The sequence below is a fragment of the Rhodopila sp. genome, assembly GCF_035548095.1.
Lineage (GTDB): Bacteria > Pseudomonadota > Alphaproteobacteria > Acetobacterales > Acetobacteraceae > Rhodopila.
Genome location: NZ_DASZUV010000031.1, coordinates 56,153 through 102,790, shown reverse-complemented (window position 1 = coordinate 102,790; position 46,638 = coordinate 56,153). Strand labels below are relative to the sequence as shown.

Annotated in this window: 42 protein-coding genes; 26 read left to right on the top strand and 16 right to left on the bottom strand. The window is 65.3% G+C overall.

Annotated elements, in window-relative coordinates:
* Both VHC04_RS22445 and tenA read left to right on the top strand, forming a co-directional pair.
* Positions 1-622: SDR family oxidoreductase (locus VHC04_RS22445; protein ID WP_325684975.1), on the top strand; the 622-nt coding region annotated here is incomplete at its 5' end.
* A gap of 525 nt (positions 623-1,147) precedes the next feature.
* Positions 1,148-1,810, top strand: coding sequence for a thiaminase II (gene tenA, locus VHC04_RS22440; protein ID WP_325684974.1), 663 nt, complete (start codon positions 1,148-1,150; stop codon positions 1,808-1,810).
* Between the two features lie 287 nt (positions 1,811-2,097).
* Here the strand turns inward: tenA and VHC04_RS22435 are convergent, their stop codons facing one another.
* Together VHC04_RS22435 and VHC04_RS22430 are read right to left on the bottom strand one after the other, a co-directional pair.
* On the bottom strand, positions 2,098-3,321 hold the full coding sequence (locus tag VHC04_RS22435) for an MFS transporter (protein ID WP_325684973.1): 1,224 nt from the start codon (positions 3,319-3,321) through the stop codon (positions 2,098-2,100).
* 3 nt (positions 3,322-3,324) lie between these two features.
* The gene (locus VHC04_RS22430; RefSeq protein WP_325684972.1) at positions 3,325-4,392 is read right to left on the bottom strand and encodes an LLM class flavin-dependent oxidoreductase; all 1,068 of its coding nucleotides are present in this window, start codon (positions 4,390-4,392) and stop codon (positions 3,325-3,327) included.
* A 105-nt stretch (positions 4,393-4,497) separates the two neighbouring features.
* On the opposite strand from VHC04_RS22430, the gene VHC04_RS22425 reads away from it, so the two are divergent.
* Positions 4,498-5,577 (top strand): threonine aldolase family protein, encoded by a 1,080-nt coding sequence (locus tag VHC04_RS22425; protein ID WP_325684971.1) that lies wholly within the window; start codon positions 4,498-4,500, stop codon positions 5,575-5,577.
* A 55-nt stretch (positions 5,578-5,632) separates the two neighbouring features.
* Here VHC04_RS22425 and VHC04_RS22420 read toward each other — a convergent pair whose 3' ends face one another.
* From VHC04_RS22420 to VHC04_RS22405, 4 genes are all read right to left on the bottom strand, one after another.
* Positions 5,633-5,944, bottom strand: coding sequence for a type II toxin-antitoxin system RelE/ParE family toxin (locus tag VHC04_RS22420; protein ID WP_325684970.1), 312 nt, complete (start codon positions 5,942-5,944; stop codon positions 5,633-5,635).
* 9 nt (positions 5,945-5,953) lie between these two features.
* Entirely contained in the window at positions 5,954-6,157 is a 204-nt protein-coding gene (locus VHC04_RS22415; protein WP_325684969.1) for a hypothetical protein, read from the bottom strand.
* An 88-nt stretch (positions 6,158-6,245) separates the two neighbouring features.
* Entirely contained in the window at positions 6,246-7,169 is a 924-nt protein-coding gene (locus tag VHC04_RS22410) for a DMT family transporter (protein ID WP_325684968.1), read from the bottom strand.
* A gap of 77 nt (positions 7,170-7,246) precedes the next feature.
* Entirely contained in the window at positions 7,247-8,233 is a 987-nt protein-coding gene (locus VHC04_RS22405) for a hypothetical protein (RefSeq protein ID WP_325684967.1), read from the bottom strand.
* Between the two features lie 96 nt (positions 8,234-8,329).
* Here VHC04_RS22405 and VHC04_RS22400 point away from each other — a divergent pair, with 96 nt between their 5' ends.
* The 9 genes from VHC04_RS22400 (at position 8,330) to VHC04_RS22360 (ending at position 16,996) form a co-directional block, all read left to right on the top strand.
* Positions 8,330-9,940: a hypothetical protein gene (locus tag VHC04_RS22400; RefSeq protein WP_325684966.1), complete on the top strand. Its 1,611-nt coding sequence runs from the start codon at positions 8,330-8,332 to the stop codon at positions 9,938-9,940.
* Between the two features lie 10 nt (positions 9,941-9,950).
* The gene (locus VHC04_RS22395) at positions 9,951-10,844 is read left to right on the top strand and encodes a TauD/TfdA dioxygenase family protein (protein ID WP_325684965.1); all 894 of its coding nucleotides are present in this window, start codon (positions 9,951-9,953) and stop codon (positions 10,842-10,844) included.
* A gap of 405 nt (positions 10,845-11,249) precedes the next feature.
* Positions 11,250-11,489: an AbrB/MazE/SpoVT family DNA-binding domain-containing protein gene (locus VHC04_RS22390; protein ID WP_325684964.1), complete on the top strand. Its 240-nt coding sequence runs from the start codon at positions 11,250-11,252 to the stop codon at positions 11,487-11,489.
* Positions 11,482-11,823 carry a type II toxin-antitoxin system PemK/MazF family toxin gene (locus VHC04_RS22385; protein ID WP_325684963.1) on the top strand — a complete coding sequence of 114 codons (342 nt, stop codon included), beginning with the start codon at positions 11,482-11,484 and terminating at the stop codon, positions 11,821-11,823. Before VHC04_RS22390 ends, VHC04_RS22385 begins: the two co-directional genes overlap by 8 nt.
* A 63-nt stretch (positions 11,824-11,886) precedes the next feature.
* The gene (locus tag VHC04_RS22380; protein WP_325684962.1) at positions 11,887-12,957 is read left to right on the top strand and encodes an alcohol dehydrogenase; all 1,071 of its coding nucleotides are present in this window, start codon (positions 11,887-11,889) and stop codon (positions 12,955-12,957) included.
* 291 nt (positions 12,958-13,248) lie between these two features.
* Positions 13,249-14,154, top strand: a complete 906-nt coding sequence (locus VHC04_RS22375) for an MlaD family protein (RefSeq protein ID WP_325684961.1) — start codon at positions 13,249-13,251, stop codon at positions 14,152-14,154.
* Positions 14,151-14,744 carry a PqiC family protein gene (locus VHC04_RS22370; RefSeq protein WP_325684960.1) on the top strand — a complete coding sequence of 198 codons (594 nt, stop codon included), beginning with the start codon at positions 14,151-14,153 and terminating at the stop codon, positions 14,742-14,744. The genes VHC04_RS22375 and VHC04_RS22370 overlap by 4 nt, the downstream gene beginning before the upstream one ends.
* A gap of 133 nt (positions 14,745-14,877) precedes the next feature.
* On the top strand, positions 14,878-16,098 hold the full coding sequence (locus VHC04_RS22365) for a CaiB/BaiF CoA transferase family protein (RefSeq protein WP_325684959.1): 1,221 nt from the start codon (positions 14,878-14,880) through the stop codon (positions 16,096-16,098).
* 4 nt (positions 16,099-16,102) lie between these two features.
* Complete coding sequence (locus VHC04_RS22360; protein WP_325684958.1) at positions 16,103-16,996, top strand: HpcH/HpaI aldolase/citrate lyase family protein; 894 nt, start codon at positions 16,103-16,105, stop codon at positions 16,994-16,996.
* 250 nt (positions 16,997-17,246) lie between these two features.
* Here the strand turns inward: VHC04_RS22360 and modA are convergent, their stop codons facing one another.
* The 4 genes from modA to VHC04_RS22340 form a co-directional block, all read right to left on the bottom strand.
* The gene (modA, locus tag VHC04_RS22355) at positions 17,247-18,002 is read right to left on the bottom strand and encodes a molybdate ABC transporter substrate-binding protein (RefSeq protein WP_325684957.1); all 756 of its coding nucleotides are present in this window, start codon (positions 18,000-18,002) and stop codon (positions 17,247-17,249) included.
* Between the two features lie 13 nt (positions 18,003-18,015).
* On the bottom strand, positions 18,016-18,990 hold the full coding sequence (locus VHC04_RS22350; RefSeq protein ID WP_325684956.1) for an ABC transporter substrate-binding protein: 975 nt from the start codon (positions 18,988-18,990) through the stop codon (positions 18,016-18,018).
* Between the two features lie 147 nt (positions 18,991-19,137).
* A complete protein-coding gene (locus tag VHC04_RS22345) occupies positions 19,138-20,178 on the bottom strand; it encodes an LLM class flavin-dependent oxidoreductase (RefSeq protein WP_325684955.1) in 1,041 nt (346 codons plus the stop codon).
* Between the two features lie 43 nt (positions 20,179-20,221).
* On the bottom strand, positions 20,222-20,677 hold the full coding sequence (locus VHC04_RS22340) for a methylated-DNA--[protein]-cysteine S-methyltransferase (protein WP_325684954.1): 456 nt from the start codon (positions 20,675-20,677) through the stop codon (positions 20,222-20,224).
* 294 nt (positions 20,678-20,971) lie between these two features.
* Between VHC04_RS22340 and VHC04_RS22335 the strand changes: the two genes are divergently transcribed.
* From VHC04_RS22335 to VHC04_RS22310, 6 genes are all read left to right on the top strand, one after another.
* Positions 20,972-22,312 carry an ATP-binding protein gene (locus tag VHC04_RS22335; protein ID WP_325684953.1) on the top strand — a complete coding sequence of 447 codons (1,341 nt, stop codon included), beginning with the start codon at positions 20,972-20,974 and terminating at the stop codon, positions 22,310-22,312.
* Between the two features lie 200 nt (positions 22,313-22,512).
* Positions 22,513-23,283 carry a glucose-1-phosphate cytidylyltransferase gene (gene rfbF / locus VHC04_RS22330; protein WP_325684952.1) on the top strand — a complete coding sequence of 257 codons (771 nt, stop codon included), beginning with the start codon at positions 22,513-22,515 and terminating at the stop codon, positions 23,281-23,283.
* Between the two features lie 17 nt (positions 23,284-23,300).
* Positions 23,301-24,359: an NAD-dependent epimerase/dehydratase family protein gene (locus VHC04_RS22325; protein WP_325684951.1), complete on the top strand. Its 1,059-nt coding sequence runs from the start codon at positions 23,301-23,303 to the stop codon at positions 24,357-24,359.
* A 15-nt stretch (positions 24,360-24,374) separates the two neighbouring features.
* Positions 24,375-24,941 carry a dTDP-4-dehydrorhamnose 3,5-epimerase gene (gene rfbC / locus VHC04_RS22320; RefSeq protein WP_325684950.1) on the top strand — a complete coding sequence of 189 codons (567 nt, stop codon included), beginning with the start codon at positions 24,375-24,377 and terminating at the stop codon, positions 24,939-24,941.
* On the top strand, positions 24,938-25,876 hold the full coding sequence (locus tag VHC04_RS22315) for an NAD-dependent epimerase/dehydratase family protein (protein ID WP_325684949.1): 939 nt from the start codon (positions 24,938-24,940) through the stop codon (positions 25,874-25,876). Before rfbC ends, VHC04_RS22315 begins: the two co-directional genes overlap by 4 nt.
* Before the next feature lie 38 nt (positions 25,877-25,914).
* Positions 25,915-27,099 carry a hypothetical protein gene (locus VHC04_RS22310; RefSeq protein ID WP_325684948.1) on the top strand — a complete coding sequence of 395 codons (1,185 nt, stop codon included), beginning with the start codon at positions 25,915-25,917 and terminating at the stop codon, positions 27,097-27,099.
* Between the two features lie 78 nt (positions 27,100-27,177).
* Here VHC04_RS22310 and VHC04_RS22305 read toward each other — a convergent pair whose 3' ends face one another.
* The 5 genes from VHC04_RS22305 to VHC04_RS22285 all read right to left on the bottom strand — a co-directional run bounded on the left by VHC04_RS22305 (position 27,178) and on the right by VHC04_RS22285 (position 37,270).
* Positions 27,178-28,314, bottom strand: a complete 1,137-nt coding sequence (locus VHC04_RS22305; protein ID WP_325684947.1) for a rhamnan synthesis F family protein — start codon at positions 28,312-28,314, stop codon at positions 27,178-27,180.
* A 129-nt stretch (positions 28,315-28,443) separates the two neighbouring features.
* Entirely contained in the window at positions 28,444-32,193 is a 3,750-nt protein-coding gene (locus tag VHC04_RS22300; RefSeq protein ID WP_325684946.1) for a class I SAM-dependent methyltransferase, read from the bottom strand.
* A 914-nt stretch (positions 32,194-33,107) separates the two neighbouring features.
* Positions 33,108-33,269: a hypothetical protein gene (locus tag VHC04_RS22295; RefSeq protein WP_325684945.1), complete on the bottom strand. Its 162-nt coding sequence runs from the start codon at positions 33,267-33,269 to the stop codon at positions 33,108-33,110.
* 266 nt (positions 33,270-33,535) lie between these two features.
* Entirely contained in the window at positions 33,536-36,181 is a 2,646-nt protein-coding gene (gene alaS, locus VHC04_RS22290) for an alanine--tRNA ligase (protein WP_325684944.1), read from the bottom strand.
* 255 nt (positions 36,182-36,436) lie between these two features.
* Entirely contained in the window at positions 36,437-37,270 is an 834-nt protein-coding gene (locus tag VHC04_RS22285; RefSeq protein WP_325684943.1) for an HpcH/HpaI aldolase family protein, read from the bottom strand.
* A gap of 129 nt (positions 37,271-37,399) precedes the next feature.
* Between VHC04_RS22285 and VHC04_RS22280 the strand changes: the two genes are divergently transcribed.
* The 8 genes from VHC04_RS22280 (at position 37,400) to VHC04_RS22245 (ending at position 45,104) form a co-directional block, all read left to right on the top strand.
* Positions 37,400-38,680: a GDSL-type esterase/lipase family protein gene (locus tag VHC04_RS22280; protein ID WP_325684942.1), complete on the top strand. Its 1,281-nt coding sequence runs from the start codon at positions 37,400-37,402 to the stop codon at positions 38,678-38,680.
* Between the two features lie 45 nt (positions 38,681-38,725).
* Positions 38,726-40,189, top strand: coding sequence for an MFS transporter (locus VHC04_RS22275; protein ID WP_325684941.1), 1,464 nt, complete (start codon positions 38,726-38,728; stop codon positions 40,187-40,189).
* 146 nt (positions 40,190-40,335) lie between these two features.
* Complete coding sequence (locus tag VHC04_RS22270; RefSeq protein ID WP_325684940.1) at positions 40,336-40,500, top strand: hypothetical protein; 165 nt, start codon at positions 40,336-40,338, stop codon at positions 40,498-40,500.
* The gene (locus VHC04_RS22265; protein WP_325684939.1) at positions 40,497-40,757 is read left to right on the top strand and encodes a hypothetical protein; all 261 of its coding nucleotides are present in this window, start codon (positions 40,497-40,499) and stop codon (positions 40,755-40,757) included. The genes VHC04_RS22270 and VHC04_RS22265 overlap by 4 nt, the downstream gene beginning before the upstream one ends.
* 159 nt (positions 40,758-40,916) lie before the next feature.
* A complete protein-coding gene (gene ugpB / locus VHC04_RS22260; protein WP_325684938.1) occupies positions 40,917-42,269 on the top strand; it encodes a sn-glycerol-3-phosphate ABC transporter substrate-binding protein UgpB in 1,353 nt (450 codons plus the stop codon).
* Between the two features lie 7 nt (positions 42,270-42,276).
* Positions 42,277-43,158 carry an ABC transporter permease subunit gene (locus VHC04_RS22255; protein WP_325684937.1) on the top strand — a complete coding sequence of 294 codons (882 nt, stop codon included), beginning with the start codon at positions 42,277-42,279 and terminating at the stop codon, positions 43,156-43,158.
* Complete coding sequence (gene ugpE, locus VHC04_RS22250) at positions 43,155-43,985, top strand: sn-glycerol-3-phosphate ABC transporter permease UgpE (RefSeq protein ID WP_325684936.1); 831 nt, start codon at positions 43,155-43,157, stop codon at positions 43,983-43,985. The genes VHC04_RS22255 and ugpE overlap by 4 nt, the downstream gene beginning before the upstream one ends.
* Entirely contained in the window at positions 43,986-45,104 is a 1,119-nt protein-coding gene (locus tag VHC04_RS22245; protein WP_325684935.1) for an ABC transporter ATP-binding protein, read from the top strand. It abuts the gene before it with no gap.
* A 21-nt stretch (positions 45,105-45,125) separates the two neighbouring features.
* Here VHC04_RS22245 and VHC04_RS22240 read toward each other — a convergent pair whose 3' ends face one another.
* A complete protein-coding gene (locus tag VHC04_RS22240; protein ID WP_325684934.1) occupies positions 45,126-46,469 on the bottom strand; it encodes an ABC transporter substrate-binding protein in 1,344 nt (447 codons plus the stop codon).
* Between the last annotated feature and the right edge of the window lie 169 nt (positions 46,470-46,638).

The window sequence follows — 46,638 nt, the reverse complement described above, 5'->3', positions numbered from 1 at the left end:
GAACAATGCCGGCATCCTGCGCGACGTCATCTTCCACAAGATGACCGAGGATGACTGGCTGTCGGTGATCTCCGTCCATCTGAACGGCAGCTTCTTCGTCTCCCGCGCCGCGGCGGAGCACTACCGCAAGCAGGAGAGCGGCACCTTCGTGCACATGAGCAGCACGTCCGGCCTGATCGGCAATTTCGGCCAGGCCAACTACGCCGCCGCGAAGCTGGGCATGACCGCGCTGTCGAAGTCCATCGCGCTGGACATGGCGCGCTACAACGTGCGTTCGAACTGCATCGCGCCGTTCGCCTGGAGCCGCATGACCAGCTCGATCCCGGCCACGACGCCGGAGCAGCAGGCGCGCGTGGCGAAGATCCAGCAGATGACGCCGGACAAGAACGCGCCGATGGCGGTGTTCCTGTCCTCGGACGCGTCCAAGGGCGTCAGCGGCCAGGTGTTCGGTTGCCGGATGAATGAGATGATCCTGTTCAGCTCGCCGCGCCCGATCCGCATCGTGCACCGCGCCGGTGGCTGGACGCCGGAAACGATCGCCGACCAGTGCATCCCGGCGATGAAGCCGGCCTTCATGCCGCTGGACCGCTCTGGCGAGGTATTCTCCTGGGATCCGGTCTGATCGGATAAGCGTACGAGTTTGACCCGAGTTTGAGGGGACCTTCCAGTTTGTAGGGCCTATCAAACTCGGGTCAAAGCATGCTGCGCGATCGGACGGAGGCTCAGGCCGCGCTGGCCGGATTGCCGACGTCTTCCGAGCATGCTTCGCCATGGCACCGCTTTGGCCCTTTCGTCCGCGCCCAAACATCCGTCGCCGCGCAGAGGGGCTCGCGACCGCCGCCCGCGTCTCATGCGGGCAAGTAGTCAGATCAAAACGACTGGATCGGGAAACCTGACGTGGGTCATTTCTCAATCTGGCACTGGCTTATTGTCACGGCAGTGATTTTGGGCGTTCCGACCGTGCTTCCGACCGCCAGAAGCACCAGAATCATACGACGGACAGGATATAGCCGCTGGTGGGTCCTTGCCTTCTGCGTGCCTGGACTGAATCTCGTCGCCCTTTGGGTTTTGGCTTTCATTCGCTGGCCGGCTGTCGATCGCTTCTGAACGTCAAACCCACGCACCCGCACCATTGGAGAAAAGCACCATGACCGGTTTCTGCGATCGGGTTTGGCAGCGGACCACGGAGCTGCGCGCGGCGATCCATGGCTTGCCGTTCAACCGGGACCTGGCGGCGGGCACGCTGCGCACCGACAGGTTCCAGTTCTACATCCGCCAGGACGCCGCCTATCTGGATCAATACGCCCGTATCCTGACGCTGGCGGGCGCGCGCGGGCCGGACGGCGCCATCCTGCGCCTGTTCGCCGAATCCGCCCTGGAAGCGGTGGCGGTGGAACAGGCGCTGCACGGGTCCTATTTCAAGCAGTTCGGCATCGATCCGTCCGCGCCGACCGATCCGTCGCCGGACTGCCTGGGCTATACCAGCTTCCTTCTGGCCACGGCCTACCACGATCCGTGGGAGGTGCTGCTGGCGGCGCTGCTGCCCTGTTTCTGGCTGTATTGGGATGTCGGGACGACCATCGCGCGGGACGCGGCGCCGGACAATCCGTATCGCGCCTGGATCGATACCTATGCCGATCCCGGGTTCGGGGAGGCGGTGAAGGCGGTCATCGCCGCGACCGACACGGCAGCGCAATCGGCCAGCGAGACAGTGCGCGGGAGGATGACGACGGCCTTCATCCGCAGCTGCCAGTATGAGTGGCTGTTCTGGGACGGCGCCTATCAGCTTCGCACCTGGCCGGTCGCGTAGTCCGAGCATCTTCGCCTGACCGACAAGCGTGCATCAGGCCGTGCCGAGGCGCAGCCTTTCTTTCCGTTTCGACGCCCGTTTTCCGCGCCGCGGCAGGGGCGCCGGGACAGGGGCGCCGGGACAGGGGGCGCCGGCGCATTCGCGGGACGGCGATGGCCGCGGCCGAACGACGGACCATGCCAGCCGCTTCGTGGTGCCGGAGGCGACCGGCGGGCCGGGCGGCGCGCCGGGCACCGTCAGCGGCCGCCTGGCCGTTCGGTATCAGCCGCGGACGCGCATGTCCGCGGTCACGCCGTGTCCAGCTCGACCGCTCCGGCGCGCGGCTTCGATACCCAGCCGTACAGCCCGGCCGCCGCCATCAGCACCGCCGTGCCGATGAACACCGACCGCATGCCGTAATGGCCGCCGATGAAGCCGCCGACCAGCGGGCCGGTGACCTGGCCGACATATTGCGCCGAGGTCGAGTATCCCAGAATCCCGCCCGTCGAGCCTTCCGGCACGCTGTGGCGGATCACCGCGGCGACGCAGGGCAGCAGCCCGCCCAGTGCCAGCCCCATCAGGAAGCGCAGCGCGACCAGCTGCCAGCCGGCGGTGACCATGGCCTGCGGGACCAGCAGCAGCGCCGACGCCAGCAGACAGCCGATGATCACGTTCCAATGCCCGATCCGGTCCGCCAGCCGGCCCAGGCGAGACGCCGACAGGATGCTGCCCAGCGCCGCCGCCGACATCACGATGCCGGCGACGATGGTGACCTGGCCGGGCTCCGGCACCAGCTGGGCGACATAGACGGTGATGATCGGCTCGATCGACATGTTCGCCAGCATCAGCATCATGCCGGTGACCAGCATCGCCACCACCGGCCGCTTGTCGGGAATGGCCGCCCAGCCGCCGGTCTTCCTCGCTCGGCGGGCCCTGGCCGTCTGCGGCTTCTCCTTGATCAGGAAGGTGGTTGCCAGGAAGGCGACGAAGATCACGCCGCCGGCCGCCAGGAACGTGCCGCGGATGCCGACCAGCGGCGGAAGGAAGCCGCCGATCAGTGGCCCGGTCAGGCTGCCGGCCATCACCCCCATCGACAGCACGCCCAGCGCCCAGGCGGTACGATCCTTCGGCGTCGCCGTCGCCACCAGCACCGTCGAGCCGGACGAGTACCCGCCCAGCAGTCCGGCCAGCAGCCGCAGCGCCACCAGCTCATACACGTTGTGTGCCATGCCGATCAGCGACATCGCCACCGCCATGCCGGCGCTCGCCCGGATCAGCATCAGCTTGCGCCCGTACAGATCCGCAAGCCGGCCCCAGAGCGGCGCGAACATCGCGGCGGTGAGGAATGTCGCGCCATAGGCGACGCCGGACCATTGCACGATCGCGGCATGGTCGGACACGCCGAGCTCTTCCACATACAGCGGCAGGAACGGCAGCAGCAGGGTCATCGCCACGATCGTGGTGAACGACCCGAACACGCACACGGCCAGATTGCGCTGCCAGTGCGCGGTTGGATCATCGTCCTTGGACATGGGTCATGCGGCCGCTTGTTGTCGGGCTTCCAGGGCCGGGATGACCTTGTCGCGGAACAGGGTCAGGCTGGCGGCGGTCTGTTCATAGGACATCGGTCCAAGTCGGAACTGCATGATCAGGCCGCCCACGCCGGTGGCGGCGATCGGTGCCAGCTTCTCGGCCACGGTCGCTGGCGAGCCGCAGACCAGCGCGTGCTCGACCTGCGCATGCGGCGGCGGCGCGGCGCCGGCCGGCGGCATCGGCAGGATGGAGGCGCCCTGTTCCCTGTACACAAGGTTGCGCATCTCCACCCGGCGCTCGTGCATGGTGATGAAGGCCGGCACCGCGACCCGTTCGGCTTCCGCGTCGGTCTCGGCGACGAAGACGTTGCGCCAGACCCAGCATGCGCCGGCCTTGGCGGCCACCGTCGCCTCATCCATGCCCAGATCGCGCAGGGCCTGCTTGTACAGCGCCATGCGCTGGGCGGTGGTGGCATTGCTCTGCACATTCATCATGAACGGATCGCCGCGCCGTGCGATATCCAGCATTCCATGCTCCGTCGCCGCCGCCCGGATGACGTACGGATGCGGTTTGGTATATGGCGCCGGGCGCAGCGCCGGCAGCTTTACGGTGAAGAACCGGCCCTTGTGGTCCATCGGCTCGCCGGTCCAGGCCTGGCGCATGATCGCCTCGGCTTCCTCGAACCGCGCCTGTGCTTCCGTATGGTCGATGCCGAAGCCTTGATAGTCGTAAATATTATAGGCCGTGCCGCGCCCCAGGCCGACGATCAGGCGGCCCTTGCTGATCTGGTCGATCAGCGCCACTTGCTCCGCCATCCGCACCGGATGGTGCAGGGCCATCTGCGCCACGGCGAAGCCGATCCGTGCCCGGGACGTGGCCGTGGCCAGCGCGGCGGCGAAGCTCACCGGATCGACATAGGCGCAGATGCCGTCGAAATGGTGTTCCGCCAGCCAGATCGTGTCGAAGCCGAGTTGATCGGTAAGCCGAGCCTCCTGCAGCGTCTCATCGATGACGCGGCCGTCATCGGCTGGGGTGGCGCTGTCGGGGAACAGGAAGTTCGAATATTTCAAGTCCGAGCCCTCGTGCTGGGTGGGGGAGGGAGCATCCGACGGCGCGGCTTTGCAGGCAATGCCCCTTCTGGTACCCAGGCCGGGTAGCCGCCAGGAGCCCACCGCATGAGTCCCAGCCTTGTCAGTCATGAGCCGCAGCGTGCCGATTTCTCGGTGCCGGTCCGCATCAACCTGTATTCTGACACGCAGACACGGCCGTCACGGGCGATGAAGGAGGCGATGCTGTCGGCCGAGGTCGGCGACGAGCAGGGCGGCTCCGATCCCACCGTGTGGGCCTTGTGCGACAAGGCGGCGGCGCTGCTGGGGAAGCAGGCGGCGATGTTCCTGCCCTCCGGCACCATGTGCAACCAGGTGGCGATCGCCACGCATTGCCGGCCGGGCGACGAGATCCTGGCGCATGAGGATGCGCATATCCAGTCCAGCGAGGCTGGCGGCCCCGGCGCCATCACGGGGGTGATGATCCGCGGCCTGCAGGGCCCGCGCGGCATCTTTTCGGCCGAGGCGGTGGAGGAAGCGATCCGCCCCGTGTCCCGCTATTCGCCGCCGCAGACCCTGGTGGAGGTGGAGCAGACGGCGAACAAGGGCGGCGGCGCGTGCTGGAGCGTGGCAGGGCTGCGGGCGGTCGCCGATGTGGCCCATGCGCATGGCATGCAGGTCCATATGGATGGGGCGCGGCTGCTGAACGCGGCGGTGGCGCTGAAGACGGCGGCGAGCGACATCACCGTTGGCTGCGACACGGTGTGGCTGGATTTCACCAAGGGGCTGGGCGCGCCGCTGGGCGCGGTGCTGGCGGGATCGAAGGATTTCATCGGCCAGGCCTGGCGCTGGAAGCAGCGCCTGGGCGGATCGATGCGCCAGGGCGGCATGAACGCCGCCGCCTGTCTCTATGCGCTGGACCACAATGTCGACCGCCTGGCCGAGGACCATGCCAATGCCGCTGCCCTCGCCAGGGGCATGGCGCAGATTCCGGGGATCACGGTGGAGACGCCGGAGACCAACCTGGTGTTCTTCGACACCACCGGCACCGGCCTGACCGCGGCGGCGTTCGCGGCGAAGCTGCGGCCACATGGGGTCACGGTGTCGGTGTCAGGTGCGTATCGCGGCCGCGCCTGCACGCATCTGGATGTGAGTGCCGCGCAGATCACGGAGGCGGTGGCGATCATGCGGCAGGTTGTGGCGGGGTAGACGCCTTTCCAGGCGGAGCGTCGGCATCAGAGCCGGTCGGCAAGGCGGGGACAGGTCACACGCGGCTGCGGTTTTGGCCGGGGCCATACACTCGCAGCACTGTCACGTCGCCGGCAGTCTCATCACGACCGGTGTCCGGCGCGACTTTGTAAAGAACGCGATAGCCTCCGGTAGCTGCCAACTCACGGACGCCCGGATGGTCGCCGACGGGCCAGAGGCAGGGCTGCCGCTGCAGCCGCCGGATGTCAGCGCGGATCGCCGCCAGCTTCCGCCTCGCGGCTGGCCCCGAACCGGGCTGGGTCAGCCAGGCACGCGCGGCCTCAAGGTCGTCTCGCGCCTCCCGCGCATAGATCAGACGGCGCGCCACGTGGCATGGTCAGCGGCGGCGCGTGGGGGGCGGCGGCAGTTCGTGATCGGTGCCGATGCTGTCGATCCACGCATCGACGTCATCCGCATCCACATACAGGCCGGCGGCAATGGAAGCCGCGGCCGCGGCGATGCCCTCAGCCTCCCAGGCAAGGCGGGCGCGCCGCTCTGCCTCGGTCTCGGCACGGTCGGCAACGGGAGCGGACTGGGTCATGGGATGAACAACATAGGCCATCGTCGGCCGGTTTTGTAGCGCAAACTCGGCCCTTATCGGGCGTTGTGGCGCGACGGAGCCCCGTCCCCTACCGGCCCCGGCGGCGCCCTCCCACGGTCAGGGCCACCGGCACCGGCACATGCGCCAGCCGCATCCGCCGCCGCTCCCGCTGCGCGCCGTACAGCCCGCTGGAGACGATGATCGTGGCACCCGCCACGGTCCACTGGTCCGGCAAGACGCTGAACACGACGAAGCCGGCGATCGTCATCCACAGCAGCGACACATAGGAAAACGGCGCCAATGTCGAGGCCGGGGCCATCCGCAGCGACAGGATCACCAGCCACTGGCCCAGCGACGACAGCACGCCCTGACACACTTGCAATGAAAGCTGCCGCGACGTCGGCGGCGCGAACTGGAAGGGCACCAGCACACTCAGCACCACCAGCCCGGTGATGGCGGACCAGAACATCGTCGTCTCCGCCCGTTCCGTCGCCGTCATCCGCCGGGTCAGGATCACGCCCGCGGCCCAGAACCCGGCGGAGGCGACGCGATACAGCGCCTCCGGCTGAAACGTGCCGGCGCCGGGGCGCAGGACGATCAGCACGCCGGTCATGCCGGCGGCGAGCGCCAGCCAGCGCCAGGGTTCGACCCGTTCCTTCAGCAGCGGGATGGACAGCATGGTCACCAGGATCGGTCCGATGAAACCGATCGTGGTCGCCTCGGCCAGGCCGATATCGCGGATGCCCAGGATGAAGAACAGCGACGAGCCGACCAGACACAGCCCGCGCGCGATCTGCAGGCCGGGCCGCTGCACGAAGAAGGACGCGCCCCTGATCTGCGTGGTGATCAGCAACGCCATCAGCGCAAACACGACATAGCGCGTCCAGACGATCTGGACGACGGCGACTTCCTGCGACAATTGCTTGGCGATGGTGTCGCCCATGCAGAAGACGAGCGACGCAAGCAGGTTCAGCCCGATCCCGCGCAGCGGGTTGTCCACGTGTCCGCTCAAGCCGGCGTTTCCTTCGTTTGCCGGCATGACATCACTTTATTGCGCCGCCGGCCAGCCGTCCGGCCGGGCCGCCGATGTCAGGGCGGCGTCAGCTTGCGGATCTGATGATGCTCGCTGTCGCCGACATAGACGGCGCCGCCGGGCCCGATCGCGGCGCCATGCGGACGTGCGAGCGTGCCGTCGATCGTCGTAACGATGCCGGTGTTGCCGTCGATGCGACGGATCGCATTGTTCTCCGTGTCGACAACGAAAATGCTGCCATCCGGCGCCACCGCCATCTCCTTCGGCCGGTCGAACACGGCGTCCCTGGCCGGGCCGCCATCGCCGGCATAGCCGCGTCCGCCGGTACCGGCGATCGTTTCGATGATGCCGTCGCGGATACGGCGGATGCAGCTGCCCTGGCGCTCCATGACATAGAGCGAGCCGTCCGCCGCGAATGCCACCGCGCGGGCGCCGAAGATCGCGGCCTGCTTGGCCGGCCCGCCATCGCCGTCATGCTTGCCTTCCCCGGTGCCGGCGAAGGTGTCGATCAGGCCGGTTGCCAGATCGACGACCCGCACGCGGTGTCCGGCGACATCGGCGATGAACAGCCGCCCGCCATCGGGCGACAGGGCCAGGCCGTTCGGCTCGATCAGGCCGGCCTGGGCCGCCGGGCCGCCGTCCCCGTGACTGGAGGCGGACCCGTCGCCCGCCAGCGTGGCGATCCCGCCGCTGGTATCGATCACACGCACCCGCCCGTTCAGCCGGTCGGCGCAATAGATGCGCCCGGCACGATCGGCCACGACCCCGTACGGCTCATTCAGCCGGGCGGCGATGGCAGGCCCGGAATCGCCGCCGAACCCGCGCTCACCGCAGCCGGCGATCGTCGTGATCGTGTTCGCGGCAAAATCGACGCGGCGGATACGATGATTGAACGTATCGGAAAAAATCAAGCTTCCATCGCTTAGAAAGGCAAGATCGAATGGATTGTCCAGCATCGCGTCCAGCGGAGTCGATCCGTCTCCGGAACAGCCGGCGGCTCCCGTCCCGGCGACGATCGTGACGGTCCATGGCGCAACGGTCATGCGGTTTCCTCCCCCTGTGCGGTCACGATGGTTGTCCCCGACAGCATGTCAAGCGTAGGATCGCCGCAATCAAGACCGAGTCAGAGGGACGACCACATGGACACCAACGTGAGCGAGGTCGTGCGCGACAGCGCGACTCAAGGCCTTTACGACCGGCTGGAAGATCGCTGCCTGATGCGCGACCAGAAGGGCGCGAGCGACGTCCTGTACGACCTGATCCGCGCCGGCCGCCCGCTGAATGAGATCGTGTCCGAGGGCGTGCGCATCCATGCGCCCTATACCCATGTCCCGTATCATGAGCGGATCGACGACGGATATCCGAACTTCGTCAACAATGACCACTGCCTGCTATCCGCCAGGGCGACGATCAACCTGACCCACATGGTGCCCTCGCACCTGTCGATGCTGCCGATGGCGCAGACCATCTGGTACATCCCCACCGGCCTGGATATCTGGAACCAGAAGATCAACAAGGCACCCGGCCACTATACCCGCCATCGCGGCAACATGACGCTGGATGAGAAGCCGCCGGCCCCCGTCGTCTACTGGCCGGACCAGGAGCCGGCGCAGCTCACCGGCTCCCTGAAGGAGCGGCTGAATGAGTGGATGACGCTGGTGCACCGCGGCGAGGTGCTGCCGGCCTATCGCCATTTCCTCGGCCTGATGCAGAACCCGGCGGAGCGCAACGATGTGCTGGCCGAAATGTGCTTCGCCGGGCTGATGGACGTGCAGGACCGGCTGCTGCACAACCGCTCCTACACGACCGGGCACAAGGCCTATCGGGCCCGCTCGACCGTCGAGCTGGGCAATGCGCTGGGCTGGGACAAGGCGCACAACGTGATCTATGCCGGCGCGCTGGATATCGCGGTCGGCCCGCGCTGGTATTCGACCTACGAAGTCGCCTGCAACTACATCAAGATGATGATCGAGGGGGAGGCCCTGCACGCCGTCCCCTATGGCGGCGTCAGCGAGGCGGAGCTGGCGGTCCTGCGCAACCGGGAGCCGGTGAACCAGGAGGAGGCGGCGGAGCTGATCACCGCGATCCTGCGCCAGGGCGAGATCGAGACGCTGGAGGTGCTGACCAGGCTGCTGAAGGCCGGCAAGGACCCGCGCCGGCTGATCGACGTGACGCAGTTGGCGGTGGCCCAGCTGGTGCTGGAAACGCAGGACCCGACGGCGTTCAACATGCCGCATCACTGCTACGAGTACCAGAACACGCTCGCCTGGTTCTACGATACGTTCGACCATCCGCGCCGGCTGCGGCTGCTGTACGTCGCGGCCATGTTCGCCAACCGCGTCGCCTATCACCAGCAGGGGCTGCACGAGGTGCACCCGGTGTCGGTGCAGGTGCCGTCCGGCGCCAATGCCCTCAGCGCGCAGCAATTGCTGCAGCGGGTCGATCAGTCGATCTGCGCGCTGAATGGCGCCGAGTGCATCGGCTGGGTGCAAGCCTATTGCGACAACGTCACGGACAAGACGCCGCTGGTGCAGACGATCGCCCTGGCGGCGACCAAGCTGGGCAACGACCCGCACAACCAGGAAATCGCCCAGTGCATGCTGATGGATTTCGGCACCAACCGGCAGCCCGACCGTGACAAGCTGCTGCTGGCCGCCGCCTACCACACCGCCATGCACCGCAAATACGGCGACCCGCTGGAACCCGCTCGGCGCTTCGGCCAGGCGCTGGGTTTCGCCGAGCTGCATTGAGGAGAACAGGATGACGCTGTCCATCAAGCCGATCGACCCCGTCTCCCGCCCGTTCTTCGCGGGCGAGGTCTCGGGCATCGACATCACCCGGCCGCTGAGCCGCGAGGAAGCCGCCGCGATCGATGCGGGAATGGACCAGTACGGCGTACTGGTGTTCCACGGCCAGCGCTTCACCGATGAGACGCAGCTGGCCTTCTCCCGCAATTTTGGCGAGCTTGAGCAGGCCAGCGGCGACCTGAACTGGGGCAAGGCCCGGCGGATCGAATCGCCGCTGGTGAACGACATCTCCAACCTGGACAACGACAACCAGGTGATGGCGCGTGACAACAGGCGCCGGTTGTTCAGCCTGGGCAACCGGCTGTGGCATTCCGACAGCTCCTTCAAGGCGGTGCCGGCGAAGTATTCGCTGCTGTCCGCGCGGGTGATCCCCTCCGCGGGCGGCAACACCGAATTTGCCGACATGCGCCAGGCCTATGATGACCTCGACGAGGAAACGAAGGCCGAGTGCGAGGACCTGGTCTGCGAGCATAGCCAGCTTTACTCGCGCGCGATGATCGGCTTCTCCGACTTCACCGATGAGGACCGCATCCGCTTCAAGCCGGTGCTGCAACGGCTGGTGCGGCGGCACCCCAGCACGGGACGGAAGTCGCTGTTCCTTGCCTCTCATGCCGGAGCGATCGTGGGCTGGCCGGTGCCGGAGGCGCGCGCCTTCCTGCGCGACCTGACCGAACATGCGACGCAGCGGAAATACGTCTACGCGCATGAGTGGAAGCAGTGGGACCTGGTGATGTGGGACAACCGCGCGACGATGCACCGGGCGCGCCCCTTCGATCCGAAGGAGGTGCGGGACATGCACCGCACGACGGTGGCGTGCGAGCGGTCGACGATGGCGGAGGCGGCGTAGCGCGACGACCACCGGATTCGCAGTTGTTACGACCGTGTGATCCTGAGGCTGGACGGGGAAATCAGCGACGCGCGCTTCCCGGGTTGCGACATCCAGATTGAGAACCCGTACTTTTCGATCAGGTCCGCAGCCTCTTCAAGGGTCTTCACGTGCACGGCATATTCCGCATGATGTTTTTATTTGAGTGCGCGGGATCCGCCAGTCTGTAACCCTTCGCCTCTTTGATCGGTTCCTCGGGAACCGCAGCTCGGGAACGCACACGTTCTATTTTCACTTTCCGTCAAACCATCATTCGCGCAACGTTTTGCTATCCGCCACCGCGGTTCGGTCAACAGTTGTCTTGCCGAGGGTTGATCCGCCCGGCCGGATATACTATGTATATCCACTCAGATCCAGGAGTGCGAAATGACCGTTACGCTGCAAAAGTGGGGGAACAGCGTCGGCGTGCGCCTGCCGCGCCCGCTGCTGGAGCAGGCTGGTCTCGACGAAGGTGCCAAGGTCGAAATCCTCGTCGAGGGCGACCACCTCGTGATTCGCAAGGCGCGGGTCCGTCTGGCTGACCTGCTGGCCCAGTGCAGGCCGGAGAATCGCCCCGATCCGACCGATTGGGGACCAGACGTCGGACGCGAAATCGTTCGTGACTGACGTCTACATCCCCGAAAGGGGCGACTTCATTAGGATCGTGCTGAACCCCTTCACCGGCAGGGAACAGGGCGGCGAGCGGCCGGCCCTAGTTCTCAGCACCCATGCATTCAACAGCCTGACCCGCTACGCGCTGATCGCGCCCATCACCCGGACAGTTCGCGGCTGGCCGTTCGAAGCCGTGATCCCCGAGGGCCATCGTGTATCCGGGGCCGTGCTGTGCGATCATGTCCGCAGCGTCGATTTTGAGGCCCGCCATGCCCGCTTTCTCGGCAAGGCGTCGAGCGGTCTGATCAGCGATGTGTTGGGACGCGTTGGCGCGATTCTGGAATCCTAACCCCCGCTTTGCATCCGCCCCGCCCCGCGCTATCCATCGCCCGACCGCAAGGAGGACACAGTCATGCGCGCCTGGGCCGTCGTCGAGAACGGGCAACCGCTGAGGGAAATCGAACTGCCCACGCCCGAACCCACGGGCACAGAGGTGCTGCTGGAGGTCACGCATTGCGGCGTGTGCCATTCCGACCTGCACATCTGGGAGGGGTATTACGACATCGGCGGCGGCCAGAAGATGTCCTTGAAGGACCGCGGCGTCACCCTGCCCCTCGCCATGGGCCACGAGATCATCGGTCGCGTCGTCAAGCTCGGCCCCGAGGCCAAGGGCGTGAAGGTCGGCGACGTCCGCATCGTCTACCCGTGGCTGGGCTGTGGGAAGTGCGAGCGTTGCCTGGCCGAGGAGGATAACATGTGCGCGGTCGCCGCGCGCAGCCTGGGGGTCTACCAGAACGGCGGCTACGGCACCCACGTGGTGGCGCCGCACCCGCGCCATCTGATCGACCTGGGCAGCGTGGACCCGGCAGTGGCGGCCACCTATGCCTGCTCCGGCATCACCGTCTATTCGGCGATCAAGAAGGCGATGCCGCTGGCACCGACGCAGCCGATCGTGCTGGTGGGCGCGGGCGGGCTGGGCCTGAACGCCGTTGCCATCCTGAAGGCGCTGAAGCACCAGACTATCATTTCCGTCGACATCAGCGCCGAAAAGCGGCAGGCCGCACTGAAAGCCGGCGCGACGAAGGTCGTGGACGGCAGCGGCGACGGCGCCGAGGTGACGAAGCGCATCGTTGAGGCGGCGGGCGGCCCCGTCCCGGCCGTAATCGACCTGGTGAACGGCACCGCCACCGCCCGCTTCGCCTTCGGCGCGCTAGGCAAGGGCGGCAAGCTGATCCAGGTGGGTCTGTTTGGCGGCGAACTGATGCTGCCGCTGCCGATCATGGCGATCAGGGCATTGACGGTGCAGGGCAGCTACGTCGGCAATCCCAAGGAACTGCGCGAACTGGTGAAGCTGGCGCAGGAGGGCTCGCTGGAAGCGCTGCCGGTGGCGACCGTACCGCAAAGCCAGGCGAACGACGCGCTGATGCGCCTGCGCGACGGCAAGGTGACCGGGCGTCTTGTGCTGAAGGCGGAAGCGGCCTGAGGCGACACCGCCTGCGCGGGTGCCCCAGGTTCTCCCTGTGGCGTGCTCCCGCTGGCGTGCTGACTCTAGCGTGCTCCCCCCTTTGGCCTTCTCCCGCTGGCCTTCTCCCGCTGGCGCCCGCGGCCACGGCATGAGGCGGCACCGCCGGCCCCCCGGCAATCGTTCGGGGGAAGGGTAAATCACACATGACCGCGCGCCGGATGCGGCGAGCCGGCGGCGGCGCGTGCCGCGGCGACGATACGCGGAAATCGGTGGCTGGGCACGCCAGCGTTTTTTCGCCAGTCTGCGCGCATGATCGGAACGCTTCGCGCACGAATCGCCCTGGCCTTGCTGCTGGTGACGGCGGCCGGCCCGGCCCGGGCGGACGGTGTTCCGTTCCTCATTCGCTTCGCCAGTGACGTGCGCGGGCTGGCCGCCGGCGCGCCGGTGCAGATCCTGGGCATCCGCGTCGGCACGGTGCGCAGCGTCGGACTGGACGTGGCGCCGGACGGCAACAGCTTCACCGTCCCGGTCACCATTGAACTGGAGCCGGCGCAGTTCCCGGCGCAGGCTGCCGCGCACCGGCCCACCACGCCCGATGAGATCTATGCCGCCGCCGATGCCCTGGTCCGCCGCGGCCTGCGTGCCCGCATCGGCACCACGGACCTGATGGGCGGCACCGCGCTGGTCACACTCGGTTTCCTGCCCGACCAGACCCGGGCGACGCTGGACCGGTCCGGGCCGGTGCCGGTGCTGCCGGCCGGACCGTCGGTCCGCGACGCGATGCTCGACCGGCTGGGGCCGTTGCTGGACAAGCTCGCCGACGCGCCGCTGGACCAGGTGTTCGCCCAGCTTCTGGCCGCCGCCACGGCGATGAAGGAGCTGGCGACCGGGCCGGAGCTGCGGGATGCGCTGGCCCAACTGCGCGATGCCGCGACGGAACTGCGCACCGTGGCGCAGGGCGTCGGGCCCCGGGCGGATACGCTGTTCGACAGCCTGAACGTGACGGTGCGCAACGCCAACAAGGCCGTCGACCGTGCCAGCCAGACGCTGGCGACGGTGGACCTGCAGCTCGGCGATCGCTCGCCGGTGCTGGGCGAGCTGCGCGGCCTGCTGCGGGAACTGCAGGGCGCTGCCCGCTCCATGCGCCTGTTGGCGGAGTATCTGGAGCGCAATCCCAACGCCCTGCTCATCGGCAAGTCGGACAACCGGCGGTGAGGTGCCTCCCGCTCATCCTGCTGCTGCTGGCTGCCTGCGGCACGCCGACACGCGTCTATGACCTGTCCGCCGCCGAACCGCCACCGGCCGCACCGGCCCGCGAGGGACCGGTGATCTATGTCGATCGTCCCACTATCGCACTGTATGCCGACCGCACCCAGATGGTCACTCGCACCGGTACCAACCGCGTATCGATCCATGAGTTCGAGGTCTGGTCCGATCCGCCCGCCGATCTGATCACCCGCGCGCTGGTCGACGACCTTGCCGGTCGCTTCGGGCGGGATCGTGTGATGCCGACCCCGGTGGTGCGGATCCCGCCGCCCACCTGGCGCGTCAGCCTCGATGTCACCCGGTTCGACGTGGAGGAAGGGGCGCCCGCGCGCGGCCAGCCGTCCCCTGGCACCGCCGTGCTGGATGCGCGCTGGACCCTCGTGCGCGAGCCCGGCTCTCGGGGTGACCTGTCCCGCCGAGCGCGGATCGATCTGCCGGTTACGGATGCGACGGACGCCACGGCTCGGGTCACCGCCCTGCGCGGCGCGGTAACGCAGCTGGCCGGGCAGATCGGCGACGCGATCGCCGCCGGACGCTGAGCCGCCAGTCGCTGAGCCGCCAAGCCGCGCAAGGGCGCCAACTGCCTCTTGCCTCGCTCCGCCTCTTGTCTCGCTCCGCCTCTTGCCTCGCTGCCGCTCTGCCCGGACAATGGCACGTCCAAGAGAGCAGCCCATGATCCCTCGCGTCCAGTTCGACCCGACAGCCTCCGCGCCGCTGGACGGCATCCGTGTCGTGGATGTCTCCCGCCTGGTGGCCGGCAACATGGTCAGCCTGCAACTGGCCGACCAGGGCGCCGAGGTCATCAAGATCGAGGATCCGAAGGTCGGCGATCCGCTGCGGGCCTGGCGCGTGAAGGGGCTGTCGCTGCACTGGAAGGTCTATGCCCGCAACAAGAAGAGCCTGGCGATCAACCTGCGCCCGCGGGCCGGACGCGATGCATTGCTGGACCTGCTGGCCACGTCCCATGTGTTCATCGAGAATTTCCGCCCCGGCACGCTGGAACAGATGGGTCTCGGCCCCGATGTGCTGCACGCCCGCAACCCCGACCTGATCATCGTGCGCATCACCGGCTTCGGCCAGGACGGGCCGTACCGGGATCGGCCCGGTTTCGGCACGCTGGTGGAGGCGATGTCCGGCTTCGCCGCCAAGAACGGCTATGGCGACCGCCCGCCGGTGCTGCCGCCGCTGGCGATGGCGGATATGATCGCCGGCCTGTACGGCGCCTATGCCATCATGGTGGCGCTGCGTGTGGTCGAGCGGGGCGGCAAGGGCCAGGTCATCGACCTGTCGCTGCTGGAGCCGATCGTCTCGGTCCTCGGCGCCGATCCGGCGACGTTCCGTATCGCCGGCGACAAGCCGGTGCGCACCGGCAGCCGCTCGCTGACGACCTCCCCCCGGAATGTCTATCAGACCAGCGATGGCAGGTTCGTGGCGATCTCCGCGTCCATCCAGGCGATGGCGGAGCGGCTGTTCCGCGCGATCGGCCGGGCCGACATGATCGACGATCCGAGATTCCGCACGAACACCGATCGTGTCCGGAACATTGACGCATGCGACGGGATCGTCGCGGACTGGATCGCCCAGCGGACCCTGGCCGAGACCATGGCAGTGTTCGAGGCCGCCGAGGTGACCGCGACACCGATCTATGAGGTCGACCAGCTACTGGAGGATCCGCATGTGCAGGCCCGCGGCGTGCTGGTGGAGGCACCGGACGCGGAGGCCGGGGCGGTGCTGATGCACAACGTCATTCCTCGCCTGTCCGATACGCCGGGCAAGCTGCGGATGCCGGCGCCCGACCTGGGGCAGCACACGCGTTCGATCCTGGAATCCATCGGCTATGGCGCCGACCGGCTGGCCGCGCTGGCCGCCGAGGGCGTGATCAAGGAGGGCTGAGCCCATGCGCGACGATCTACCGGTCTGGCGGTCGCTGATGTTCGTGCCGGTGACGGCGGAGAAATTCGTCCGCACCGGCGCTGATCGCGGCGCCGACGCGATCATCCTGGACCTGGAGGACGCGGTCGCACCCTCCCAGAAGGAAAACGCCCGCGCGCTGATCGCCGGTGCCATTCCGCAGGTGAACCGGAACGGCGCCGATGTCGTGGTGCGCGTCAACCGGCCGTGGCGCCTGCTGGTGCGCGATCTGGAAGCGGCGGTGATTCCCGGCGTGGCCGCACTGATGCTGACCAAGGTGGACAGCCCGGAACACGTGCACGCGGTCGCCGAGATCGTCGATGAGCTGGAGGCCGAGCGCGGCCTGCCTGCTGGCGGCATTCGCTTCATCGCCCTGGTGGAGACCGCCAGAGGTTTCTTCCGGATCGAACAGATCGCCAAGTGCCACAGGCGGATCGTGGGCCTGAGCCTGGGGTCGGAGGATTTCGCCGCCGATGTCGGCATGCAATCCGAACCGGAGGGGCTTTTCTACCCCAAGCAGCAGACCATCTTCGCCGCCCGGGCCGCCGGGATCATGCCGATGGGCTTCATCGGCTCGATCGCCGATTTCCGCGATCAGGAGGCATTTCGGAAAATCGTGCGCCGGTCTCGTCGGCTGGGCTTCATGTGCGCCAGCGCGGTGCATCCACTGCAGGTGCAGGTGCTGAACGAGGAGTTCGCGCCGGATGCCGCCGAGGTGGAACGGGCCGAACGCATGATCGCCGCTTATGAGGATGCCTATGCCAAGGGGCTTGGCGCCGTCCAGTTCGAGGGCGCGATGATCGACGTCCCGGTCGTTGAACGGGCACGGTCCGTGGTGAAGCGTGCGCGGGCGCTGCAAGGAAAGCTGCGCGGATCCTGAAGCATGACAGGGTCGGGCTGACCCTGTCATGCTTTTGTCAACTCTTTGATTCAAGGGCGCGACTCACGCCGTTCAACCGTCGGCTTCAGGCGATCGCGCCCCGGTAGGGTTTCTGCTACGGTTTCAAGCGGTGCTGCTTCCGGCAGCCTCGTCGCGCCTTCCCGTCACGCCGCCGCCGGCTCGGTGCCAGCCGGCCGATACGGCGTGAGGAGCGCGCCGGCGCGCGATGAACGCCGGCGCCGTAAAGTGCCTACTGCATCACCTTGAAGCCGCGGTCTGCGAAGATCGCGGTTGCCTTCGGCCCCGACAGGAATTTCAGAAACGCCCGCGCATCCGGCGTGTCGCCCGCCTTGGTCACCGCGAACGGATAGGTGACCGGGTCGTGCGTGTCGGCGGGGAACACCCCGGCCACGGCCACGGCCTTGGATACCTTGGCATCGGTGGCATAGACGATGCCCAGCGGTGCCTCCCCACGCTCGACCAGCAGCAGCGCGGAACGAACGTCATCCGCGCGGGCGAGGCGGGGTTCCACCTTGTCCCACAGTCCCAGCCTGGTCAGCGCCTGTTTCGCGTACAGACCGACCGGCACATGCGCCGGGTCGCCGGTGGCGATGCGGCCATTGCTGCCCAGAAGCGCCACCAGGTCCATGCCGGGCTTGATGGTGACGGACAGATGCCTGTCGGCCGGCGCGATCAGCACCAGCTCATTCTCCAGCAGGTTCGTCCGCGTGCCTGCCGCGATCAGGTTCTTTTCGGCCAGGTAGTCCATCCATTTCTGGTCCGCCGACGCGAAGACATTGGCCGGCGCGCCCTGCTCGATCTGGCGGGCCAGGGTGGAGCTGGCGCCGAACGACAGGCGCGGCTCCTTATGGCCGGCGGCGACCCATTGCGCGGCGATGTCCTTCATCGCGTCGGTCAGGCTGGCGGCGGCGAAGACGGTCAGGTCCTGTGCCCTGGCGGTGATCGACACCAGCAGGAAGCAGATGATCAGAAAGAAGCGACTCAACTCCTGGATCCTTTCAAGGCCGGATTGATGATACGCCGGACAGGACGGTGTCCCGTTCGGCCGGCGTGAGCGTGCGGCGGTACAGGATGGCATTCGCCATGGCGGCGAGCGTGACGGGGTCGTGTCCGCTCAGCCAGGCGAAGCCGATCAGGCGGTTGATCGAAGGCGGCTCTTCCACCCAGCCGAACGGCAGATGCGGCGCCACCACGGCATGGCCTTCACGGACCGCACGCACGGCCTTCCATGCGGGATCATGGGCCAATGCATCCGCCATGGCGGGATCGGAGAAGACCAGCAAGTCGGGGTTGAGTGTCGCGACCGTCCCGGCGGTCACCGGCCGGAACGTTCCTGACCCTTCCGGCGCGAGCACGGTCCAGCCCAGGCGGGTGAACACGGCGGTGACATCGGTGTCGGGCGCCGCGGCCAGGGTGCCGGCCGGCCCCCGAGCGTAGACGACGGTCGGGTGCGACGCCGGCGACGGCAGGCTCAGCAGCGCCTCGGTGAAGCGGGCGAGCTCATCCGCGCGTTCAGGCCGGTGCAGCACGCCGCCCAGTAGGCGGAGGACGGCCGGGACCTTGTCCAGGGCGCCATCCAGCAGCAGCGTCGGGATGCCGGTCTGCCGCTGCGTGGCTATCGCCAGATCGATATATCGCTGGCCGGTGTCGCCGTAATCCAGGATCAGGTCCGGGTGCAGGGCCGCGATCCTGCCGCTGGCGTCTTCCCGCGCGGTCAGCCGCGGGATCTGCGGCAGGGCCGCCGCGTCGGATGGCAGCACGGCTCGCGCGGCATCCGGCACCGGAGCGGGCCATCCGGCCATCAGATCCGGTGCAATCGCCGCCATCAGCACGGCGGCGGGAGGGCCGGCCGGCACCACGCGGCGCACCTGGTCTGGAACGATAACGGAACGGCCTGTCGCGTCCGCGACCTCGGCCGACAGGGCGGCCGCGGACCAGATCAGACAACAGGCGAGAAACGCCCCGCGCCACATGCCGCACCTCTGCACTCGCCGACGTTGTAGCCGATCCAAAATAGCGAGGGAAGGCGGTCGGGGGGCGGTACCGGGGGTGGGTACCGGGCGGTGGGTACCGGGGGTGGGTACCGGGGGGCGGTCGGGTCCGCCCGTCCGCGGCCGCGGTCAGGCCGCCGCGCCGCGGGCCCGAACCGGTGGTTCGGAACGGAAATGCGGCATCACCTCCCGCGCGAAGCGGCGCAGGTTTTCACGCGCGGTGCCGCCGCCGTTCAGCAACAGGTACCGGACGCCCGCGTCCCGCAGGCGCTCGATCTTTCGGCAGATCTCGTCCGGCGTACCGTACAGCGCGCTTTCCTCGCTGGCTTCCCGCGTGTCGGAGAACGCCATGATGCTGGCCGTGTTGTTGCCGTCGGGGCGCTGGCTGATCGCGTGCAGCCGGCGCTGCGCGGCGAGGCGGCGGTCGATGGCGGCCGCCTTTTCCTCCGGCGTGTCGGCGACGAAGAAGGCGCGGGCGACGCCCACCTGCATCGGATCGAAGCCGAACCCGTTGGCCAGCATCGCTGTCTTGTAGGTGCCAAACCGACGAATGGTCTCATCGATCGGCGCGAACTGGTCCAGCAGCAGGTTGTGCCCGCGCGCGGCCACCCGCCGTATGCTGTCCTCATGCCCGGCGCCTTGCCAGAACGGCGGGTGCGGTGCCTGTACCGTCGGCGGCTCCACGATGATGTCGTCGAACCGCCAGAACCGGCCATGGAAGGAAAACCGCTCGTTCGACGTCCAGGCTCGGGTGATGATGTCGATCGCTTCCTCGAAGCGCGGCGCCGCTTCCTCCATCGGAACGCGGAAGCCGGCGAATTCATTGTGGCGGTAGCCCTTGCCGACGCCGAAATCCAGGCGCCCGCCGGACAGCAGGTCGACCGTGGCCGCCTGCTCCGCCAACAGCACGGGGTTGTGCCAGGGCAGCACGATCACCGCCGTGCCCAGGCGCAGGGTGGAGGTGCGCGCGCCGATCCAGGTCAACAGGTTCAGCGTGGCGGAGACCTGGCCGAAACCGGTGAAATGATGCTCGACGATGAACGCGCTGTCATAGCCCAGTGCCTCGGCCTCGATGACGTATTCGATGTAGTCCTTGAAGCCCGCCGCGCTGTCGACATCGGGACCACCGCCCCGCTGCGCCTGCGCCGCGCCGAACAGTCCGAAGCGCATGGTTGCCCTCCCTGGCGTCATCCGTATCGGGTCGAATCCCGCTTTACAGCAGTGCGCCTTCCGGCTGTTCCAACGCCAGCAGCCAGCGCTTGGTCGGCAGTCCCTCACCGCCGGAATAGCCGCCCAGATGGCCGGTGGCGACCACGCGGTGGCAGGGAATGATCAGCGGGATCGGGTTGCGCCCGTTCGCCTGTCCGACAGAGCGTGGGGAGCCGCCGGCGATGCGGGCGATGTCGATATAGGTGCGGGTTTCGCCATACGGGATGGTGCACAACGCGTCCCACACCGCCCGCCGATACGGGGTGCCGACCGGGGCCAAGGGCAGGTCGAAGGTCCTCAACGCACCGTCGAAATAAGCGTCGAGCTGCTGTCTGGCGCGGTCCAGCAGCGCGGTCTGCGCCTGATCCTCGACCCAGCCCCAGTCCAGCGCGACGATGGCGCCGTCATGCTCGAAGACAGTGACGTCACCGATCGGGGTATGCAGCGACACATGCGGCATGGCCTTGCCCTCCCAAAAGGGGATCGATTTTTGGCCGCTTGGCGGGCCGGCGTCCAGCGACTCCGCGCCACCGGCGAAAAATGCCGCCTATCACCAGGTTTTGAAAGCCCTCCAGATGCGGCGCGGCCGGGCGAATCCGTCACCCCCGGCGGGCGGCGGCCGATCAACTGCCCGGGATCGCACGGGAATATCAGGTGATTTCAGCACCGGCGGCCTCAATGTCGCAGCGGCGGCTTTGTGGCCCGGGCCAGGCCGTATTGTTCGTTCAGCGATACCGTTGCAGAGCGCGCAACCATGACAAGACCGAGCATGAAGCCGCCGGACCCTGGAGACGATACCGTCCAGCTTCTGGCTCGCATCAAGCAGTTGGAAGAGCAGCTTGCGGACAGTGAGGAAACGTTGCAGGCGATCCGGCGCGGTGACGCGGACGCGCTTGTCGCCTCACCCGACCACGACAGCCGCCGCGTCTATACACTGGAGAGTGCCGACCCGCCTTATCAGGTTCTGATCGAGCAGATACAGGAAGGCGCCGTCACCCTCAGCTTCGACGGGACCATCCTGTACTGCAATCGCCGGCTGGCGACCATGTTCGGCGTCGCGCGGCAGCGCCTTGTGGGCCAGCGCCTGCATCCGTTCATCCGCCCCGCGGACCTGCCGGCCCTGTCGCGGCTCTTGCAGGACGCGGCGCACACCGTCACCAGGGACGAGCTGACAGTGGCGACGGCGGATGGGCGGGAGATCCCCGTCTACATGTCGCTGAATGTGCTGCGGGAAGACGGGCGTGAAGCCGTGCTGTGCGGCATCCTGACAGACCTGGCGGAGCAGAAGCGGCACGTGCATGTCCTGGCCGCGGCCAATGAGCGCCTGCGCCGGGAGATCGCCGAGCGTGAGCGGGCCGAGGAGGCGCTGCGGCAATCCCAGAAGATGGAGGCGGTGGGCCAGCTCACGGGGGGCCTGGCGCATGACTTCAACAACCTACTGGCCGGCATTTCCGGCAACCTGGAACTGTTACATAGGCGTATCATTCAAGGCCGCGTGCTCGACCTGGAGCGGTATATCGAGGCGGCGCAGGGTGCCGCCCGCCGGGCAGCCGCGGTGACCCATCGGCTGCTGGCGTTTTCCCGCCGCCAGACCCTCGATCCGCGGCCGACCGACATCAACCGCCTGGTGAGCGGCATGGCGGAACTGATCCAGCGGGCCGTTGGTCCGGCGGTGAAGCTGGTCGTGCGGCCGGCCGGGGATTTATGGACGACCCGCATCGACCATGGCCAGCTTGAAAGCGCGCTGCTCAATCTGTGCATCAACGCGCGCGATGCGATGCCTGACGGCGGACCGGTCACGATCGAGACGGGCAACGAAACGATCGATCTGGCGCACGCCGCCTTGATGGACGTCGCCGCGGGAGATTATGTCGTGTTGGCTGTTACGGACACCGGCAGCGGCATGCCGGACGATGTGGTGCAGCGCGCCTTCGATCCGTTTTTCACCACCAAGCCTCTCGGCCAGGGGACCGGCCTGGGGCTGTCGATGATCTATGGCTTCGCCAGGCAATCAGGTGGCTCGATCAGCATCGAATCGACGCTGGGCCAGGGCACGACGATGCGGCTGCATCTGCCGCGTTTCCGCGGCGATTGACACCGCTCATCGCTGCCGACGGGGTGTGCCGTGATGGCTGCTTCGCGACGGGAGTGCGCTCATAAGGAATGAAGCAGCGGCGCGGGTGCAGGTTATCGAATGATCTCTGCCAACAGCCATTGACTAGATTCCCACATTTTGGGATTTTCCGAGTAAGCGTTACCGCGAGTAAGCGTTACCGCAAGGGAAAAGAGAATCGAATGAAAGCTGTCCTCTTAGCCGGAGGGCTGGGTACGCGGTTTGCTGAAGAAACTGACGTGAAGCCCAAGCCGATGATTGAGATAGGTGGAAAGCCGATCATTTGGCATATCATGAAGATCTACTCCAGCCATGGTATCAATGACTTTATCGTGTGTCTCGGGTATAAAGGATATGTGATCAAGGAATATTTTAGGAATTACTTCCTACACATGTCAAATGTGACATTCGATATCAAAAATAATCTGATGGAAGTGCATCAGGACCAGGCGGAACCGTGGAAAGTTACTCTTGTCGACACTGGTGAATCGACAATGATTGGGGGGCGGATTAAGAGAATTCTCCCCTATATCAACGGCGATACGGAATTCTGCCTTACTTACGGCGATGGTGTCGGCAACGTCGACATTGCCGCGGTCATCGATCTGCACCGCAGTGAAGGGCGTCTTGCCACGGTGACGGCGGTCCAGCCACCGGGCCGCTTTGGCGCCATCAACTTCGACGGAAATCGCGTCACGGACTTCCAGGAGAAACCGATAGGTGACGGCGGATGGATCAATGGCGGGTTTTTTGTCCTATCTCCCGAAGTAGGCCGATACATCGCAGGTGACGCGACGGTGTGGGAGCAGGAGCCCATGCGTGCACTCGCCGCGGAAGGCAATCTGAGCGTCTACTTTCACAGGGGCTTTTGGCAGCCTATGGACACTTTGCGGGACAAGCGGCAGCTCGAGGAACTATGGGCGACCGGTAAGGCGCCGTGGAAGCTTTGGTGAAGGATGAGGGGCAGCACATGCGTATCCTGATTACGGGCAACATGGGCTACGTGGGGCCTGTTCTCACGCGTTTTTTGCGGGATTGGCTGCCGAATTCCGAGTTGATCGGCTTCGATGCGGGCTTTTTTGGTCATTGCCTGACCGGTGCCGGTACGTTGCCGGAGACGCTGCTCGACCGCCAGATCTTTGGCGATATCCGTGATTTCCCAGTGGAGGTGCTCGACGGCGTGGATGCTGTGATCCATTTGAGCGCGGTTTCCAACGATCCCATGGGTAACAGGTTCGAGGCCGTGACTCATGAGATTAACCAGGTCGCGACCATCCGCCTTGCGAAGGCCGCCGCGGCGCATGGTGCCAAGCATTTCGCTTTTGCGTCGAGCTGCTCGATGTACGGCTATGCCGAGGGTGGGGCCCGGTCCGAACGGGATCCGACCAACCCTCTGACCGCGTACGCTCGTTCAAAGATCGGTTCGGAGCAGGCCTGTGCCCAGTCCGACCTGCGTGACATGACGGTGACCGCGCTGCGCTTCGCCACCGCCTGCGGCATGTCCGACCGTCTGCGCCTCGATTTGGTTCTCAACGATTTTGTCGCCTGCGCTGTGACCTCCGGCGAGATAACTGTCCTTAGCGACGGGACACCTTGGAGACCATTGATCGATGTGGAAGACATGGCGCGGGCGATCACTTGGGCAATCACCCGCAGTCCTGATAACGGTGGCAAGTTTCTGGCGGTCAACGCCGGCCGAGACGAGGGCAACTATCAGGTGTCGGAGCTAGCTGCTGCCGTGGCGCGTCTTGTGCCTGGAACCAAGGTGTCGATCAACACCGACGCGCCGCCTGACAAGCGCTCCTATAAGGTCGACTTCTCGCTCTTCAAGTCGCTGGCGCCGGAATGGATCCCCCGCCTTTCTCTCGACCAGTCCATCGAGCGTCTTACCGCGGGGCTGACCGGCATAGGCTTTACCGACAAGGATTTCCGCAATTCGCCCTACATGCGCTTGAAGACGCTCGAAGGCCATATGTTGGCAGGCCGCCTGGGTGCAGATCTGCGCTGGGTATCGGGTGGACGTCACTGAAAGCCGAACTGTATCATGAAATTTCACAAGACTTCGCTGGACGGCGCCTACCTCATCGAGCTGGAGCGCCGCGGCGACGACCGGGGTTTCTTCGCGCGCTTCTTCTGTGAGCAAGAGTTTGGGGCCCAGGGGTTGGAGACGCACTTTGTCCAGGTGAACAATTCGCTGAGCGGCAAAGCGGGTACTCTGCGCGGTATACACTATCAGCTCCCGCCTTCCAGCGAGGTCAAGGTGGTTCGTGCGATCAGAGGCAGCCTGTGGGACTGCATCGTCGACCTCCGGGCCGGTTCGCCCACTTTTGGCAAGTGGTTCGGCGCCGAGCTCAACGACGACAATCGGCTCATGATGTATGTGCCACGTGGCTTCGGTCACGCGCTCCTTACTCTGACAAGCAACGTCGAAGCGCTCTATCTCGTGAGCGCATTCTACGCGCCAGAGAGCGAACGCGGCGTACGGTGGAACGACCCGGCGATTGGGATCGAATGGCCGATCCAGCCGGTTGAGATCTCGGAGAAGGACCGAAACTGGCCTGACTTGAACGACACTTTCCATGGCATGGAGCGGATGCGGGGCCTAGCATGAAGGTCCTGCTCACCGGTGCCAGTTCCTTCACCGGATATTGGTTTGCCCATGCTCTGAACGCCGCGGGGGCCGAGGTTGTCGCGCCGCTCCGCTCCGTCGCGACAGCCTATGCGGAGGGCGTTCGCGCCGAGCGTGTGCGACGGCTCAGCAAGGTGGCCGAAGTGGTGGGGCAGGCGCCTTTCGGCTCCAATCGGTTTCTGGATCTCGTCGGCTCTGGCCGGTTCGACCTTCTGTGCCACCATGCGGCGCGGGTAGGTGACTACCGTAGCCCAGATTTCGATATCGCTGGCGCTCTCGCGGAGAACACGTACAATCTGCGTTCAGTCCTCACTGCGATGGTCAAGGGCGGCCTAAAGGGCCTGGTGCTGACCGGCACCGTTTTCGAGGAAAACGAAGGCGCTGGTGAGATGCCCCTGCCGGCCTTCTCGCCCTACGGTCTGTCGAAGACTTTAACAGCGACGGTCGTGCGCCATCGCTGCCGCGAAATCGGCTTACCCTTCGCCAAATTCGTCATCCCCAATCCGTTCGGAATTCTGGAAGAACCACGCTTTTGCAACCACCTGATCAGCACTTGGGTCAAGGGATTGACGGCTACAGTCAATACACCGGCCTATCTGCGCGACAATATTCACGTCGGTCTTCTGAGCGAGGCTTACGCTCAGTTTGCCGGCAAGGTCGCGGCGGCATCCGCGCCGGTTAGTCGGCTCAATCCCAGCGGTTATGTGGAAACGCAGGGGGCATTTGCCGCCCGCTTCGCATCCGCCATGCGCCCTCGTCTCGGCCTGGAATGTGCCCTTGAGCTAAAGGAGCAGACCGAATTCACCGAACCGATAATGCGGGTCAATACGGATAGCGCCGAGCGCTATGTCGTCGGATGGAATGAAAGCGCAGCATGGGACAAGCTGGCTGAATATTACAAACAGAGATCAATCTGAGACCGATCTGAAACAAAGAACAACGCGAGGGTATAAACATGGCTCGCGAGGATGAAGTGCTTAAGCATATCACCAAGGATATGCTGGGCGTCGAAATCGGACCGTGGCATTCGCCGCTGGCGCCGAAATCTGCAGGTTACCATTGCCTGTCATTGGACGTGCTCGATGGCCCAGCCTTAAGGGAGCGGGCCCGGGCCGATCCCAATGTGCCTGACAGTTGGGTCGAGCGCATCGAAGACGTCGATCTGGTCGGGCCGGCTAATCTTTTGCTGGATCTCGTCGCCGAGAAGGGGTTGGTCGGCAAGCTCGATTATCTTGTCTCGTCCCATAACTTCGAGCATATCCCCGACCCGATCGGCTTTTTCCAGACTTGTGGAAAGGTCCTCAAACCTGAGGGCGTGATTTCCATGGCCATTCCAGATCGGCGCGGATCGTTCGATTTCTTTCGCCCGTTCACGACCCTGGCTTCGTGGATTCAAGCTCACCAGGAGAAACGCATCAGGCCCTCCTATGCGCAGGTATTCGAAATGAATACCACTATCGCTTTTTACAGGCGGGGTGACGATCTCGATACAGGTATGGATTACCTCAACGAAAATCCCGCCAATTTCGATCCACACCGAAGGCTACGATCCGAATACACTGAATGGATGCGAAAAATAGAGACGCAAGATGACAACTACCTGGACACCCATTGCTCATCATTGACGCCGACGGTGTTCAAGCTTCTTGTTTCGGATGCTTATTTTTTAGGTTTGATCCCATTCGATATTCTTGAGGTATCCGAAACATACTGGGCGGAATTTTATGTTCATTTGAAGAATAGGGGATATGCAGAGCCCGTTTCGGACAACGAAGCAACCCGGCACTACGAGACTAGAGCACGTCTTTTACAGGAGGTCGTCAATGAAGCCGGTACCACCTCACAGGCATCTTTCAACCTGCGCCGCGAAAGCGCCGAGTTGCAACAGGCAAATGCCGCACTGAAAGAGGAATTAAAGCGGCTGGCCGCGGAGAACAAAGTCGAGTCAGCGATAAAGTCCAGCCTAATCGAAGAACTTGAACGTGAGGTAGCAGAAAGCAAGGTGAAAAGCGAAATTTTGAAGGGTCAGATTGATTCTCTCCAACAGCGGGTAGCAATGCTTGAGGCTTCGACGAGTTGGCGCATCACGGCGCCTTTGCGCCGGCTGGTTTCCTATTCCAGGAGTATGATCACGGGATAAGCCTGTGAGTTTGAATGCGAGGTGTGGCCCGCGTCAAGGCTCGAACCGAGATGCAGTTCGGCAGAATCAATCAATAGGCTACATCTTTGAACGTCGCCCTTCCGATCGGCTCCTGACGCTCAGGATGTTGCATATCTCGAGTAGATTGTTGGCTAGAAGAGGTGTTGTGAAGATGGCTTTCTTCAAGAACGGAAATCCAGCCTTCAGCATAACATCCCAAAGTTCGATGCTCGGATTGGTGGGGATTTCTCCCTTGATAACCCTTGAACGCCAATCGGGCGCATGCGTGCTATCTGCCTTCCATTCCTTGCCGGCGCGGCGAAGAATGTCTTCATACTTCCAAGCCGCGCCCATCCGCACACCCCGGCCGGTCATCCAACGGGAGAATCCGAATTCGTGGCTGTTGACGACGAACCAGCGGTCATGATGGGGTTTGTACGCCTGCCAGAACCTCTTCCAAGCCTCATCAGCCACCAGATCGGCTGTGCAATAGATGAAGAAAGATTGAATGTGCCAGACATGAAGCCATGCATCCACAGCCCCGGTGATATCGAACTTGCCTGAGCGAGCCACTTCGAAAAGCGGGGCTAGGCTGTTCATGGTGCCGACGACGCTATCATTCGTCAGTACTATAGGGTGTCCGGCAACGCCGAGGCGGTCGATCAGGCCGACGCCTGTGGCGTAGAGCCCGAAGTCGCGCGCGCGATTATCGCAGTTGACCAGCCGCCATACCCGGCCCTCGAGCTTGGACTGGGTTTCTGGGCGCATCGTCTTGCTATTCGTCAAGAAGACGATGCGACATCCCTGCTCATACAGCGCGTCGAGATAGTTCAGAACATAAGTCTGTACATCGTCGTGTACATCATGATGAGCAAAGATACAGATTGGTTGATTCAATGACGGTGCACGGCCGATTTCCTGATCGGCCACGATTACCTCTCCGTTCTCATGCTTCATATGTTCGACGCGGGAGAAACGCGCTTCTTCCCCCAGGGTCCGGAAAAGAGCGCTGCGCCATGCAGCGCGATCGGGTAAGTGGGCGCCGATAGTTTCGTGCCACTGCTGGGTCGAAAATAAGGGATTGGGATTGCGCGGGTCGTCTCTCGTCTGGCGACAGAAATGCTCCAGGCATGACATGCCGGCGGGTATGTCGTGCCTGTAAGTGTCGCGATAGTATGATATGTCGAAAAGGATGTTGGGGCCGACGACATCCATCTGCTGGAGACATTCCTGGACAGACAAGTGGGGGACGCCGCTCGCTTGCCGGATCCAGGCAAGGTCAATCAGAGGGTGTGGGCTTTCGAGGTTGGTTCCGACGTTTATCAAAATGCCTCCGATCCAGGCTCAGACCAGACGTCGCGTCATATTCGCAGAGTTCAATTTGTCCAACACCAATGCCCGCTCCACGGGATCAAGAAGTGCAAACCATCCCGCGGGCCATTCAACTACGGCGGAGTCTGTCAACGCTGTCCTTCCATTACAGGAGCCAGAGGAAACCAAGGTCGCCGTCGCTCCACGCCCGCTCGCGTCCACACGATGTGGAAAAGCGCCGAGCAGGCGCGCCTCTTCGCTGTCGGGACTCGACAACAGTCGCCTCCAGACTTGAGCAAGCAACGCCTTGAGCTCCCAGCACCCAGGGTCTGCCCCCAAAATTTCCAAAGCGTCGCGGGTGAACAGCAAAGCTTCCTCATGCATGATGGCTATCAAGCGCCGCTGTTCTGGCGAATAGGCATCCTTGGATCGGACAGCCCGTAGCGTGCCGGTGGTAGGATCGGGTTGCAGTCCGATGGTCGTGGTCGTGTTCTCACCAAGCAAAACTTCCATGAGAGAGGGAGAAGCGCCGATGACGTCGGCTCGTTGCCAACCCGAAGGTACTTGAAGCGGTACATGGCGCTCGAATCGATCGTCGAGGAAAAAATAAGCATCCGCGCGCAGGTCAGAAGGTATGTGATGTTTGCGATTTTCGATGAGACCAAAGAAATAAGATCGCAACGCAACGTCAGGCGCGACCGTTTTGAAAATGGATGACAACGGGGGCATGATGCTACCCGACCAACCGAGGTCGATCAGCCCGACATTCTTGCTGTTTACAATGTCACTCGCTTCCCCATAGTACCGGAGTAGATTCTCCGATGCCTCATGCGCAAGCGCGATAATTGTCGGTGCCAAGTCGAGCACCGCCTTTTCAAGCAGGCCCTTGGCCACGCTGTAGTCGCCACACATGCTGAGCTGGGAAACAACTGGCGCGTGAATATCGCGGATGCCAAGATTGTCAGCGCACCGGGCGATAATGTCATCATTGTCGATTTGGAATATATCCATATATTCGTAGAATGTCGTGGCGCATGAGAAATCTAATTTCTTAACAAAACTCTCCAGCCCGTCAATCGTGAGTAGGCGCTGGCTATACAGCATGCGTCGGGAAGCTAATAAATATCGCGAGGCACAAGCGGCGAAGCCCGATTTACGAATAAGTTCGTAAACTTGCTGAACCAGGAAACCATCGCGTGCCAGGAATAGGACCTTATCCAGCCGATCGGTTTTTGCGCGCGTAGCGATCCATCCGGCGAATGCGAGGGCTGTGGGGCCGAGCACCTCATAACCGACGTGGCGGGCAATGCGCTCCGTAGGATCAAGGTCCTTGGCCTCTATCCGGGCGCGGTGCTCCCGCGACAGGCCCAAGGCTGTGGACGCAGCGAGGTTCGATATGTCGAGCACGGAAACATCGGCCATCTGCAGTGCGTAGGGCTGCTGAACCTCATGCTCAGTGTAATGTATGGCGTTCCAGCCTGAAGCCTCGGCGCACTGCATGTCAGCCTGAAAATTGTCGCCCAAATGCAGGATCTTCTCGCCAGAGACCCCCAGATCCGCAGCAACTTTCTCGTACAATGTGCGCTGCCATTTACCGGCGCCATATTCGTTAGAGACGTAGACGACCGGATCTTCATAGCCGGCTGCGGACAGGACTTCCGTCAGGAAGTCGGAAGGCAGATACATATCGCTGACGAAGATTGTTTTCTTCCCGGTCGCGAGCGCCGCCCGGTACCAGCCCAATACCATCGGGTTGGCGCAGAGCATCTGGCGTTCGGTGTCGAGTTCCAACTGCTCTAACTGTCGACGCTCATTGTCGTTCAGGTTCAGTTCTTTCTGCAGGACGTCGTAGATATGCCTGAAGCCAATTTCCAATATTCCGGCTTCCCGTTGCGCGATGTTGCGTGCCTCACGTTCGGCCCAGAATCGCAAGTCGGCGAAGGTGCCGAAACGTGGATGGATGGCGCGCGCCGCTGCTGCCACCAAATCGAAGACCGATGTCGGATGAGCCACTCGCCTGATGAGCGCAGTGTCGAAGATGTCTAAAGATAGGATATCGACCGACTTCAATCGATCCAGGATCACCGCCTCCTGTGTTCCTTTGAATCGGCCCCGGTCCGGCGGAGTGTAAGGGACCGGAACACGGGTGGGCACATCGCCAAAGTCACGAGCAGACCGTGTCCAGCCTCGACAAGTGTTCGCTCCGACGGCTGTTGACACCGCTCCCGTCTGAGACAGGAAATGCTGCAGCGGCTCGACGTCGCCGCTCGTGGACTGATGCTTCAGCCACCACTGGCCATCAAACAGGGGGTGGGGATTCCGGCCCTGACGCCAACCGATCGTTGCATAGTGCGTGAAAGGATCGACGTCGATACTCTCCAGCCGGGGTTCCTGGTTCAGGTAGTAGTCCGGATCGAACCAGTCGGGCCCGGGGTTTTGGATCACATCCGGATCATTCGTTTGCAGCTCTAATGCAGCTCTGATCCGGGTGGAAAGGTGCCGGTTGTCATCAAGCGCGATCGCCTTCGACGGTTTAACCCGGCGACGATCGCGCAAAAAGGCAATGCGTGCCGGCATGCGGTGCGGGGTCACAGCCCACCACAGCGCCTTTGCGCAGCGCCGGAACGCCAGGCGCATGGGCGGTGGCGCTCGGTCGAGGATTAAGCGCAAGGGGCCGGTGGCCCGCCAGAAACTGCTTCGCTCGATGCACTGCGCATAGATCCGTGCCGCCTGGGTCGCATCTGCCTCCCGCGCAAGCGAATCGCGCAGTTCCGTGAGAACTCTGGCCTGCTTGTCCGCGACGGCCCGCTGATTATCCAGCGAGGCCAAGAGGTCGGCATGAGAGTTCTCGATATCGCTGAGCCGTGTCTTCAGCGTCTGGACGGCAGTCTCGGCATCCTGGAGTGCCTGTTCGCGCTTCTCGCGTTCAGACTCGAGTTTGCCGCGCTCCGCTAGCAGAGCCTGATTCTCATGGCGAAGATGCTCCCGCTCCTTTATGGTCTCATCAAGGCTGCGATGGGTAAACTCGAGTTCATACTGCCGCCGGATGGCCAACCCCAGGCGAGCATAGGCGGTCCGGATCAGGTCCGTCTCATCGGGCCCGGCTTCGAGCAGCGGACGTAATCCGACCGGGATGTTAGGACCGACCGCCAGCACGCCCAGGCCGTGGCCGTGCAGGAATGAGAACGACGGATACTGTGCGGACAACTCGGCCCAAAGACGCCAGACGCCAAACTCGCGCTCGTGCACGTTAATGTCGTGAAACAACACGACACCTCGGGAGGATAGCTTGGGACGCCAAGCTTCGAAGTCGTGTAGGACGTCATCGGCATGATGTCGGCCATCAATATGCAACAGATCGATCGTGCTATCCCCAAAGTAGGGCAGAGCCTCGTCGAAGCGGCACCGCAACAGGCTCGAGAATCCGGAATAGCGCTGATCATTCACCCCCGCGACTCGTGAATAAACCTCCTCGCCGTAAAAGCCGGCATGCTCGTCGCCGCACCAGGTATCGACGGCGTAGCAAGCCGTCGAAAGGTGAAGCCATTGCACGGCTTGGCAGAAGGAGAAATAGGAGAAGCCGCTATGTGTCCCTAGTTCGACCAAAACGCTGGGGCGTATGGCATCGATCAGCCAGAATCCGCAAGGGCCATGCTCCAACCATGCGGATTCCGCGACATACTGTGGCGGCCAGAAGGCGGTAGGGCCTATCCACGTGGCTGGATTTTGCCTTGCCGAGTCGGATGCGAGATGCCCGGGAACGGGTATGGCGATAGTCTTCAACTTGTGGATTCCCTAACCGCGAGCGTCTTCAGTGATACATTACGGTGATCGGCATGCCAACTGGTTACCGCTCGCAGCGCGGGTCACGACCACAATCCCCCAATCAATTCATGATGCCGCGCGACCGCCTTCTTTCCGACTGCGTCTGATTTCCGACTGAGTCTGAGGCCTGCCGGTGACCATGTCGAAGCACAAGCTATAATTGTATTCTGATTTCCATTTAGAATTGACCCTTGGAGTTTCACCGAAAATACATATATTGTATAAATATAATTGGGGCTTCGTGCAAAGGCAATGATCTGGATGTCGAGCGTGGTGGCGAGATAATTTTTCCTGTACCGGCGGTCGCTGACGAACACAGTGTTGGCGGGCCCGAGAAACCTCACAGCCGTGGAGTTGCTGCATCAGCAGGGTTTGACCGCATGCTCGAAGCAGGCCGAATTGCGGCTGTCTCTGACGCACGCGGCGGGACGAGTGCTCCCGCATCAGAGGTGGTGGCGTTACCGTCGAAGGAGTCGGCGATGGTGCGGCCCTCGACTCTCACAAAGAGAAAAAAGAGTTGCGTTATAGTTGTCAATAGTCGGGAAAATCTTTGTTCTCTAATCTTGTCCGGAAGCTCAAACCGTCGCAGCTTGTCCCCCATAGGACTATAGTCATGTAACATGGGATCTCAATGCCATGAGCCTACAACTTGCCGTCCTATAGAGCGCGCAGCATGTCTGACGTCATCACATCAATACCAATGATTGGTTCGGCCGCTATGCGTCGAACGACGCGCGGTCGTAGCGTCCTTCAGCGACGGGCGGATCATATCAGGTGCCGGGCAGGCTGCTGCTGGTAGCGGCTGATTGGGTCATCGGACTGACAGGGCGGCCGGCCGCTTGCTTCAACCGATAAGCGTGATCCAGACCTTGTCAGCGTTCCGTCGAGACACTGGTAATGCAGCGCGGATTCGGATCGCGCTCCGCTAAGAAGATCTGATCGACCACGACAAGTTGCAGCACGATCCGGTGCTGGTGGTGCTCGTGGGCAAAATGGCGACGCAACAACTGCACTACACTGGCGAGCAAGAGCATATTGAACCGATTTGAGCGGAGCGTGTCCGAGCCGGCCTAACCAGCTGTGCCTGGAGAATCGCTCGAACTGTCTCATGGAGTGTGACGTAGGATCGCCTCCAGGTAGTTGACCCACCCGGCCGACTTTCGACGTACTCGGATGCTATGATGGTCCTTGGCACCCCGCAGCAGCCCTGCGGTGGCGGGATCATCGAACAGGCGTTCGACCTCGGCATGCAGGGATGGCCAGTTTCCCTTGACGGCCAGTAGATAGTCGGGCCTCGCGCTCAGCCGGCCGCCGCGATCGCTGTCCGCACCGCCTCCAATGCGCCCTCGGCCTGTGCGCCGTCGGGGCCACCGGCCTGCGCCAGGTCGGGCCGGCCGCCGCCGCCCTTGCCGCCCACGGCCGCCGCCGCCGCGCGGACGAGGTCGACCGCGCTGAGCCGCTTCGCCAAGTCCGGCGATACCGATACGACGATGCTCGCCTTGCCCTCGGCCGTGGAGACCAGGGCGACCACACCGGTTTCCTGCTGCTTGCCGATTGCCTCGGCCAGGCCCTTCAGGTCGCGCGCCGGTACTTCGCCCATGTTGCGGGCGGACAGCTTGATCCCGCTGATCTCCTCGACCGCGGCGGCCGCGCCACCGGTGGCGAGCTTCTTCTGCAGCTCCGCCACCTGGGCCTGCAGCTTGCGCCGGTCTTCCAGCAAGGCGTTGACGCGGTCGACGACCTCGGCCGGCGCGGTGCGCAGCGCGGCCGCGGCGTCGTGCAGCCGCGCCTGGATATCGGCGACGACCGCCTCGGCGGTGGCGCCGGTCACCGCCTCGATCCGGCGCACGCCGGCGGCGACGGCGCTTTCGCCGACGATGCGGAAATAGCCGATATCGCCGGTGCGGCGGACATGCGTGCCGCCGCACAGCTCGATGGACCAGGCCGCCTTGTTGCCGTCCGGCGGCCCCATCGATACCACGCGGACCTCGTCGCCGTATTTCTCGCCGAACAGCGCCATGGCGCCCATCTCCACCGCGGCATCCGGGGTCATCAGCCGGGTGGTGACCTCGGTGTTCTCGCGGATCCGGGCGTTGACCTCGGCCTCGACCCAGTGCAGCTCCTCGGCGGTGATCGGCCGGGGCTGCGACACGTCGAAGCGCAGCCGGTCCGGCGCGTTCAGGCTGCCTTTCTGCTGCACATGGGTCCCCAGCTTCCGCCGCAGCGCCTCATGCAGCAGGTGTGTCGCCGAGTGGTGCGCGCGAATGGCGGACCGGCGGCCATGGTCGACCGTGGCGACGACCGGCGTGCCCGGCGTCGCGGTGCCGGTTTCAACCTTGCCCAGATGGACGAACAGGTCGCCCAGCTTCTTCTGCGTGTCGGTGACCGCGATGCGCAGCCCGTTGGTGCCGGTGATCACGCCGGTATCGCCGACCTGGCCGCCACTTTCGCCGTAGAACGGCGTCTGGTTCAGCACCACCGCGACGTCGGACCCGGCCGGAACGCTGTCCACCGCCGCGCCGCCCGAGACCAGCGCGACGATCTCGGCCTCCGCCGTTTCGGTCGCGTAGCCCAGGAATTCACTGGCGCCGGTCTTTTCCTTGATCTCGAACCAGACGCCTTCAGTCGCCGCTTCGCCGGACCCGGCCCAGGCGGCCCGAGCCCGGGCGCGCTGTTCCCGCATCGCCGCCTCGAACCCGTCCAGGTCCACGGTGCGGCCCTGTTCGCGCAGCGCATCCTGGGTCAGGTCCAGCGGGAAGCCGTAGGTGTCATACAGGCGGAAGGCGACGGCGCCGGGCAGCGGTTGCTTGTCGCCCAGGCGGCCGGTCTCATCGCCCAGCAGGTGCAGGCCGCGGTCCAGCAGCTGCTTGAACCGCGTCTCCTCCAGCTTCAGCGTTTCCTCGATCAGCGGTTCGGCGCGCACCAGCTCGGGGTAGGCGGCGCCCATCTGCCGCACCAGGGCGGGCACCAGCCGGTACATGACGGGCTCCCGCGCGCTCATGAGGGCGATATGGCGCATGGCGCGGCGCATGATACGGCGCAGGACGTAGCCGCGGCCTTCGTTGGACGGCAGCACGCCATCGGCGATCAGAAAGGCGCTGGAGCGCAGATGGTCGGCGACGACGCGGTGGCTGGTCTTGAACGGGCCGTCCGGGTCCTGCCCGGTGGCCTCGGCACTGGCCAGGATCAGCGCGCGCAGCGTGTCGGTGTCATAGTTGTCGTGCTTGCCCTGCAGGATGGCGGCGAACCGCTCCAGCCCCATGCCGGTGTCGATGGACGGCCGTGGCAGCGCCACGCGGGTGCCGGGCGGGCCTTCCTCGTACTGCATGAAGACCAGGTTCCAGATCTCGATGAACCGGTCCCCGTCCTCGTCCGGGCTGCCCGGCGGGCCGCCGGGGATCGAGGGGCCATGGTCGTAGAAGATCTCGGAGCACGGGCCGCACGGGCCGGTATCGCCCATGCGCCAGAAATTGTCCGAGGTTGCGATCCGGACGATCCGGTCCTCGGGAAGGCCCGCGACCTTCTTCCAGATGGCGGCGGCGTCATCATCCTCGGCATAGACGGTGACCAGCAGGCGGTCACGATCGATGCCGAAATCCCTGGTCAGCAGGTCCCACGCGAAGGGGATGGCCTGGTCCTTGAAATAGTCGCCGAAGCTGAAATTCCCCAGCATTTCAAAGAATGTATGGTGGCGCGCGGTATAGCCGACATTATCCAGGTCGTTGTGCTTGCCGCCGGCCCGGACGCATTTCTGCGCCGTGGTCGCCCGGACATAGGGGCGCTTCTCCTGGCCGGTGAAGACGTTCTTGAACTGCACCATGCCGGAATTGGCGAACATCAAGGTCGGGTCGTTGCGCGGGACCAGCGGCGAACTCTCCACGACCTGGTGGCCGTTGCGGGCGAAGAAGTCCAGGAAGGTGGCACGGATATCGTTGCTGCTGGCCATGATATGCGGGTCTGAGGTCCGTAGGTCGGCGGAAGCGTGTCACCTAGCGCAGCGGCGGCGCCGAGTCACGGGTGCCGCGCGGTAGGCCGTGCGACGTACCGCGTCCGGAGCGCTTGGCGTGCCCTGACACCCCTGCCCCCTGGCGGCGCCTCCGCGCCGCCTTTGTCCCTGGCGCCCCTGCCCCTGATGTCCCGCCACTCCCGCGATTCCCGGTTCCGCGCCGCTCTCCCGCCGGTTCCGGGTCGCGCCGGCGGGTCAGTAGCTGGCGGCCACCTTCCGCGCCGGCGTGGCCGGCGCCGCGGCGCCGGTCAGCATCCCGCGCATCCCCTCGCCATTGGCCCGCCACCAGTTGTACAGGATGCGGACATCCCAGCCGATGCAGAAATGCTTCACGCCCATTTCCAGATAGGGCGCGGCGCCGGCGATGTCCGCCAGCTCCACGCGCGGGTGCAGTCCCATCTTCAGCGCCGTTTCGATCGTCCTGCGCTCCGCCCGCACCACGTCCGGGTGGTTGCGCTGGCCGGTCAGGCCCAGGCTCATGGAGTAGTCCGAGGCCCCGAACTGCACCATGTCGATCCCCTTGACCGACAGGATGGCCTCCAGGTTCTCCACGCATTCGCGCTTCTCGACCATCAGCGCGATGACCACCTCGTTCAGCGCCTCCACATAGGCCGGGGAGCCGCCTTCCAGCACCGTGCCGACGTCCCGCCGCATGCCGACGCCCAGCCGGCCGCCGGTGCCCGGGGTTTCCGCCCGCACCGCCGCGACGCAGGCCTGCGCGTCCTCCACGGTCCGCACATCGGCGAACAGCACGCTCTGAAAGCCGGAGCCGATCGCCCGCATGGCCTGGTGGGTGTACTGCTGCTGCTCGATCTTGATCATCCCGCCCAGGTTCTTCAGCTCCAGCGCCCTGCCCAGGTTGTCGAGGTCGTGCATGGAGAACGGCGCGTACTCGGCGGTGAACTCGACGTAGTCGTAGCTGCCGGCATCGCCGATCAGCTCCACGAGCGTCGGCCAGCACGACAGGATATGGGTGCCGAGCGTGGGCTGGCCGGCATTCAGCAGGGCGCGCAGGCGGTTCGGACGCATGGTGTCGTCTCCCTTTTGTTGTGCGAACGTGACGTGGCCGGATAGTCCCCCGATCGCAGCGCCGGCGCAACCGGGCGCCGATTTGCCAACCGCGCCGAACCGGTGCTGACTGCCGGATACAACGAAGCAATGAACAGACGTCCGACCATGCCCCCACACGAAGCCAACTGGATCGCCGCCTGGACCGGCGCCGCGCAGGGTCCGTACCCGCTGGGCAACCCGACCGCCCAGCCCGACATGCGTTTCGCGCTGCCCTCGGCGGAACAGGGCGCGCAGGATCAGACCTTCCGCCTGATCGTGCGACCGCACCTGTGGGGCCGCCGGGCCCGCCTGCGCCTGTCGAACGCGCACGGCACCCGTCCGGTCACCTTCGCCGGCACCCATGTGGGCCTGCAGGGAAGCGGCGCGCTGCTGGTGGCCGGCACCAACCGGCCGGTCCGCTTCGCCGGTGCCGATGCCGTCACGGTCCCGCCGGGTGCCTCCGCGCTGAGCGATCCCGTCGACCTGCCATGGGTGGGCACTCCCACCGATGCGCTGCTGGCGCACCGGAAGCTGGCGGTCAGCTTCCACCTGCCGGGCCCGACCGGCCCGATGACCTGGCATGCCAAGGCGCTGACCACGTCCTATCTGACGCCGCCCGGCAGCGGCGCGCATGCGGCGACGGAAGCCGAGGATCCGTTCGCGTTCACCACCGCGTCCTGGTTCTTCCTCGATCAGGTGCAGATGGATGTGCCCGGCGCGCGCGGCATCGTGGCAATCGGCGACTCGATCACCGACGGCACGTGCTCCACGATGAATGGCGACGACCGCTGGCCGGATTTCCTGGGCCGCCGCATCCATGCCGTCTACGGGTCACGCTATTCCGTGGTGAACCAGGGCATCGGCGGCAACCGCATCGTCAGCCCGGCCGATTACGCGGCCGATCCGGTCGCCGGCGGTCCCAGCGCCCTGGACCGGCTGGAGCGGGACGTCATCAGCCTGCCGAATGTCGCGGCGGTGATCTGGCTGGAGGGGATCAACGATTTCGGCCATGGCGGCGGCGGCGTCGCCGATGTGATCGCCGGCATCCGCCAGGGCGTCGCCCGGCTGCGGCAAGCCATACCCGGCGTGCGCATCGCCATGGGCACGCTGGTGCCCGCCCTGAACGCCACCAACGGCACCCATGGCACGCCGGCCGTGGAAACGATGCGGCAGGCCTGCAACGACTTCATCCGCACGTGCGGCTTGTTCGACGCGGTCGTCGATTTCGATGCCGTCACCCGCGATCCCGCCAGCGGTGAGCTCAAGGCGGAGTTCGTGCCGGATTCCAGCGTCGGCGGCCCCGGCGACAAGCTGCATCCGAACCGTGTCGGCTACCGCGCCATGGCGCAGGCGGTCGATCTGCGGACCCTGCTGGGGGAGCCGGACTGACCGGCGGCTCTTCCCTCGGGGCATTTGCGGAGCGACAATTGCGTCATGCCGCCTGCACCGAGAGCCCCCGTCGCCCGCGTCTCCTCGCAAACCCGCCTGACAGCCGTCATAGTCGCCTGCGCATTCTTCATGCAGAACCTGGATTCGACGGTGATCGCGACCGCGCTGCCGACCATGGCGCGGGCCTTCGACATCGATCCGGTGCGGATGAATGTCGCGCTGACCGCATACCTGCTCAGCGTGGCCGTGTTCATCCCCGCCAGCGGCTGGATGGCCGATCGCTACGGCACCCGGAACGTCTTCCGAGCGGCGATCATCGTGTTCACGCTGGGGTCGATCTGGTGCGGGCTGTCGAACGGCCTGTTCGAGCTGGTCGTGGCCCGCATCGTGCAAGGCATGGGTGGCGCCATGATGGTGCCGGTCGGCCGGCTGTTGCTGCTGCGCACCGCCGCGAAGACCGAGATGGTGGCCGCGATGGCCTGGCTGACCATGCCGGCCCTGCTGGGGCCGGTGGTGGGACCGCCGGTCGGCGGCTTCATCGTCACCTGGTTCAACTGGCGCTGGACCTTCTACATCAACATCCCGGTGGGCATCCTGGGCCTGGTCGCCGTCACCCTGTTCATCAAGGACTTTCGAGAGCAGCCGCGCGGCGGGTTCGACCTGCGCGGCCTGATCCTGTCGGGCGCCGCCCTGGCCTGCTTCATGTTCGGGCTGGAGACGGTGGGGCGCGGCGTGGTCGCGCCACCGCTGACCGTGGCGATGATCGTGGCCGGCCTGGCCGCCGCCTTCCTGTACTACCTGCATGCCCGGCGGCACCCGGCGCCGCTGCTGGACTTCACTTTGATGCGGCTGCCCTGTTTCGGCCTGTCCTTCTGCGCGATGATGTTGTTCCGCACCGGCATCGGCGCGATCCCGTTCCTGCTGCCGATGATGCTGCAGGTGGGCTTCGGCGATTCGGCCGCCCGCAGCGGCCTGATCACCTTCGCCAGCTCGGCCGGCGCGCTGGTGATGAAGCCGGCGGCGCAGCACGCGCTGCGGCTGTTCGGCTTCCGCGACACGTTGATCTGGAACGGCGTGCTGTCCGGCATCATGCTGATCGCCTGTGCCGCGTTCCGGCCGACCTGGCCGGCGGCGGCGATCTATTTCGTGCTGCTGGTGGGCGGCTTCCTGCGCTCCCTGCAGTTCACCGCCTACAATACCCTGGCCTATGGCGACGTGCCGCGCGCGCAAATGAGCGCGGCGACCAGCCTGTACACCGCCGGCCAGCAGCTGGCCGCCACCATCGGCATTACGGCGGGCGCCATCTCGCTGGAGGTTGCCCGGGTCTTTTCCGGCCATGCCGAACCGATGATCAGCGATTTCAGCGCCGCCTTCGTGGTGGTTGGCCTGATGGCCCTGGTGGCGGCGCCGATCGCCGTGCTGATGCCGCTGAACGCGGGCGATGACCTGACCGGCCGCCATACCCCCGTACCGGCGCCGCGGGAGGCGGCGCGCCGGGCCGGGGAATGACGTGCCAGGGAATGACGCGCCGGGGAGAATGACGCGCCGGCGGGGCACCCATATCCAACGTTACGCTTCGCGACGGTTCACACGGTAAATTATCCGTAAGGAAATGACTGATCTGTTGCGGATCCGTCGATGAACGGCGTATCGGCATGATCGAGCAAGAAACGATCGAGAAGGACCTGGTGGCAGCGGACGTGCACGCGGATGCGGTCTACCCGGCCAGCGACGACCGCGCCGGCATGAAGCGGGACGGACCACCCCCTTTCGCCTGCTGCACCGCCATCTCGGCCCGCGGCGGAACAGCGGCGTCATGAGCGTGCAGTGCGCCTTCTGCCGGGACATCGGCTGGCCGCCGACCGCGGTGCGGGAGCCGGCGGAATGGATATCGCTGGCCGAGTATGATCGCCGCGGCGGCCGCCGGGACGGCCCCGTCAGCCACGGCGCCTGTCCGGACTGCGCCGCCAGGGTGCTGGATGAGCACGGGCTCGACGACGATGCGCTGCCTATCGACGCGGCGGTACACACGGACGGGCCGAAAAATCCCCTTCACGCGAGCGTCTTGAAACGGTAATCCGCTGGCAACGCGGCACGGCTAGAGAGAGCGTCGGGTTGACCCTGTCATGCTCTATCAACCTTTTGATTCAGGGGCGCGATTCACGCCCTCCGACCGCCGGCTTCAGGTGATCGCGCACGAACTGCCGAGACCGCATCCAGGGAAGGACCGTTGTTCATGAAGCGCCGCAGCCTGCTGGTCACGCCTTTCGCCCTCGCGCCCCTGGCATGGACCGGAAGAAGCGCCCAGGCGGACGATAAGCCGGCGGATGGAAGGACGAAGATCGTCTGGTGGCACGCGATGACCGCCGCCATGGCCGACGAGGTGAACCGCATCGCGTCCGGCTTCAACGCCAGCCGGAACGATATCGTGATCGAGGCGGTCTACAAGGGCGGCTATCCTGAGACGCTGACCGCCACCATCGCGGCGAGCAGAGCGGGCCAGGCCCCGCATGTCGTGCAGGTGTTCGAGGTCGGGACGGGGACCATGCTGGCCGCCGGGAAGGCGGTGAAGCAGGTCTGGGAGCTGGCCGGGGAAACCGGCGCCGCCGTCGATCCCAAGGCCTTCATCCCCGCCGTCGCCGGCTATTACAGCCTGCCGGACGGACGCCTGGCCTCGATGCCGTTCAACTCCTCCACGGCCGTGATGTGGTACAACAAGGACGCGTTCCGCAAGGCCGGGCTGGATCCCGACCATCCGCCGGCCACCTGGCAGGCGGTGCGGACGGCCGCCGATGCGATCAAGGCGAAGAATGCCGCGTCGATCCCCATGACCACGTCCTGGCCCACCTGGATCCAGCTGGAGCAATACAGCGCGCTGCACGACCTGCCCTTCGCCAGCAAGGAGAACGGCTTCGGCGGACTGGACGCACAGCTCGTGTTCAACAACAAGGCCCAGGTGAAGCACATCCAGCGCCTGCTGGACATGGCGAAGGACGGAACCTTCAAATACAGCGGCCGCGACACCGCCGGCGATCCGCTGATCGTTTCCGGGGAGGCGGCGATCTCCTTCGGTTCCTCCTCGATGCGCGGCAACCTGGTCAAGAGCGCCAGGCATCAATGGGGCGAGGCGTTTCTGCCCTACGACCCCGATATCATTGCGAAGCCGGAAAACGCGATCATCGGCGGCGCCAGCCTGTGGGTGATGACGGCCCCCGGCCGCACGCCGGCCGAATACAAGGCGGTCGCGGCCTTCCTGCAATACCTCGCCAAGCCGGAGAACGATGCGCTGTGGGCGAAGAACACCGGCTATGTGCCGGTGACGCTGGGCGGCTACCAGGTGCTGAAGCAGCAGCGCTATTACGACCAGGCGGTGGGTGCCGACATCCCGGTGGAGCAGCTGGCGCGCGGCACGCTGACCCCCAACACGCGCGGCCTGCGCCTGGGCCGGCTGCCGGAGATCCGCAACATCATCCAGGAGGAGCTGGAGAAGGCGCTGCAAGGCGGCCAGACGGCGCAGCAGGCGATGGACAACGCCGTCGCGCGCAGTGACAAGGTGCTGAAGGATTTCGCTCGGACGGTGAAGACCTGACCGGATCGTGGATCGCCGCACCGTCTTCGATGGACGCCTGCTGCCATGGCTGCTGCTGCTGCCGCAGCTTCTGCTGACGCTGCTGTTCTTCTACTGGCCGGCCGCCGAGGCGGTCCGCGCGTCGCTGTTCACCGAGGACGCGTTCGGCCAGGGATCGGTCTTCGTCGGCCTGGACAATTTCGCGGCGCTGTTCGCCGACCCGCTGTATCTCGCCTCGGTGCTCAGGACGGTGGTGTTCTGTTTCGCGGTCAGCGTCCTGGCGATGGCGGTCGCGCTGCTGCTGGCGGTGTTCGCCGACCGCGCGATCGCCGGGCGGCTGGTCTACCGCACCCTGCTGATCTGGCCCTATGCCATCGCCCCGGCGATGTCGGCCGTGCTGTTCCTGTTCGTGCTGAACCCGCGCATCGGCCTGTTCGGCCGCTGGCTGAACCGGCACGGGTTCGACTGGGACTACACGCTGAACGGCAGCCAGGCGATGGGGATGGTGATCGCCGCCGCGGCATGGAAACAGGTCAGCTACAACGTCATCTTCTTCCTCGCCGGCCTGCAGTCGATCCCGCGTTCCGTCATCGAGGCCGCCAGGATGGACGGCGCACGTGGCTGGCGCCGCTTCCGCACGATCACCTTTCCGCTGCTTGCGCCCACCACCTTCTTCCTGCTGGTGGTCAATATCGTCTATGCCGCCTTCGATACGTTCGGGCTGATCTACGCGCTGACCCAGGGCGGGCCCGGGAAGGACACCGAGACCCTGGTCATCAAGGTCTACCGCGACGGCGTGATCAACCAGGATATCGGCTCCTCCTCCGCGCAGTCGGTCGTGCTGATGCTGGGCGTCATCGTCGTCACCGCGCTGCAGTTCCGCTTCATGGGCAGGAGGACGGCGGCGTGAGGGCGCGACCCGATTATCTGGCGCATGCCGTGCTGTGTCTTGGCGTCGCGCTGTTCGCCTTGCCGGTGTGGCTGGTGTTCGCCGGATCGACGCAGGATTCCAATGCCATCATGCGCGGCGAGCTGTCGCTGGTGCCCGACCTGTCCAACCTGGGCGTCTACGCGCGGGTGCTGGCGCACGGCTCGATGGGCACCCAGCCGGTCTGGCACATGCTGATGATCTCGCTGGGCATGGCGCTGGGTGTCGCCTGCGGCAAGATCGCGATCTCGGTCCTGTCGGCCTATGCCGTGGTCTTCTTCCGCTTCCCGTGCCGCCATGCCGCGTTCTGGCTGATCTTCATCACCCTGATGCTGCCGGTGGAGGTCCGGATCATGCCGACCTATGCGGTGATGGCGGATTTCCGCCTGATCAACACCTTCACCGGGCTGTGGCTGCCGCTGATCGCCTCGGCCACCGCGACATTGCTGTTCCGGCAGGTCTTCACCGCCATCCCCGACGAGCTGGTGGAGGCCGCGCGGATGGACGGCGCCGGCCCGCTGCGCTTCCTGCGCGACATCGCGCTGCCGGTGTCGGCGGCCAACATCGCCGCGCTGTTCGTCATCCTGTTCGTTCTGGGGTGGAACCAGTACCTGTGGCCGCTGCTGGTGGCGACCAATCCGGATCTCGATACGATCGTCATCGGCATCGTCAAGATGATCGGGGTGGAGACCGAGACCGACTGGGCCGCCGTGATGGCCACCGCCGTGCTGGCGCTGCTGCCGCCGGTCGTCGTGGTGGTGGCGATGCAGCATTGGTTCGTCGCCGGACTGACCGAGGGCGAGAAGTAGATGGCCACGCTGCAGATCCAGGGTCTGCGCAAGAGTTTCGGCGCCACCGAGGTGCTGCGGCGCATCGATCTGTCGTTGGCGGATGGAGAGATGCTGGTGATCGTCGGTGCGTCCGGCTGCGGCAAGTCGACCTTGCTGCGCCTGGTGGCCGGGCTGGAAACGCCGACCGGGGGACGCGTGCTGATCGGCGGGCGCGACGTCACCGCGCTGGACCCGGCCGCTCGCGACATTGCGATGGTGTTCCAGAACTATGCGCTGTATCCGCACATGTCTGTCTTCGACAACATGGCCTACGGGCTGCGGATTCGAGGCCTGGCCCGCGCCGATATCGCACGGCGGGTGGAGGCGGCGGCGGCGCTGCTGGGCCTCGAGGGCCTGCTGGGACGCAAGCCACGGCAGCTCTCCGGCGGCCAGCGGCAGCGCGTGGCGATGGGCCGAGCGATCGTGCGGGAACCGAAGCTGTTCCTGTTCGACGAGCCGCTGTCCAACCTGGACGCCAAGCTGCGGGTGCAGATGCGCGCCGAAATCCGCCGCCTGCAGCGCCGGCTGGGCGTCACGTCCCTGTACGTGACGCACGACCAGGTGGAGGCAATGACGCTGGGTGACCGCCTGCTGATCCTGCACGAAGGCCGTCCCGCGCAGCTTGCCACGCCGCTGGACGTGTTCGAGCGGCCGGCCGACACCTACGTGGCCGGCTTCGTCGGTTCCCCGACGATGAACTTCCTGCCCGGCCGTCTGGCGCGGGATGGCGATGCCGTCGCGCTGGATGCCGGTCCGCTGGTGGCACTGCCGCACCCCTGCGCGGGCGACCGCGTCATCCTGGGAATCCGGCCGGAGCATCTGACCCTGGGCGGCACCGACCTGACCTTGACCGTCGATCTGTTCGAGCCGCTGGGCTCCGAGACGCTGATCCATGGCCGCGTCGCCGGGACGCCGGTGGTGGTGAAGGCGGCGGGCGTGGTCGCGCCGGCCGAGACGGTGATGGTGGGGGTGCAGCCGGCGCACTGCCACCTCTTCGATGCGGCAAGCGGACGCCGCGTGGAAAGCACCGGCGATATGGAAAGCACTGGCAATGGCACCGGCAATGGCACCGGCAATGGCACCGGCATCGGGGCGTGAGCCCGATGCCGGGCCGATCGCTTAGCGGACGAAACCCTCCAGCTCGTTCTTCGCCCAGGCCAGCGCCTGCTTGATCGACTGGCCGCTGTACAGCTTGGCCAGCAGGGTGGGATGGATCGCCCGGTTGAACATCTGCACCGCGATGTCGCGCGGCGCCGGATAGGCGGTGATGTTCTGCCTGGCATCGTGCCAGGGCCGGATCGGATAGTTGTAGACGGTGCCCTTCGGCGGCTCGACCTCTTCCCAGATCTTGAAGTCCGACATGCTGGTGAAGGGCGGGATGTCATAGCCGGAGGAGGCGATGCACCGCGCCTCCACCTGTTCACGGAGCTGCAGGTGGCAGGCCAGCTCCTTCGCGGCCGTCTTGTTGGTGCCGAACGACCAGACACCGTAATACGAGTAGTTGTACGGGTTGTAGCGCCCCTTCGGACCGGTCGGGCTGGGGAAATGCCAGGTATCCTCGGCGACCTTCGGCGCATCGCGCTTGGCGACGGCCCAGGCGGAGGGCGGGTTCAGGATCAGCGCGCTCTTGCCCGAGATCAGCGCCCGGTTGTTCGACGCGTCGTCGTAGCTGACGGTGTCCGCCGGGAGGAATTTCACCAGTTTCTGGCAATATTCCATCATCGCCATGACTTCCGGCGTGTCCAGGGTGATATCGCCCTTGGCATTCACCAGCTCCGCGCCGAACGCCGAATAGATGATGCCGGTGTTGTTGACGGAGTCGGTCGTCTGGCCGAGGCCCAGCCCGAATGGATAGCCGGCCTTGGCGCAGCCCTCGGCCGCCTTCAGGAAGGTGTCGTACGTCCAGTCCGCCGAGGTCTTCGGTTCGGCCGGATGGGCCGGGAACATCGCCTTGATGTCGACGCCGCCATGCTCCTTCAGGATACTGAGGCGGCCGGCGCAAGGCAGCGTCAGCGTGCCGGTGCTGCTGGGCACCGCCCACCAGTGCCCCTGCGACTTCGCCAGATACTCGCTGATCGTGCCATAATCGCCATATCGGCCGGACAGGTCCTTGACGACATCGTCCACCGGCTCCAGCCGGCTGGCGAAGTTGCCGACGTCCCAGTTGTACATCTGGATGAAGTCGTGGCCGCTGCCGGCCTGCTGTTCGGCCGCCGCCGTGATCAGGATCTTGTTGCCGTTGGAGGTGATGAAGTCGACGGTGACATCCACCTTCTCCTTCGCCGCCCAGGCGTCCACCTGCTTCTGCATCACGTCATTGGCGCCGGGCACCCAGTGGTCCCACAGGCCGATGGACAGTTTCCCGGCGGCCCCGGCGGTACGGATGTGCACGAGCGGCAGTGCCGCGGCCGCGGCCGCGAGCTTCAAGGCACCGCGACGGGTCGCGGTGGGCGAGGTTTTCATGGTACAAGGTCTCCCTGCATGAGGCCGGTTGATCCGGTCCCGTCTGTTCCGGCTGCGGCCGGCATCCCAGGGAGCGATCGCCAGAAGCAGGGCGGTCGGCACCCGCAAGCGCCTGTCGCATCCAGCCCCGGCACTATCGGACCCGGCGCGCGCCGAGGCGAGGGGAATT

Coding starts and splice junctions, on each gene's coding strand:
- VHC04_RS22240 (WP_325684934.1), bottom strand. CDS start 46,469: ATGAAAACCTCGCCCACCGCGACCCGTCGCGGTGCCTTGAAGCTCGCG.
- VHC04_RS22325 (WP_325684951.1), top strand. CDS start 23,301: ATGCGTATCCTGATTACGGGCAACATGGGCTACGTGGGGCCTGTTCTC.
- VHC04_RS22280 (WP_325684942.1), top strand. CDS start 37,400: ATGAACAGACGTCCGACCATGCCCCCACACGAAGCCAACTGGATCGCC.
- VHC04_RS22405 (WP_325684967.1), bottom strand. CDS start 8,233: ATGACCGTTGCGCCATGGACCGTCACGATCGTCGCCGGGACGGGAGCC.
- rfbF (WP_325684952.1), top strand. CDS start 22,513: ATGAAAGCTGTCCTCTTAGCCGGAGGGCTGGGTACGCGGTTTGCTGAA.
- VHC04_RS22265 (WP_325684939.1), top strand. CDS start 40,497: ATGAGCGTGCAGTGCGCCTTCTGCCGGGACATCGGCTGGCCGCCGACC.
- VHC04_RS22375 (WP_325684961.1), top strand. CDS start 13,249: ATGATCGGAACGCTTCGCGCACGAATCGCCCTGGCCTTGCTGCTGGTG.
- VHC04_RS22305 (WP_325684947.1), bottom strand. CDS start 28,314: ATGGATGTCGTCGGCCCCAACATCCTTTTCGACATATCATACTATCGC.
- VHC04_RS22425 (WP_325684971.1), top strand. CDS start 4,498: ATGAGTCCCAGCCTTGTCAGTCATGAGCCGCAGCGTGCCGATTTCTCG.
- VHC04_RS22340 (WP_325684954.1), bottom strand. CDS start 20,677: ATGCCGCATGTGTCGCTGCATACCCCGATCGGTGACGTCACTGTCTTC.
- VHC04_RS22400 (WP_325684966.1), top strand. CDS start 8,330: ATGGACACCAACGTGAGCGAGGTCGTGCGCGACAGCGCGACTCAAGGC.
- VHC04_RS22395 (WP_325684965.1), top strand. CDS start 9,951: ATGACGCTGTCCATCAAGCCGATCGACCCCGTCTCCCGCCCGTTCTTC.
- VHC04_RS22270 (WP_325684940.1), top strand. CDS start 40,336: ATGATCGAGCAAGAAACGATCGAGAAGGACCTGGTGGCAGCGGACGTG.
- VHC04_RS22435 (WP_325684973.1), bottom strand. CDS start 3,321: ATGTCCAAGGACGATGATCCAACCGCGCACTGGCAGCGCAATCTGGCC.
- VHC04_RS22275 (WP_325684941.1), top strand. CDS start 38,726: ATGCCGCCTGCACCGAGAGCCCCCGTCGCCCGCGTCTCCTCGCAAACC.
- VHC04_RS22345 (WP_325684955.1), bottom strand. CDS start 20,178: ATGCGCTTCGGACTGTTCGGCGCGGCGCAGGCGCAGCGGGGCGGTGGT.
- rfbC (WP_325684950.1), top strand. CDS start 24,375: ATGAAATTTCACAAGACTTCGCTGGACGGCGCCTACCTCATCGAGCTG.
- VHC04_RS22365 (WP_325684959.1), top strand. CDS start 14,878: ATGATCCCTCGCGTCCAGTTCGACCCGACAGCCTCCGCGCCGCTGGAC.
- VHC04_RS22415 (WP_325684969.1), bottom strand. CDS start 6,157: ATGACCCAGTCCGCTCCCGTTGCCGACCGTGCCGAGACCGAGGCAGAG.
- alaS (WP_325684944.1), bottom strand. CDS start 36,181: ATGGCCAGCAGCAACGATATCCGTGCCACCTTCCTGGACTTCTTCGCC.
- VHC04_RS22360 (WP_325684958.1), top strand. CDS start 16,103: ATGCGCGACGATCTACCGGTCTGGCGGTCGCTGATGTTCGTGCCGGTG.
- VHC04_RS22310 (WP_325684948.1), top strand. CDS start 25,915: ATGGCTCGCGAGGATGAAGTGCTTAAGCATATCACCAAGGATATGCTG.
- VHC04_RS22245 (WP_325684935.1), top strand. CDS start 43,986: ATGGCCACGCTGCAGATCCAGGGTCTGCGCAAGAGTTTCGGCGCCACC.
- VHC04_RS22295 (WP_325684945.1), bottom strand. CDS start 33,269: ATGCTCTTGCTCGCCAGTGTAGTGCAGTTGTTGCGTCGCCATTTTGCC.
- VHC04_RS22335 (WP_325684953.1), top strand. CDS start 20,972: ATGACAAGACCGAGCATGAAGCCGCCGGACCCTGGAGACGATACCGTC.
- VHC04_RS22390 (WP_325684964.1), top strand. CDS start 11,250: ATGACCGTTACGCTGCAAAAGTGGGGGAACAGCGTCGGCGTGCGCCTG.
- VHC04_RS22350 (WP_325684956.1), bottom strand. CDS start 18,990: ATGTGGCGCGGGGCGTTTCTCGCCTGTTGTCTGATCTGGTCCGCGGCC.
- ugpB (WP_325684938.1), top strand. CDS start 40,917: ATGAAGCGCCGCAGCCTGCTGGTCACGCCTTTCGCCCTCGCGCCCCTG.
- VHC04_RS22380 (WP_325684962.1), top strand. CDS start 11,887: ATGCGCGCCTGGGCCGTCGTCGAGAACGGGCAACCGCTGAGGGAAATC.
- VHC04_RS22285 (WP_325684943.1), bottom strand. CDS start 37,270: ATGCGTCCGAACCGCCTGCGCGCCCTGCTGAATGCCGGCCAGCCCACG.
- tenA (WP_325684974.1), top strand. CDS start 1,148: ATGACCGGTTTCTGCGATCGGGTTTGGCAGCGGACCACGGAGCTGCGC.
- VHC04_RS22315 (WP_325684949.1), top strand. CDS start 24,938: ATGAAGGTCCTGCTCACCGGTGCCAGTTCCTTCACCGGATATTGGTTT.